The 56351-nt window shown below is 57.7% G+C and carries 53 protein-coding genes, 3 tRNA genes and 4 pseudogenes (2 of these 60 cut by a window edge); 31 read left to right on the forward strand and 29 right to left on the reverse strand.

Translation table 11 applies throughout. From position 1 onward, the window contains the following. A protein-coding gene (locus tag QKE52_RS07875; protein WP_347948519.1) for a hypothetical protein crosses the window boundary here: on the forward strand, positions 1 to 361 show its 3' portion. 113 nt of this gene lie to the left of the window's left edge; only the last 361 of its 474 coding nucleotides appear in the window; its start codon lies off the left edge, out of view; the stop codon is at positions 359 to 361. 85 nt (positions 362 to 446) lie between these two features. Next, positions 447 to 1472 (forward strand): AAA family ATPase, encoded by a 1026-nt coding sequence (locus QKE52_RS07880; RefSeq protein ID WP_347948521.1) that lies wholly within the window; start codon positions 447 to 449, stop codon positions 1470 to 1472. Positions 1473 to 1937: 465 nt separating this feature from the next. Here the strand turns inward: QKE52_RS07880 and QKE52_RS07885 are convergent, their stop codons facing one another. The 10 genes and pseudogenes from QKE52_RS07885 to QKE52_RS07930 all read right to left on the reverse strand — a co-directional run bounded on the left by QKE52_RS07885 (position 1938) and on the right by QKE52_RS07930 (position 13876). Beyond that, positions 1938 to 2933, reverse strand: coding sequence for a site-specific integrase (locus QKE52_RS07885; RefSeq protein WP_347948522.1), 996 nt, complete (start codon positions 2931 to 2933; stop codon positions 1938 to 1940). Between the two features lie 288 nt (positions 2934 to 3221). Next, positions 3222 to 3294, reverse strand: a tRNA-Arg gene (locus tag QKE52_RS07890). A 166-nt stretch (positions 3295 to 3460) separates the two neighbouring features. After that, positions 3461 to 4544: pseudogene (locus QKE52_RS07895) on the reverse strand (GTP-binding protein). Between the two features lie 42 nt (positions 4545 to 4586). After that, positions 4587 to 6161 carry a DASS family sodium-coupled anion symporter gene (locus tag QKE52_RS07900; RefSeq protein WP_175974216.1) on the reverse strand — a complete coding sequence of 525 codons (1575 nt, stop codon included), beginning with the start codon at positions 6159 to 6161 and terminating at the stop codon, positions 4587 to 4589. Positions 6162 to 6398: 237 nt separating this feature from the next. Further along, positions 6399 to 6698, reverse strand: coding sequence for a DUF202 domain-containing protein (locus QKE52_RS07905; protein WP_347948523.1), 300 nt, complete (start codon positions 6696 to 6698; stop codon positions 6399 to 6401). Further along, a complete protein-coding gene (locus QKE52_RS07910; protein WP_347948524.1) occupies positions 6695 to 7057 on the reverse strand; it encodes a DUF202 domain-containing protein in 363 nt (120 codons plus the stop codon). The genes QKE52_RS07905 and QKE52_RS07910 overlap by 4 nt, the downstream gene beginning before the upstream one ends. A 60-nt stretch (positions 7058 to 7117) precedes the next feature. Next, positions 7118 to 7801 carry a TrkA family potassium uptake protein gene (locus tag QKE52_RS07915; protein ID WP_070524594.1) on the reverse strand — a complete coding sequence of 228 codons (684 nt, stop codon included), beginning with the start codon at positions 7799 to 7801 and terminating at the stop codon, positions 7118 to 7120. A 1-nt stretch (position 7802) separates the two neighbouring features. Further along, the gene (locus QKE52_RS07920) at positions 7803 to 9167 is read right to left on the reverse strand and encodes a potassium transporter TrkG (protein ID WP_347948525.1); all 1365 of its coding nucleotides are present in this window, start codon (positions 9165 to 9167) and stop codon (positions 7803 to 7805) included. 120 nt (positions 9168 to 9287) lie between these two features. Further along, complete coding sequence (locus tag QKE52_RS07925) at positions 9288 to 11336, reverse strand: YhgE/Pip domain-containing protein (RefSeq protein WP_347948527.1); 2049 nt, start codon at positions 11334 to 11336, stop codon at positions 9288 to 9290. Next, entirely contained in the window at positions 11336 to 13876 is a 2541-nt protein-coding gene (locus QKE52_RS07930) for a YhgE/Pip domain-containing protein (protein ID WP_347948528.1), read from the reverse strand. Before QKE52_RS07930 ends, QKE52_RS07925 begins: the two co-directional genes overlap by 1 nt. A 186-nt stretch (positions 13877 to 14062) precedes the next feature. On the opposite strand from QKE52_RS07930, the gene QKE52_RS07935 reads away from it, so the two are divergent. The 4 genes from QKE52_RS07935 to QKE52_RS07950 all read left to right on the forward strand — a co-directional run bounded on the left by QKE52_RS07935 (position 14063) and on the right by QKE52_RS07950 (position 16058). Then, a complete protein-coding gene (locus QKE52_RS07935) occupies positions 14063 to 14452 on the forward strand; it encodes an NUDIX domain-containing protein (RefSeq protein ID WP_347948530.1) in 390 nt (129 codons plus the stop codon). 56 nt (positions 14453 to 14508) lie between these two features. Continuing rightward, positions 14509 to 15084, forward strand: a complete 576-nt coding sequence (locus QKE52_RS07940; protein WP_347948531.1) for a TetR/AcrR family transcriptional regulator — start codon at positions 14509 to 14511, stop codon at positions 15082 to 15084. Beyond that, entirely contained in the window at positions 15081 to 15443 is a 363-nt protein-coding gene (locus QKE52_RS07945; RefSeq protein ID WP_347948532.1) for a DoxX family protein, read from the forward strand. Before QKE52_RS07940 ends, QKE52_RS07945 begins: the two co-directional genes overlap by 4 nt. 210 nt (positions 15444 to 15653) lie before the next feature. Beyond that, complete coding sequence (locus QKE52_RS07950; RefSeq protein ID WP_347948533.1) at positions 15654 to 16058, forward strand: TA system VapC family ribonuclease toxin; 405 nt, start codon at positions 15654 to 15656, stop codon at positions 16056 to 16058. 80 nt (positions 16059 to 16138) lie between these two features. Here QKE52_RS07950 and QKE52_RS07955 read toward each other — a convergent pair whose 3' ends face one another. The 4 genes from QKE52_RS07955 to QKE52_RS07970 all read right to left on the reverse strand — a co-directional run bounded on the left by QKE52_RS07955 (position 16139) and on the right by QKE52_RS07970 (position 19319). Continuing rightward, positions 16139 to 17287, reverse strand: coding sequence for an MFS transporter (locus QKE52_RS07955; RefSeq protein ID WP_347948534.1), 1149 nt, complete (start codon positions 17285 to 17287; stop codon positions 16139 to 16141). 261 nt (positions 17288 to 17548) lie between these two features. Beyond that, positions 17549 to 17935, reverse strand: coding sequence for a hypothetical protein (locus tag QKE52_RS07960; protein WP_347948535.1), 387 nt, complete (start codon positions 17933 to 17935; stop codon positions 17549 to 17551). 95 nt (positions 17936 to 18030) lie between these two features. Next, positions 18031 to 18119: transfer RNA gene (locus QKE52_RS07965), tRNA-Ser, on the reverse strand. Positions 18120 to 18197: 78 nt separating this feature from the next. Further along, the gene (locus QKE52_RS07970; RefSeq protein ID WP_347948536.1) at positions 18198 to 19319 is read right to left on the reverse strand and encodes a helix-turn-helix domain-containing protein; all 1122 of its coding nucleotides are present in this window, start codon (positions 19317 to 19319) and stop codon (positions 18198 to 18200) included. Positions 19320 to 19432: 113 nt separating this feature from the next. Between QKE52_RS07970 and QKE52_RS07975 the strand changes: the two genes are divergently transcribed. The 4 genes from QKE52_RS07975 to QKE52_RS07990 are packed head-to-tail and all read left to right on the forward strand — an operon-like array spanning position 19433 to position 23979. Next, a complete protein-coding gene (locus QKE52_RS07975; protein WP_083295518.1) occupies positions 19433 to 20830 on the forward strand; it encodes an amino acid permease in 1398 nt (465 codons plus the stop codon). A 13-nt stretch (positions 20831 to 20843) separates the two neighbouring features. Further along, a complete protein-coding gene (locus QKE52_RS07980; protein WP_347948537.1) occupies positions 20844 to 22517 on the forward strand; it encodes a thiamine pyrophosphate-binding protein in 1674 nt (557 codons plus the stop codon). Positions 22518 to 22527: 10 nt separating this feature from the next. Further along, the gene (gene hisC, locus QKE52_RS07985) at positions 22528 to 23586 is read left to right on the forward strand and encodes a histidinol-phosphate transaminase (protein WP_347948538.1); all 1059 of its coding nucleotides are present in this window, start codon (positions 22528 to 22530) and stop codon (positions 23584 to 23586) included. Between the two features lie 21 nt (positions 23587 to 23607). Further along, on the forward strand, positions 23608 to 23979 hold the full coding sequence (locus QKE52_RS07990) for a phage holin family protein (RefSeq protein ID WP_347948539.1): 372 nt from the start codon (positions 23608 to 23610) through the stop codon (positions 23977 to 23979). On the opposite strand, the gene QKE52_RS07995 is transcribed toward QKE52_RS07990, so the two are convergent. Next, entirely contained in the window at positions 23976 to 24230 is a 255-nt protein-coding gene (locus QKE52_RS07995; RefSeq protein WP_010188351.1) for a MoaD/ThiS family protein, read from the reverse strand. The two genes, QKE52_RS07990 and QKE52_RS07995, sit on opposite strands and share 4 nt — an antisense overlap. 40 nt (positions 24231 to 24270) lie before the next feature. Between QKE52_RS07995 and QKE52_RS08000 the strand changes: the two genes are divergently transcribed. The 3 genes from QKE52_RS08000 to QKE52_RS08010 are packed head-to-tail and all read left to right on the forward strand — an operon-like array spanning position 24271 to position 26298. After that, on the forward strand, positions 24271 to 25422 hold the full coding sequence (locus QKE52_RS08000) for a molybdopterin molybdotransferase MoeA (protein WP_347948540.1): 1152 nt from the start codon (positions 24271 to 24273) through the stop codon (positions 25420 to 25422). Next, positions 25419 to 25889, forward strand: a complete 471-nt coding sequence (locus QKE52_RS08005) for a MogA/MoaB family molybdenum cofactor biosynthesis protein (RefSeq protein ID WP_144657645.1) — start codon at positions 25419 to 25421, stop codon at positions 25887 to 25889. The genes QKE52_RS08000 and QKE52_RS08005 overlap by 4 nt, the downstream gene beginning before the upstream one ends. Beyond that, positions 25879 to 26298 carry a molybdenum cofactor biosynthesis protein MoaE gene (locus QKE52_RS08010; RefSeq protein WP_144657647.1) on the forward strand — a complete coding sequence of 140 codons (420 nt, stop codon included), beginning with the start codon at positions 25879 to 25881 and terminating at the stop codon, positions 26296 to 26298. The genes QKE52_RS08005 and QKE52_RS08010 overlap by 11 nt, the downstream gene beginning before the upstream one ends. Positions 26299 to 26748: 450 nt before the next feature. Here the strand turns inward: QKE52_RS08010 and QKE52_RS08015 are convergent, their stop codons facing one another. Beyond that, positions 26749 to 26997 carry a hypothetical protein gene (locus tag QKE52_RS08015; RefSeq protein WP_175974193.1) on the reverse strand — a complete coding sequence of 83 codons (249 nt, stop codon included), beginning with the start codon at positions 26995 to 26997 and terminating at the stop codon, positions 26749 to 26751. Between the two features lie 94 nt (positions 26998 to 27091). Here QKE52_RS08015 and QKE52_RS08020 point away from each other — a divergent pair, with 94 nt between their 5' ends. Further along, positions 27092 to 27838: a hypothetical protein gene (locus tag QKE52_RS08020; RefSeq protein WP_144656703.1), complete on the forward strand. Its 747-nt coding sequence runs from the start codon at positions 27092 to 27094 to the stop codon at positions 27836 to 27838. Positions 27839 to 28382: 544 nt separating this feature from the next. On the opposite strand, the pseudogene QKE52_RS08025 reads toward QKE52_RS08020, so the two are convergent. The 7 genes and pseudogenes from QKE52_RS08025 to QKE52_RS08055 all read right to left on the reverse strand — a co-directional run. Beyond that, positions 28383 to 29057 (reverse strand): annotated as a pseudogene (locus QKE52_RS08025) (ArsR family transcriptional regulator); the annotation flags it as partial. Beyond that, positions 29044 to 29292: a hypothetical protein gene (locus tag QKE52_RS08030; protein WP_254868149.1), complete on the reverse strand. Its 249-nt coding sequence runs from the start codon at positions 29290 to 29292 to the stop codon at positions 29044 to 29046. The gene QKE52_RS08030 and the pseudogene QKE52_RS08025, both read right to left, overlap by 14 nt. A gap of 74 nt (positions 29293 to 29366) precedes the next feature. Then, a complete protein-coding gene (locus QKE52_RS08035) occupies positions 29367 to 30803 on the reverse strand; it encodes an MATE family efflux transporter (protein ID WP_035010194.1) in 1437 nt (478 codons plus the stop codon). Further along, positions 30803 to 31864: a cysteine synthase family protein gene (locus QKE52_RS08040; protein ID WP_035011700.1), complete on the reverse strand. Its 1062-nt coding sequence runs from the start codon at positions 31862 to 31864 to the stop codon at positions 30803 to 30805. Before QKE52_RS08040 ends, QKE52_RS08035 begins: the two co-directional genes overlap by 1 nt. A gap of 18 nt (positions 31865 to 31882) precedes the next feature. Further along, a complete protein-coding gene (locus tag QKE52_RS08045) occupies positions 31883 to 33271 on the reverse strand; it encodes an alanine racemase (protein ID WP_076772194.1) in 1389 nt (462 codons plus the stop codon). After that, on the reverse strand, positions 33265 to 34257 hold the full coding sequence (locus QKE52_RS08050) for an ornithine cyclodeaminase (RefSeq protein ID WP_046648446.1): 993 nt from the start codon (positions 34255 to 34257) through the stop codon (positions 33265 to 33267). Before QKE52_RS08050 ends, QKE52_RS08045 begins: the two co-directional genes overlap by 7 nt. Next, positions 34254 to 35222: a TauD/TfdA family dioxygenase gene (locus QKE52_RS08055; protein ID WP_035010186.1), complete on the reverse strand. Its 969-nt coding sequence runs from the start codon at positions 35220 to 35222 to the stop codon at positions 34254 to 34256. Before QKE52_RS08055 ends, QKE52_RS08050 begins: the two co-directional genes overlap by 4 nt. Positions 35223 to 35386: 164 nt before the next feature. Between QKE52_RS08055 and QKE52_RS08060 the strand changes: the two genes are divergently transcribed. From QKE52_RS08060 to QKE52_RS08110, 11 genes and pseudogenes are all read left to right on the forward strand, one after another. Continuing rightward, the gene (locus tag QKE52_RS08060; RefSeq protein ID WP_035010183.1) at positions 35387 to 36919 is read left to right on the forward strand and encodes an ABC transporter substrate-binding protein; all 1533 of its coding nucleotides are present in this window, start codon (positions 35387 to 35389) and stop codon (positions 36917 to 36919) included. Between the two features lies 1 nt (position 36920). Beyond that, complete coding sequence (locus QKE52_RS08065; protein WP_035010180.1) at positions 36921 to 37868, forward strand: ABC transporter permease; 948 nt, start codon at positions 36921 to 36923, stop codon at positions 37866 to 37868. Beyond that, a complete protein-coding gene (locus tag QKE52_RS08070) occupies positions 37865 to 38656 on the forward strand; it encodes an ABC transporter permease subunit (RefSeq protein ID WP_035010177.1) in 792 nt (263 codons plus the stop codon). The genes QKE52_RS08065 and QKE52_RS08070 overlap by 4 nt, the downstream gene beginning before the upstream one ends. Further along, positions 38653 to 40119, forward strand: a complete 1467-nt coding sequence (locus tag QKE52_RS08075; RefSeq protein WP_232745343.1) for an ATP-binding cassette domain-containing protein — start codon at positions 38653 to 38655, stop codon at positions 40117 to 40119. Before QKE52_RS08070 ends, QKE52_RS08075 begins: the two co-directional genes overlap by 4 nt. Before the next feature lie 428 nt (positions 40120 to 40547). Then, positions 40548 to 40814, forward strand: a pseudogene (locus QKE52_RS08080) (transposase); the annotation flags it as partial. 298 nt (positions 40815 to 41112) lie between these two features. Next, positions 41113 to 42192 (forward strand): ThiF family adenylyltransferase, encoded by a 1080-nt coding sequence (locus tag QKE52_RS08085; RefSeq protein ID WP_175974186.1) that lies wholly within the window; start codon positions 41113 to 41115, stop codon positions 42190 to 42192. A gap of 243 nt (positions 42193 to 42435) precedes the next feature. Next, positions 42436 to 43167, forward strand: coding sequence for a DUF1648 domain-containing protein (locus QKE52_RS08090; protein WP_144657054.1), 732 nt, complete (start codon positions 42436 to 42438; stop codon positions 43165 to 43167). Positions 43168 to 43171: 4 nt separating this feature from the next. After that, positions 43172 to 43927 (forward strand): NAD-dependent deacylase, encoded by a 756-nt coding sequence (locus QKE52_RS08095; RefSeq protein WP_144657052.1) that lies wholly within the window; start codon positions 43172 to 43174, stop codon positions 43925 to 43927. A gap of 56 nt (positions 43928 to 43983) precedes the next feature. Then, complete coding sequence (locus QKE52_RS08100; RefSeq protein WP_175974184.1) at positions 43984 to 44238, forward strand: type II toxin-antitoxin system Phd/YefM family antitoxin; 255 nt, start codon at positions 43984 to 43986, stop codon at positions 44236 to 44238. A gap of 9 nt (positions 44239 to 44247) precedes the next feature. After that, the gene (locus tag QKE52_RS08105; RefSeq protein ID WP_254868147.1) at positions 44248 to 44472 is read left to right on the forward strand and encodes a type II toxin-antitoxin system RelE/ParE family toxin; all 225 of its coding nucleotides are present in this window, start codon (positions 44248 to 44250) and stop codon (positions 44470 to 44472) included. Next, complete coding sequence (locus tag QKE52_RS08110; RefSeq protein WP_254868152.1) at positions 44454 to 44534, forward strand: hypothetical protein; 81 nt, start codon at positions 44454 to 44456, stop codon at positions 44532 to 44534. Before QKE52_RS08105 ends, QKE52_RS08110 begins: the two co-directional genes overlap by 19 nt. Positions 44535 to 44612: 78 nt before the next feature. On the opposite strand, the gene QKE52_RS08115 is transcribed toward QKE52_RS08110, so the two are convergent. Both QKE52_RS08115 and QKE52_RS08120 read right to left on the reverse strand, forming a co-directional pair. Continuing rightward, positions 44613 to 44753, reverse strand: coding sequence for a hypothetical protein (locus tag QKE52_RS08115; protein WP_010188335.1), 141 nt, complete (start codon positions 44751 to 44753; stop codon positions 44613 to 44615). An 863-nt stretch (positions 44754 to 45616) separates the two neighbouring features. Beyond that, positions 45617 to 45704: transfer RNA gene (locus tag QKE52_RS08120), tRNA-Ser, on the reverse strand. Between the two features lie 223 nt (positions 45705 to 45927). Here QKE52_RS08120 and QKE52_RS08125 point away from each other — a divergent pair. Beyond that, positions 45928 to 46071, forward strand: a pseudogene (locus QKE52_RS08125) (addiction module antidote protein, HigA family); the annotation flags it as partial. A gap of 102 nt (positions 46072 to 46173) precedes the next feature. Here the strand turns inward: QKE52_RS08125 and QKE52_RS08130 are convergent. Continuing rightward, positions 46174 to 46452: a VOC family protein gene (locus QKE52_RS08130; protein WP_308409928.1), complete on the reverse strand. Its 279-nt coding sequence runs from the start codon at positions 46450 to 46452 to the stop codon at positions 46174 to 46176. 187 nt (positions 46453 to 46639) lie between these two features. On the opposite strand from QKE52_RS08130, the gene QKE52_RS08135 reads away from it, so the two are divergent. Together QKE52_RS08135 and QKE52_RS08140 are read left to right on the forward strand one after the other, a co-directional pair. After that, positions 46640 to 46882 (forward strand): hypothetical protein, encoded by a 243-nt coding sequence (locus QKE52_RS08135; RefSeq protein ID WP_141756288.1) that lies wholly within the window; start codon positions 46640 to 46642, stop codon positions 46880 to 46882. A gap of 9 nt (positions 46883 to 46891) precedes the next feature. Next, positions 46892 to 47398, forward strand: a complete 507-nt coding sequence (locus tag QKE52_RS08140) for an SMI1/KNR4 family protein (RefSeq protein ID WP_049156784.1) — start codon at positions 46892 to 46894, stop codon at positions 47396 to 47398. Positions 47399 to 47547: 149 nt separating this feature from the next. On the opposite strand, the gene QKE52_RS08145 is transcribed toward QKE52_RS08140, so the two are convergent. Together QKE52_RS08145 and QKE52_RS08150 are read right to left on the reverse strand one after the other, a co-directional pair. After that, complete coding sequence (locus QKE52_RS08145) at positions 47548 to 50799, reverse strand: hypothetical protein (protein WP_347948543.1); 3252 nt, start codon at positions 50797 to 50799, stop codon at positions 47548 to 47550. Beyond that, on the reverse strand, positions 50790 to 52160 hold the full coding sequence (locus tag QKE52_RS08150) for an SWIM zinc finger family protein (protein ID WP_347948544.1): 1371 nt from the start codon (positions 52158 to 52160) through the stop codon (positions 50790 to 50792). The genes QKE52_RS08145 and QKE52_RS08150 overlap by 10 nt, the downstream gene beginning before the upstream one ends. A 155-nt stretch (positions 52161 to 52315) precedes the next feature. On the opposite strand from QKE52_RS08150, the gene QKE52_RS08155 reads away from it, so the two are divergent. Continuing rightward, the gene (locus tag QKE52_RS08155) at positions 52316 to 52690 is read left to right on the forward strand and encodes an SMI1/KNR4 family protein (RefSeq protein WP_049156773.1); all 375 of its coding nucleotides are present in this window, start codon (positions 52316 to 52318) and stop codon (positions 52688 to 52690) included. 76 nt (positions 52691 to 52766) lie between these two features. Here QKE52_RS08155 and QKE52_RS08160 read toward each other — a convergent pair whose 3' ends face one another. Continuing rightward, on the reverse strand, positions 52767 to 54479 hold the full coding sequence (locus tag QKE52_RS08160; RefSeq protein WP_347948545.1) for a SulP family inorganic anion transporter: 1713 nt from the start codon (positions 54477 to 54479) through the stop codon (positions 52767 to 52769). Between the two features lie 95 nt (positions 54480 to 54574). On the opposite strand from QKE52_RS08160, the gene QKE52_RS08165 reads away from it, so the two are divergent. Both QKE52_RS08165 and QKE52_RS08170 read left to right on the forward strand, forming a co-directional pair. After that, complete coding sequence (locus tag QKE52_RS08165; protein WP_347948546.1) at positions 54575 to 55471, forward strand: NAD(P)/FAD-dependent oxidoreductase; 897 nt, start codon at positions 54575 to 54577, stop codon at positions 55469 to 55471. A gap of 15 nt (positions 55472 to 55486) precedes the next feature. Then, positions 55487 to 56351 carry the 5' portion of an NAD(P)H-quinone oxidoreductase gene (locus QKE52_RS08170; protein ID WP_347948547.1) on the forward strand. The gene runs 92 nt beyond the window's last position, so the window shows 865 of its 957 coding nt (coding positions 1-865); the start codon lies at positions 55487 to 55489; its stop codon lies beyond the right edge, outside the window.

Below are 56351 nucleotides of genomic sequence, written 5' to 3' on the forward strand. Positions count from 1 at the left end.
TTACACCGGCGTTGATTTAACCCGCGAATTTGGCCTACCGAACACGCGCCAGCTTGACCATATTGAAGCGTTGGCTGTTAAGGGTAGTGCTGGCCATACAGCCGGAAATATCGTGCCGTGCGCGGCTTCGTACAACGCTTACAAGCACGACCACCGCGCGGTAACGCGCTACCTCAATGCACCAGAGCACCTAACTCCGATTGCTTCATACGCCGGTCTAGGCGATGGCATGGCCGGTGTTGACGATTCCGGCACACCCCTTGTCCCGGCGCGTGCTGTGTTCACCAACACGGAGGATGACGCGATTACGCCGCCGCAAATGGGTTTCTGCCAGTGGCTAAAGACGTTTGCCTTAGCCTAGTTCCTGTTTTTGCCTGCCCCGGTGTGGATGCCCCGCACCGGGCCTTAGGCGTAGGTAACTAGTTTTCGAAATAAAGGAGGATTTATTGAATAACACTATCGGATACACAGATGACGAGGTACAGGCGATGGTGGATGAGTATTTTTCTTCACTACTGCCAGAACGTTCCGCACAGGATTGGCTGAATTTATTCGACAACGATTTAGATGAGTGGATTTACCCCGGCATTCTTTGCGATTCCTACACGATGTTCGTTGGTGCACCGAAGTCGGGGAAATCGCAGACCGCTGTAGAGGTAGCGGCAGCTATCACACGCGGCAGGCCTGTTCTTGGTGTGGATTCAACGCGCGGTAGCGCGCCGGGCAACGTTTTGTTCGTCACGACAGAGTCCAATGGCCCGAAGGAGAACCTGGGCCGTCTCATAGCCGCAGACGCTGACATTAGTCGCGTATGGATTGACCAAGCCGCCGCAGGCGGTACAGTGCCCGAACGTTCGTACACAGCCGCAGAGGCTGGCAACCTGGCCTTGGTAGTGGTTGACCACATTCCTGGCCTGTGCGCCAGCAGAGGCGTGGACACTAATTCCCTAGACGCGGTTGGGGTCATTCTGTCTGTGGCCAGCAGATTCAACGCTGCGAACGTTCCTGTGCTGTTCGTTCATCACGCAAACAAAGGCTACAACGGTGACCCCGTAGGCGCTGCGAGTGGACACAGTTCTATCGCTGGCCTTATGCGTCATCTTGTCGGATTCAAGATGGCGGGTAACAAAGCGTTTACCACGCTGCGGTTTAACGGCAATATCGCCGGTGGCTTTGATGAGCCTGTGAAGGTGTCCTTAGGCAACAATGGACGGTTAAGCCTGGTTGATTCGCAGCAACCGAAGGCGGCAACGGACACAGACGCTGCAGAGGCTGCTATGGCTGAGATTGCCAAGGCCATTCCTGGCCCCACCACAAAGAAGGCGGTGTGCGAAGCGGTGGCATCTGAGATGACCAAGCGCGGCTTCAAAAACAATCGCGGTACGCCGTACAGTGTCGAGTCGATTAAGAAGAAGCTCACCAGCATGAGCACTCTGGCATGGGATGCGAAGGAGGGATTTGTACAGTCCTAAGTTTTCCCGTTTTCTACGTTTGTGCAGGTTAAAGCGTTACTGTGCGGGAAACTGTTTTCCCTCCGGTTTATATTTCCGCAGGTCACAGGCGTGGGATTCGGGAAATCGGGCTCCTTATACACTCACTTCGTTCGTTAATCCTCTAGCGACAAACCTGTTTGGCGCTACGCTTTCTTCGGAGAGTGAGTATTAGCGACCGGCTTAGGCGGTCGTTGATACGAACGATGAACACCCCGGAGGGGGCAGGCTTATGGCTGCCCCACGTAGGGGACACGTACAAAGGATTGTTAAATCTGAGTGGAGCGGCGATTGTCCGCTCTACGAAGAACCAAGTGGACTAAGCAGAAGCGGTGAGCTTCGGCGTAGGACACCAAGGACTAATAATGTTCCGAAGGGGAAAGCAATAGCGCTTTCCCACGAAGGGTTACACACTGTCCTGTGCAATGAGCCTCATTGCCCTAACTGCTAATCGTCAAGGTCAACCCGGCGCATAAGCTCTACTGGCCGGGCCTCCCTTGACTTCATGTACACATTAACAATGGTTGATACATCCTCCTGGCCTAGGATACGGCCTATCTCCCTAGGTGTAGCGCCTGCCTCTGCAAGGCGCGTGATGATGAAATTACGGCCGTAGTGTGGCGTGATTGGCTTATCAATCCCGGCGCGCTGTTTAGCCCGGTTGAACACGCTGCGGTACGAAGTATCAAAGACCACCGCACCGGCTTCGGTAAGCGTTGTGTATTCCTCCGGATGCGTAGCAAAAGTTTTTAAGTGCCTAATCACCACTGGAACGAATTCACGAAGCAGCGGCACCGTTCGGTATCCGGCGTTTGTCTTAGGAGGATGAAGCGCCATCTTCACACCACCGTTGCCGTTGGGGACTCTGACTAGATTGCCCTCAACCCGAACACAAGCTCCGTTGGTGTCGAATACGAAGTTTTTGTTCTTCACGGCTAATGCTTCGCCAACCCGAAGTCCATGAAACAGACATAACACGGTTATGAGCCGGTAGCGCTCTGGCACGTTGTCCAGAATTGCCCTTAACTCTGCGGTGGTTGGAAGTTCTTTAGCCTTTGATTTAGCCCGTGTCCTGGCGGCGTTAATCGCCACCGGGTTCGTGGGCAGGTAACCGTATTCCACAGCCAGCGCTATCGCAGCTCTGAGTTTGTGATACGCCCTAGCATTGCGGTGGTTCGATGCCGGAAATGCCTGTACGGTCTCCTGCCACCACGCCGCGACGGCCACCGGCGTGAGCTTATCCACCGGGATAGCGCACAGCGTTTCATTTTCTAGCACCCGTGCTGTAACGATTTCTTCGTACGCCTTGTACGTTGAATCCCGCACCTGTGGTTTGGTCAATGCCAGCCAGTGCCTCACCATTTCGCCTACCGTAGGAATTTTGGTTTGTGCTTTCTTCACCACAGGCGGCTCCCACGCACCTAGGTCAATCTCCTTGCGCACCGCAGCTAACCATGCCAATGCGTCTAGCCGGTCTCTGAACGTGTGCGGCGCTTTGTAGCGTTGTTTATCCGGCCCTTGGTACGTGGCCTGCCAGCGTCCGCTTGGTAATTCGCGCGTAGCGCCCCATGAATTCCGTGCCATTAGCGTGCAACATCTCCCCCGATACATGTACGCGGGCGGGGTACACGTGTCGGTGGTTGAGTTATACTGAAATCGCCCTGTGCAGGGGATACGCTAGAAACACAAAGAGGCCAAACCCCCGAAAAGGGGGCCTGACCTGCTGTTTTGTGCGCCCGGAGGGATTCGAACCCCCAACCTTCTGATCCGTAGTCAGATGCTCTATCCGTTGAGCTACGGGCGCAGTCCGTTGGTCCGCAGTGCTTGACGCCGGAGCGTGTGTGCTCTGCTGTGCAACGAGGAATAACTATACCCACACTCCAGAAAACTAACAAATCCCGATGTCAATGCATGTTTTCAACCCAAGAAATAGGCATAGCAATTCACCCCACGTTCACCTTAAGAAGGGGCTAGACGAGGGCGGCCACTTCGGCGTCGGAAAGCACGGCGTCACGGAAGGACTGAAGCGTGGACTCGTGGTCGAAGTCGATGCCAATGAGCACTAGTTCTGTGCCGGGAGTGACGCCGTTGGCAGCCCACAAGGAGGCCGGCATGATCTGCAAGTTAGGTCCAGCCTGCTGCCAGGTGTGAGCCACGCGCAGATCGGTATCCATCCAGCAATAGCCCTTCGAGCGCACCAGGCCTGTGCTGGCACGCAAGGCCTTGAGCAGGCGCTCGCGGTTGAAAGGACGGTCAGCGCGGAAGACCACCGAAGAGATGCCATACTCTTCGGTTTCGGGGGCGTGCGGGTTCGCCAGCTCCTCGGCGTAGCCGTGGTAGGTCGCGGCGGTGGCGGCGTCGTAAAGGTGGGCGTCGAGAACCAGCGCGGGATCGATGACCCCGTTGGTCACCGGCACGACGCGGGCGCGGAGGTTCATGGCACGCACGGTGGCGATGACGCGCTCGGTTTCGGCGGCCTCCACCAGGTCCGTCTTGGTGATGAGGATGAGATCGGCGAACTCAACTTGATCCACGAGGAGATCGGCGATGGTGCGGTCGTCGTCAGGCGTGGCCTCAATGTTCTCGGAGACTAGGCTGCGGCCGCGGCGAAGATTAGTCAGGAACAAGATTAGTCAGGAACGTGGAGGCATCGACGAGGGAGACCATGGTGTCGATAGGGGCAACGTCGGCAAGCGTGGCGCCGTCTTCAAACTTCCACTCAAAGGTGGCGGCGACGGGCATGGGCTCGGAAATACCGGTGGATTCGATGACGATCTGATCGAAACGGCCGGAACGGGCCAGCTTGCCGACGGACTCAATAAGATCCTCGCGCAACGTACAGCAAATGCAGCCGTTGGAGAGCTCAACGAAGCGGTCTTCGCCGCGTTCAAGATGACCCTCGCCAGCGACGAGGGCGGCATCGATATTGACCTCGGAGAAGTCGTTGACAAGGACTGCCAGCTTGCGCCCCTCGCGGTTGGCCAACAGGTGGTTGAGAAGGGTGGTCTTTCCGCTGCCTAAAAATCCGGACAGCACGGTAACGGGTGTAGCCATCCCGTAATGATAATGTTTTTCATCAAGGGATGGCTACGTCAGCTAGACCGCGAGGCCGAAAATAGGCACCGCCAGCAGGTAAACGGTCAGGGTAATGAGGAAGATGCCGATGATATTGAGACCCAGACCGCCCTTAATCATTTCACCAATCTTGACGTAGCCAGAGCCGTACGCAATGGCGTTCGGCGGGGTAGCCACGGGCAACATGAATGCACACGTTGCCGCGAGCGCCACCGGGATGGTGAGGAGGAGGACGTTGACGTCACCGTCAGCGGTCAGACCAACGCCCACCGCGACGCCGCCCATGATCGGAATGAAGGTCGCGGCAGTTGCGGTGTTAGAAGTGATTTCCGTAAGGAAGAGCACCAGCGCAGCCACGGCAGCCACGATGAGCACGACCGGCAGGACGCTAAGCCCCTTAGCCATCTCACCAATCCATAGGGACAGGCCAGACTGATTGAACATTGCCGAAAGCGATAGGCCACCACCAAACAAGAGGAGCACGTCCCACGGCATCTCGTTCGCCGTCTCCCAGTCCAGGAGGCGGATACGGCGCTCGTTGTCCGCCGGCAAGATGAAAAGCAGAATACCGGCTGCAATACCTACGATGGCGTCATCGTAGTTGTCGAATTCCTTAAGCACGAGCGGCAGGGTCACCCAGGAAGCGGCGGCGAGCAGGAAGATAATACCCGTCATGATTTGGGGGCGGGTCCACGGGCCGAGGGCCTCAATTTCCTCATCAATAAGCTCGCGCCCACCCGGAATCTCCTTCATCTCCGGCTGAAAGATGGTGATGAGCAGGAACCACGCGATGAGCAGGAAAATGGCGGCCAGCGGCACACCTACAGCCATCCAGCGACCAAAGCCGAGGGTCACACCCCAGGTATCCGCCATATACGCATTGAGGAAGGCATTCGGCGGGGTGCCGATGAGCGTGCCCAGCGAGCCAATGGACGCCGAGTACGCGATACCAAGCATGAGAGCAGTGGCGAACTTCTTCTGCTTATCCCAACCACCAACGGTCTCCGCAGTCAGCGCCAGCACTGACGTACCAATCGGCAGCATAACCACGGCGGTTGCAGTGTTAGAGACCCACATGGACAAGAATCCAGTAGCCACCATAAAGCCCAAAATGAGACGCTTGGGCGAGGTACCAATCAGCTTCACCACGTAAAGTGCAAGGCGGCGGTGAAGGTTCCAGCGCTGCAGCGCAAGGGCTACAAGGAAGCCTCCCATGAACAGGAAGATAGTGGCGGAGGCATACGGTGCACCGACTTCCTTGATGGCACCCACACCAGCTAGCGGGAAGATAACCAACGGCAACAGTGCCGTAGCGGCCAACGGAATGGCCTCCGTCATCCACCACACGCCCATCAGAATGGTCACGGCGGCTACAGCACGCAATGCACCCTGGGTGTATTCGGTGTCTTCCTTAGCGCCGGGTGATTGCAACACCGTATCAACAGCGTTGCTGGGGAAGATGAACCACACAAGAATGGCTAATGCGAGACCGACAATGAGGCCAATAGCCATGCGGCGCCAGTCTTTGCGGTCGACACCGCGATCGTCCTCGCCCTCCGTGTGCGCGGTTGAGACGTGAGTTTGCGGGGTAGTCATCTGCCCCCTCCTTTTCCTGGTTAACCAGCCCCCATTCAGCCGAGAGAGTTATCGGGATCACCGAATGGGCCTACACGTTCAGGCTATCGAGACCACAGACAACCAACAAACACTTTCGTCTCATTACCCCCACTAAAGAACCAAATTCACCCCTGTTTGCAAAACTTTTTGCAGATTAGCTGCAAAGAATTCTCACCAATGTGTGGGCAACCCCTTTAAGATTCGCGTTGAGCACCGCTACCAGATAGCGGCGAAGGCCACCGCGCCAAGAAGCATCGTCCCCAGCGTAACGGCGGCCAGCGCTGGGGCCCCGGGCAGGATAGGTGATGAAGTCTGGGCGAGGATCTCGTCAACATGGCGAAGCTTGGCGGTGGCCAACCACAGCACAACACCCACTACTACTCCAACAATCAGAGCCGCCCATGGCGCAACGGAACGCACGACGAGCAAACCAGCAACAAGACCTGCGAGCCCCGTGCGCTGCCAGGCTAAGCGGGTGCGCTCGGGTTGGAGGCCGGGATCAAAAAGCTCGCTCACGCTAGCAGCTCGCCCACCAGAATCATCAGGCCGATGATGATCACCACACCAACAATCAACGCCAACGCCGGGCTGGCCGGGAGCGGACGCCCCTGACGCATCGCTCGTTCCGAAGCACCCCAGTGAAACCATGCCACCGCCGGCAGGACGATGGCCACGATCAGCATGATGACGGAGACGACGCGGGTCAGCGTCGTGTTCAACGGCAGCTCGAAGGTCTCCAGGGCCACACCACCGGCGATAAAGGCCAACGACGTGCGGATCCACGCAAGGAACGTGCGCTCATTGGCCATGCTGAAGCGCGGGTCGGGTTCCTCCCCTGTTCCATACACCGAGCCCGGGAAACGTGCCTTCGTCATAGGCGCTACTGTAGCGTCCGACGCTTCATTCCACAGCGCGCAGCACCCCAAGCGCCGCGCTTAAGACTGCGAGAAGGCCTCCAGATCCGCGGGGCTACCGGCGACGACGATGAGGTCGCGGTGGGTGAGCTCGGTGCCGTCGACAAGCGGGCGCCACTGGCCAGGCCCCTCACAGCGGGAGATGAGCTGAACGTTGTGTGCTTCCCACACCTGGTGCAGGTTGAGCGGGTGCTTGCTTATCGACGCCGGCGGGGTCATCGCCGTCACGCCATAATCAGTGGCGATCTCCGCAAAATCCTCGAAGCGACCACCCAGCAGGTGCGCCACGCGGCGACCAGTATCGCGCTCTGGGCGGATAACGTGGTGCACTCCCAGTTGGCGCAGGATACGGGCGTGCGCATCCGAATCCGCCTTGGCCCAGATATCGCCTACCCCCAGTTCCACCAAGTTCGAGGCGGTGAGGATGGAATCCTCCAAGTCGGAGCCGATGGCCACGACCACGCGTTCCACTTCATCAACGCCCAGCTGACGGAGGGCCTCGGCGTCGGTCGTATCCGCGGTCACCGCCTCGGTGAGATACGCGGCATATTCGCGCACGTGTTTCTCCTCGGCATCGATGCCAAGAACCTCCACGCCGTGCTCCATCAGTTCACGGGCTAGGGAAGAACCGAACCGCCCCATACCAATGACGACGACCGGCGGGATATTGATGGAAGACTTTTCACGCCGCAGGGCGCTGAACATGTTAGCCAATGAACGGCCTTTCTTCGGGGTAGCGGTAGCGCAGGCTAATAGTCCGGGCGGCCAGTGCCGCCACGAAGGTGGTAGGGCCTACGCGGCCAACGTACATGATGAGACACAGCATGAGCTGCGATGGTGCGGACAAACTTGCAGTAATACCCGTGGACAAACCCACGGTGGCGAAGGCGGACATGACTTCGAACGTGACCTGGTCCGCGGTGAACTCGGGATCCCAGACGCGCAGCGTCGCCACGCCTACGGCAACGACGATCATTCCGGCGGCCGTTAGCGCGAGGGCCTGCCGGAAGGTGGACAGCGGCAAGCGGCGGTGCCCGATAGACGTGTCCTCGCGGCCCAAGAATTCCGAGATCATGGCGGCACCCAGCACGCAGGCTGTGGTGACCTTGATGCCACCCGCCGTACCGGCGGAGCCGCCGCCGATGAACATCAAGATGTCCGTAACCATCAGCGTCAACGGGTGCGCTTCCCCATAGTCGATGGCGTTAAAACCCGCCGTTCGGGGCGAAGCGCTCATGAAGAAGGCGTTGATGATCTTCTGTCCCAACGGCATCCCGTTCAGCACACCGGAGCCCTCAGAGAGGAAGAAGACCACGGTGCCACTAAGCAGCAAGAACGCGGTGGCGCCCAGCGTCATCCGGGCGGTCATGGACATGCGGTGAATGCGTGGCGTGCCACCACGCCAGCGCGTTAGCCGCGCGCGGGCCCGTCGCACGAACTCCGCCAGCATGGGATAGCCTAAGCCACCCGTAATCAGGGCGAAAGCGAGGGGCAGCAGGATCCAACCATCAGCAGCAAAGGAAACGACGCTATCGGAATAGGTACTGAACCCGGCGTTGTTGAAGGCCGAAATAGCGTGGAAGATGCCTTCCCACACCGCGCGTCCTGGTGCTACTCCGTGTTCGGTGGCTAAACGCACGCCGATAAATACGGCAACGATGGCCTCGCAGATCAGAGTCATCACCAAGGTAAGCAGCAAGGCGCGGCGAATTCCGCCCGAAGTCACGGCGCGGCCCTCCGCAGCCATGGTTCGGCGAGCTTTAAAGCTGATTCGGCCGGTCAACAGCATGCCCGACAGCGACGCCAAACTCATGATGCCGAGGCCGCCCAGCTGGATGAGCGTGATAATGACCACTTGGCCGAAGGGCGTCCAGTAAGTTCCGGTGTCCTCCACCACGAGACCCGTCAAAGAGACCGCTGAGGTTGCCGTAAAAAGTGCCGGCAAAAACGGAGTCCACTGCGGAACGTTGGCGGAAATCGGCAGCATAAGAAGCACCGTTCCCACAAGGATAAGCAGAATAAAGCCCGCGGCGGTGAGCCGAGCTGGGCCCAGGAAATGACCGCGTTTCACAGCGCTTCACACTACCGCTTGGCACCACTCTGAGGAAGCCGACGGGCCTGTGAATATTCCGATCATCTTATGCACAACATAACAGCCGGCTAGCCCGAAGGTAGCGCCAGGACGTTGGCGCTACATCAGCTTGGTCTTTTCCAAGGTCTCCACCCAGCCGTTGGTGAACTTTTCCAACGGCTTGTGGAAGACCACGCCCAGAACCAGCATCGGTACGGCAAAAAGCAGCAGGCACAACAACGCTAGCCAGTAATCACCATGATAAGTTCCGGCGATGGCCGCACGGAAGGCTCGGATGGTGTAGGTCGCGGGCAGCCACGGACTAATGTTCTGGAACCACTCCGGGAGTACCTGCAAGGGGTAGGCACCACCCGACGACGACACCTGGATCACCAACATGAGCACCGCTAGCGCCTTGCCCGCATTCGCAAACGACACCACAAGGGTGTAGCAAATCAGCATAAAGATCAGTGAGCTAACCCAGCCTGCCAGCAGCATGAGGATCGGGTGCGCAGGCTCGATGCCCACGAAGAAGATGAGGCCCAAAATGAGCATCGTCGACTGCACGAGGCCGACCGCCGCGAAAATACCGAAGCGGCCAAAGAAGCGCTGCATCGGCGAATACTTGTCCTTGTCCACAACATCCGTGCGCACGCTCACCGCAGTCAGCAGCGCGCCGACCCACAGTGCTAGCGCCGTGTACATGGGCGTCATGCCGGCGCCGAAGCTCTTGACCGGGTAGACCGCTTGCCTGTCGACGTCCACCGGAGCCGCAATCGCGTGCGCCAGAGCGTCCGGATCGGATCCAATGAGGTCCGCCAGCTTCTTCAGATCCCCGGATGCCGCAGCGGAGTCGATATCCTTCCGCAGGTCGCCGAACTTGTTGGCTTTATCCTGCAGGCCAGAGGCGAGCTTCTGTACCGCATCCCGAGCATCCGTCAAGGAAGAGGAATCAATGGTGACGGGAGTCTTCGCGGTATCCAGATCCGCGCTTACCTGGCCCAGGGAATCCTGCAGCGCGCGCAAGGATTCACGCAGGCCAGAAGTGGAGATTCCTTCCACCGCCCTCTTGGCATCATCGAGGCTGGAGAGATCCGGCTTCGTGGGTTCGGGAGCGTTCGCGGCCGCCGTAAGGCGCGCGTGGAGAGTGCGCTGAGCATCGATGGCCTCCTCGATACGGTTGAGCGCCTTCTCCTTGTCCTTAGCGGGAAGCGGCAAAGCCTCAATATGGCCATGCAGGTTCTGATACTGGGCAATGGTGCCTTCTACCTGGCCGGCCAAAGTGTTGAGCGTGGCGACGCGGTCAGCGCGGGAGGCGGAGGCGTCGTCGTAAAGCGCATCAATGCGTTGGCGCACCACGTCATAACTAGCGCTGGTGGCATCGAGCGATTGCTGCAGCGCGTCCGTGGAAACGTTGAGCGAGGAGGACTGAACCTCCGGAAGCTCCAGGTCCGCTGAGTCCGCAATGCGTTGGGCGCTTTCCATGAGCGGAACTGCGGTATCCACAAGTCCAGCCAGGGAACGCGCAGTACGCGCCGCCATATCCAGCTGGGTCTGCACGCCATCCGCGCGCGCCTGCATCCGGTCCAACACAGCCTTGGTATCGCCCTTGCTTAAGAAGTCGGAGAGCGAGGTGACCAGATCGAAGGACACGTCACCGACCGTCGTGGTGAAGGCTTCGGCAACCTGGGCCGACACGCCCTCTGCGCCTTGACCGGTGATCTTCGGCGCCAGCGCGTTCTTCTTCTCATTCATGTAGAAGGACAAATCCGCGGGCTGGGAACCATCCGTGTAGAAGTTCATCATGTCGGTACTGAAATCTTCCGGAAGCACGATGGCTGCGTAATACTCACCGGACTTGGTACCTTCAATCGCCTCATCGGAGGTGGTCACAACCCAATCCAGCTGCTCGTTCGCTCGCAGCTCATTGAGCACCTGGTTGCCTACGTTGATGGGCACCGGCAGCAGATCGCTCTCATAGCCGGTGTCCTTGCTGGCCACCGCCACTTTGAGCTGGCTGGTGTTATCGAAGGGATCCCAGCTAGCCAACACGTTAAACCACGTGAACAGCATCGGAATGACGACGAGACCCACGAGCATCACCGCGCTCATCACGTTGCGGCATGCGGTGCGGATGTCGTTGAGGAAAAGATCGAGTGTTCCACGCATTAGTTATCCCCCTCCGTGGACTCCGCGCCGGCGCGAGCCGGATGCTTGATGTCATCTTCATCCAACGTCACGAGCTCCGCGGACTGTTTCAAGCTGATGCGCAGGTATTCCAGGGTGACCGCGGCGACAATGATGAGGAAGCACCACGCCGTCCAAATCCCCAGGAGCAGCGGCTTCTGGTCGGGCAAGAGGCCGGAGACGACGATGAGGATGACCACGCCGATAACGCCCGCGATGGCCACCATCTTGAGCCAATAGCCCCAGTTATGAGCGCGGCGGTCCAAATCCTTCTTCAGGCCGCTGCGGCTATCCAGCGCCTGGATGACGTCCGCGATGCGGTAGCCAGAGCCGACAACCTGCACGTTTTCATAGTCGAAGAGCTCAGTGTCCCGCAGCTCACGGTTGAAGATGACGTTGAAGTGCGCCAGCGCCTTGCGCAACAGCAGGCCGAAGACAAAGAACAGAATGAACATAAAGGCGAGCACGCCCATGTTCTTGAAATAGTGGTTGCCGTAGAAGCCACCGATGGTTTCGCGCATGGCGTCGATACCGTACGTGAATGGAAGCAGCGGGTAGATGCTGTGGAAGAAGCTGGGCAGCAGCTCAATCGGGTACAGACCCGACGCACCTGGAATCTGGATGATGGCAAAAACCACGCAGAGGCCGCGGCCGAGGTGACCCAGAGACGTCGACAACCCATAGATAATGCTCAAGTAGGCCAATCCCACGAGCACGCCCGTCAGGACGAAGGCCGGTGCATTCACGGTCTGCACGCCGATGAGCAGATCACCCACGGTCACCGTGACGGCCTGGATGATGACCATCAGGGCCATGAGGAGGAAGCGGCCCAAGTAGGCCTGGCCCACCGTGATGCGGTCGAAGCCCTCCTTATCGACCTCAACCCGGAAGATCACCATGAGGACGAAGGCACCAATCCACAGAGAGAGGTTAGTAAACAGCGCCGCCATGGCGGAGCCGTAGCTGTCCACCGGGTACACGGTTTCGGTCTTCAGCTCGATGGGCTCCGCAAAGAATTTACCGATTTCTTCCGCGTCCAGCCCGGTGACATTTTGAACGACTTTGGAGTTCATCGCGGCACGCAGCGAGCCCACATCACCCTGCATAGCGCGCAGGCTGTCCTGCAGGGCCAGGAGGTTGGTATCGAAATCGGACAAGGTGTCCTTCGTGGCGCGCAGCTGCTGGGCCACGCCGTCCAGGAGACCATTGGCCTCCTGCATGGTTCCCTTCTGAGCTTCCAGGGTGGAGCTCAGAGCACTCGCCATGGAGCTCAGATTGCTCATGGCACGGTTGATTTCGGGCACAGCGGTGGTCACGGTATCGCGCAGCGTCTGCGAGGTGGCCTTAGTATCGGCCGCCGCCTGGTTGATGGCCTCCGCGCTAGCCTGCACGTTGTCCGCTGCGGCCTGGGTATCCTTGCTCAGCGCATTGAGGTTCCCCACCAGCTGGCGGTTGGATTCATTACCCTCATCGAGGCGCTGGATGGCGTCATCGATCTCCTTGGCCACCTGCGGTGAAAGCGTTGCGGAATCGCGCAACGCCTTGAGCTGCGCAATCGATTCCGCACTCGCGTCAATGGCGGTGTTGGCCCGCTGCGTGGCGTAATCGAAGCGGTCACCGGCCTGGTTCAAACCCGCTGTGACATCCGCGATGGATTCCTGCGCCTGGGCGGTACCATCCGCCACCGCACTTGCGCCACTGACGAAGGCACCTGTGGTCTGGTCGGTGAAGTCTCCGATACCGCCTTGGGCTTGCTCGACTAGGGAGGAGACCTCGGCGAGGGCTGTTTGGGCGTCGCCCAGCGCAGCACTCACATCAGCCACCGTGGACTTGGCGCCCAACGTGGAATCAGCAGCGGCGTCAAGCTTTCCCTGGATCCGCGCGAGGTTCTCGCGGTTGCCATCGATCTCCTGCGCGGTCTCCCCGAATGCGGAGCTGGTGTTGTTCATCGCGCGCGTGACTTTTCGCTCAAAGTCGGTGCCGGTGTCCTTGACGTTCTCCGCCGCGACGGTGGCCACCTGCTCCTTGAAGGCCGCCGTGATCTGCTTGTCCAGACCTTTGGCACCGGTATCCGTGATCTTCACGGCGATGGCGTTGTTCTTCTCGTTGACACGGTAGACCAGCTGCGGCTGCGTGAACTTCCCGTCGAGCATGCTCACGAGGTTTTCGCTGAAGTCCTCAGGAATCGTCACCGAGGCATACACGTCCCCCTCTAAAAGGGCTTTCTCGGCTTCGTCGCGCTCAAAGAATTGCCAGCCTAGCTGGTCATTCTTCTTGAGCTTCTCAATGACCTCGCTGCCGACATCTATCTTCCCCGTCAGCTCGTTGTTTGCACCCTTATCCTCGTTGACCACGGCCACCTTGATGTTGTTGGTATGGCCGTAAGGGTCACGAAAAGCCGCGATGTTCACCCATGAATACAACGCGGGGGTGATGATGAGTCCGATGAGGATGATCCACGCCCTGGGGACGCGGCCAAGCCTGGCTACATCTCTGATAAAAATCTTCCAACTTTGGCGCACTGAAGGGAGTATACCCGTTGAAACCTTGAGTCTCTAACCTGCCGAAACCAATAAAGTAATTTCCATGATTAACAATTAAAGGTTGATATGGTTTGCTGAAACAAAACCCTTGCCCGACACCCCGCCAACTTGTATTGATAAACAAAATTTTTTAGCGTTCCCGCTACCCCACTACAATCGGCGGCCATGATTGAAGTCGCAGCCGTCGTCATCCGCAACCCGCAAGGTCACGTGCTTACCGTGCGCAAGAAGTCCTCCACCAAGTACCAGCTGCCCGGCGGCAAGCCTGAGGCGGGGGAGGCGCTTGTCGACGCCGCCCTGCGCGAAGTCGCCGAAGAAGTAGGCCTCATCCTCGACGTCGGGAACCTCAACGAACTCGGCACGTTCGACGCTCCCGCAGCCAACGAACCGGGCGAGGTCGTCGTCGGCACCATCTTCACCTGCACCCGCACCATCACCGCCGACGAACCCCACGCCGCCGCCGAAATCGGCGACACCGCCTGGGTCAACCCAACAGCACCCGACCGCGAACTTGCGCACCTGTTGCGCGACCGCGTCTTCCCCGCGCTGATCTAACCGCCGCCCGCTCGGCACCATTGACCCCGAAACCATCAACAGCTACCCTTTTGAACATGTTCACTGAACACGTTCACCCATCGCGTTCGGCCGCCAAAGCTGGCACCGACAGCAAGGTCCTAGCCACCGCCTACGAGCTCTTCCTCACTCAGGGCTACGCCACCACCAGCATTCGGACTATCGCATCCGAAGCTGGTGTCAGCGTGGGGACTGTCATGGGAGTCGGCGACAAACAAACGCTGCTCATCCGCACCATTGGCCAACACATTTCAGAACTCCACGATGACATCCGGGGACAATCCGATAGCCTCCTCGACGTCCTCAGGCCTTTCCTGCAGATGTTCACCGGCCACGAAGAACTCTCTCGTGCGTTCGGCGCGGCACTCATCCAACAAGGCAACCAAGGTCAGGCACTCACCGCGCTCAAAACGCTCCTGACAGATGAAATCACCCTGCGCCTCAGCTCCAGACTCAGCAGCGACGATGCGGCCGAGTACTCCAACCTGCTGTACAACGTCTACCTCGGCTTGCTCATCGGCTGGGCCGCCGGAATCTACGACACCGAGCACCTCACATTCCAAGCCGCCTCATCGATCGAACGCCTCAACACCGCATTTGGAGTAACCCAATGATCCTAGAATCCTCCCCGGCCTGGCCCTCCCTATTACTAGCAGCCATTCTACTTGGCGACGCCGCCCTCTCCCTCAAACCAGTCCCCTTTATCGAAGCCTGCCTCAGCGGCGTCAAACTCCCCAAAGACTGGTGGTGGGCACTCATTGTCATCAAGTGCCTTGCAGCCACAGGGCTCATAGCCGGCCTCTGGTTCCCCGGCGTAGGAATCGCAGCCATGGTTGGCGTCATCGCATACTTCTGCGCAGCCGCAGCAGCCCATGTCCGCGCCCACTTCCTCGGAAGTGAATTCTGGATCAACTGTTTAGGCATGCTCGCACTCTCCATCGGCGTGCTCATCCTGACGCTCGCACTGAACTAAGACACCAGCCAACCATTCACGGCTTCCAGAAGGAAGATGCATCATCGCACCTCTTGATTGATGCATTGATGCTTTCTACTCTAAACCTATGCGCACCACGATTAACCTCCCCTCCTTCGATTGCGGTGGACCAGCTCTAGTTGATCTCAGCGACAAAGAAGCTGTGTGGGCGGTGCTCGATGATCATTCCTGATGTCAACATTCTCGTTTATGCCTTCCACCTTCCACTCCGCAGCACCACAACATAGACCCGCTCAACAGTGGCTAAGTAGTGCTCTGAATCGGCATGAAACAATTGGGCTCTTGGACGTTGTGGCAACGGGCTTTCTTCGAGTCATGGCGAACCACAAGCTATTTCACAAACCACTTACCTCCCAGCAAGCACTGACTGCACTCAACACCATTTTAGAAGCCCCAAACGGCACCCTTTTAAGCTCCAGCCCAGGGACCTGGACAACCTTCACTGAATTGGTGCGCTTGCACAAGCTTAAAGCCAGCGACATCCCCGATGCTTGGATAGCTGCGGCCGTAATAGAAGAAGAAGCAACCTTACTGAGCCAAGATCAGGGCTTTGCCCGCTTCCGAGAGCTTCGCTGGCACCCGCTTTCAGAATGACAACAACAAAACGCAGAACCCGCGCCACCGGTGAACGATGACTAGGGCTCTTTATAAGCGTCATCAAGGTAAGAAGACTCCTATAAACGAATGGATTTAACGTCGCCCTTCTTGATGAAACACAGATCTGAGAGAATCAAGACCAAAGCAAAAAAGGCTACTGCCGTCAATCCCCCGAAGTGCTCAAAGAGCACGCCGGCAAGTGCATTTCCAATAGGCATGGTTACCATCGCAGATGTTGACAGAATCGCAGTACAACGTCCTTGAAACTCTTGCGGTACTGATTTTACGAAAAAGCCACTGCACGGCGCGTTGAAAACTGGCAAGACCAATCCAGCCAACACCATTCCAAAAATAGTGCACGTACTATTTACCATGGTTACTGCAAGCGCTACAGTGAACAAACACATGGAGTAAAGAATTAGCCTTCCGGCCTGTGCTTTTTCGACTAGCTTTCCTGCAATCACTGCGCCCATTAGGCCTGCTAATCCAATTGCAGCCTGATATATTCCCAATGAGAATGAGCTGAAAGAAGCATATTTTAAGCTAAGTAGCGAAAGTGTTGTTATTCCAGCAAATGAAAAATTCATCAACGGGCTATACCAACCGATGGAGAAGAGCTGCTTCTGACCTCGTAGCCAATCCCATGCTGGGCGTAGCGGAGGCGTTTCGCTGAGGGTTTTCGAAGAGTCTGTTTCGCTTGATCGGAAACGAATAAGCAAAAGGCAAGCTAGAACCCAGCAGAATGAAGCTGCATCAACCCAAAAAGGAGCTTGTGCCGAATGCGAGATAAGTAGACCTGCAATTGGTGGCCCAATTAAAGTTCCGATCGAGTATCGACCTTGATTAACGGCCATGGCTTTTGCTAGCAAGTTCGGGGGGATTAGCTCTTTAAGAAATGCGCGTTCTGCTGTACCAAAAGCCGACGAGATACCACCTAGCAAGAAAGCTGAAACTGCAAAAAGAGATATCGGATAATGCCCATTAGCCGCAAAGACGCATAGTAGGGAACCAATTACTCCAAGTGTGGCGGAAATTTTAAGAATTGCAAGTCTTGAATATCTGTCTACTAGGCGGCCGATTGGTAGCCCCAAAACAACCATGCTTAAAACAAATAACCCTGACGAAAGACTTGCAGCGGTTGGAGAATTAGTAACATTAAGAACTACAAGAAATAGGGCGAAAGTAGTAATTTGATTACCGACTACATTTACTGTTTGCCCCGACATTAGCAATTTGTAGTCTCTATTTTCCCAAAGCGACAACCCTATCTCCTTTTATAGGTGCAAGTTTCGAAGTCGGGTACTTCAACTTGGTTTATCGCCATTACGCGTATGGAAACCCAATAATACATAACAGATCAGTGCTTAGCCGACCCTTCGGGTTTTAGAGTGCCTCGCAGCTACAGGACGCAAGTGCTGAACTAGGTGATCAAAAATTCTACGGTTCTGCCCTGCCCCATTTCGCCATCAAGCCCATTCACCCGATATTTACTTCTTTTTCATCCCCCATCTCACTATGCCGTTCGTTGCTTCGGGAAGTGGCTGCGGGGAATAGCACTCATCAATTTTGGAAAGAACAAAATATTCGGAGAAAGGGATCCGTTCACAGTGAACTTTGCCTTTTGAATCCCACGCGAAAGCGTTCAAGTCATGCCAGGCCTTGAATTGTCGCTGCAGACATTCGAAACCGTTAATTCCAAAGAAACTACACAGCTCGGCAATAGTAAATTCAGCTACAACGCTTTCTTCATGCAGCATAATTCGAACAAAGTTCTCATCGGGCTCGATGTTCGCGTTATTTTCCACATCCCAAATTGGCCCTTTTAGTAACTCCACAACGCTCCCAGCAGCACAAATTAAGCTCAGTGCCTTCATTCTAAGTTCTCAGCTCGCGGACTGGGCTTACGAAGGAACTGAAAACGTAGAATCCCGAGCCACCGGTGAAACGATGACTCGGGTTTTGTAGTTTGCGGAGACGAGAGGATTTGAACCTCCGGACCTACGCAAGTAAGTCAACTCCTTAGCAGGGAGCCCCATTCGGCCGCTCTGGCACGTCTCCAGCGATTCGCAATGAATCGCCCATCACTCTACCTGAGCGCTTCCCCTAGGGACAAAATGGGGCTTCCCTATTCTTTCCCTAAAGGGCCGCATGCAGCTTGAGGGCCACATAGAGAGCCGCGCAGCGCCAGCCATCATCCAGCACGCCGGGCCCGAGAATCTCGCGGACGCGGTCTAGGCGGTAGTGCAGCGTGGCGCGGTGGATGTAGAGCGCAGCGGCGGTCGCGGAGACGTTGCGGGAATGCTCAAAATAGGTCAGCAGGGTCTGCCAGTAGGAGTTGCGGGGGTCGTCGAGAAGCACGGCGGCATCCGGGCTCATCTCCACCACCGTCGCTGGGGTCAGCTCCCACCCGCGCAGCAGCCGCCACGCGCCGGCCTCCTCCCAGCGCAGCGAATCCTGGCCGCAGAGTTTGGCCACGTCCGCCATGAGTCGCGCCTGCGGGGCCGTCGGCGCCGAGCCACGCGCCACCACCTCAGCGCCGGTGACAAGCGCGGCACTCTGCAGCTCCTCCATGAGAGCCTCGGTGTCCTTGTCATCGCGGCGGCACTCAATGAGCACGAGGGAATCATGAGAGTCCGCGACCAAAAAGGGCCGGCGCACCAACGGGCGGGCAAGTTCCACGGCCACCGCACGCTGATCGCCTTCCACCAGCACGCGATGCACGGTCAGCTCGCCGTCGGAGGGTAAGAGATCGCGCTCCCGGGCACCCGCCAGCGCGGCCGGATCACCGGTGAGCACCTCGCGGGCCAGCTCCCCGAGCTGCTGGGCGCGGGCGGCGAGGGGAGCATCGCGTTCGTCGATAAGCCTGGCCAGCGGAGCTGTTAGCGAACCGAGGCGGACCAAGGGGGCGTCGCCCAGCGCGGGCTCATCAATAACCCACAAATAACCCACCAGCCGGTCTTCGTGCCGCAGAGGGATAACCACGCGGGGCAGCATGTCATAGCGCGGGTTGGCGGGCAGGCGTACCGGCAGCACAGCCTCCTGGATGCCGAAGCTGAGCATCCACGGAATGGGCTCCGGGGGCGGGGTGCGATTAAGAATCGAGGCAGCCCTGTTCTTATCGATGGCACCGATTTGCGCACTAGCCGCAATCACCGCGATGGCGGGGGTGGTCACCTCAACGGAGCGCTGCAGGATCTGGGCGCATTCGTCGACGATGTCTTGGATGCTCGTCAGCTGCGGGGTCGGTACTTTTGACATATGTCAAAGATACTTCCGCTTCTTGTCTAGTGACAAACAAAACTGTGGTGCGCCATAATCTCCTACAGTTCAATGACTAACGTCACATATTTACGTTCATGAAGGGCGTCTACATGACCACAACCAACCATCCCGTCAGGGCACAGGACGTTGTCGCCAGCGACAACGGCAATACTGACGACGGCCTGCAGCGCGGCATGAAGTCGCGCCACCTGCAAATGATCGCTTTTGGCTCGTGCATCGGCACGGGCCTCTTCTTAGGCTCCGGCGCCTCCATCCAGGAGGCCGGTCCCGGCGTTATCGCCGCCTACGCCATCGGCGGCTTCATCATCTTCCTCATCATGCGCATGCTTGGTGAGATGGCCGTGGAGCACCCCGTCGCAGGCTCCTTCAGTGCTTATGCCCGCGAGTACATCGGGCCCATCGCCGGTTTTGTCACCGGTTGGAACTGGTGGTTTACCACCATCGTCGTCGGCATGCTGGAGCTCACCGCCGCCGGCACCATCATGGATTTCTGGTTCCCCGGGATCCCCCACTGGCTCACCGCCCTCGTCGCGCTCGTCATCGTCACCGCCATCAACCTGGTGCACGTCGGTGCCTTCGCCGAGGCAGAGTTCTGGCTCTCCCTCATCAAGGTCGCCGCGCTCATCCTCATGATCATCGTCGGCGCGGCCATCGTCTTTGGCCTCACCCCGGAGCCCGCCCTGGGCTTAAGCAATATCACCGAGCACGGTGGCTTCTTCCCCAACGGCGCTACCGGCATGCTCTTCTCCCTCGTCGCGGTGATTTTCTCCTTCGGCGGCATCATCTCCATCGGCACCGCCGCAGGCGAGGCGCAGGATCCCGCCAAGAGCCTGCCCAAGGCCATCAACAACGTCATCTGGCGCATCCTCCTCTTCTACGTCGGCGGCATCAGCATCATCGTGCTGCTCGCCCCGTGGAATGAACTCGATACTTCCACCTCACCCTTCGTGCGCGCACTGAGCACCCTGGGCATTACGGCCGCCGCCACGGGCCTTAACCTCATCGTGCTGGTCGCCGCCGTCTCCGTGTTCAACACCATGACCTTCTCCGGCGCGCGCATGCTGCGGGACCTCTCCCGCGGCGGCCAAGCCCCACCCTTCTTCAATTCCGTCAGCGCCAAGGGCGTGCCGGTTCGCGCCTTGCTCTTCAACTCTTTACTCATGGGCTCGGCCGTGCTACTTAACTTCCTCTTCGAGGGCAAGATCCTGATTGTTCTCCTCGCCATCATCGTTGGTGCGGAGCTCATCTCCTGGTCCGCCATCGCCCTTGCACACCTGAATTTCCGCAAGCGCTGCCCGGACGCGGCCTTCCGCGCGCCCCTCTACCCCTTTGCCAACTACCTGTGCTTGGCCTTCTTCGCACTCGTCATTGTTTTGATGTTCATGCTGCCCGACTACCGCACCGGCGCCATTGTCCTACCCTGTTGGATTGTGACCTTGGCCCTCATCTGGCTGGGCAAGAAGCGCCACGACGCCCGAAACAAATAGAAAGGACCCTCTCATGCAGACCACCATTGGTGATTTCATCCTGGACCGCCTCAAGGCCATCGGCATTACTGAAATCATCGGCGTACCCGGTGACTTCAACCTGAGCTTCCTCGAGCAGATTGAAGCTTCCGAGGGCATCCGCTTCGTCGGCGCCTGCAACGAGCTCAACGCCGCCTATGCTGCCGACGGCTATGCCCGCCAGAAGGGCGTGGGCTGCCTGCTCACCACCTATGGCGTGGGCGAGCTTTCCGCACTCAACGGCATCGCTGGTGCCCGCGCTGAGCACGTCCCGCTGGTGTCGCTGGCAGGCGCGCCGCCGCAGTACGCCACGGAGTTCCGCTGGAACCTGCACCACTCGCTTGCCGACGGCGACTATGCCAACATGCTGGATTCCTTCGCGCCCTTCACCGAAGTGGCCACACGCGTGTCCCCCATGAACGTGGTCGAGGAATTCGACCGCGCCCTGCACACCTGCCTGCGCGAGAAGCGCCCGGTCCACATCCAGATTCCTTCCGATATCACTCACCTGACCATCGAGGTCCCCGACGAACCTTTCTCCACCGAGCTCGCAACCTCCGATCCGGAGCGCCTGAACGCCGCTGCGGACTACGTGCTGGAGCACCTCGCGAAGGCCAAGGACCCGATCATCCTCATCGACCAGGACACCAACCGCCACGGTTTCACGGAGAAATTCCGCGCCATCATCGACAAGGCCCAGCTGCCCTACTCCCAGCTCTCCTCCGGCAAGGCCATCTTGTCTGAGCGCCACCCGCTCTTCATCGGCACCTACAACGGCGCGGCCTCTGCCCCGGGCGTGCAGGAGCGCATCGAAAAGTCCGACTTCCTAGTCACCACGAACCCGCGCTTCATCGAGGTCAACTCCGGCTCCTTCACCCACAACCTGGCCGACGCCCGCGTCTATAACTTCGGCGACCAGCACCTCAACGCCGACGGTGAATTCTTCGTGGGCATCAATACGCTGGAGCTTCTCGACGTCCTCCTGGACCGCATCCCGGAAGCGGAGGCAACCACAACCAAGGAATTCCAGCCCGAGGCCTTCGAGCCGAACCCGGATGCCCCGCTGACCCAGGAGCGCATCTGGCCGCAGATGCTCGGCTTCATCCAGGAAGATGACGTGGTCATCGCCGAAGCCGGCACCTCCAATATCGGCCTGGGCCAGCAGCGCATGCCCGAGGGCGTGCAGTACATCAATTCCACCATTTGGGGTTCCATCGGCTTTACCCTGCCGTGCGTGCTGGGCTCGCAGCTGGCTAACCCGGAGCGCCGCCACGTCCTCTTCATTGGTGATGGTTCCTTCCAGCTCACTGCCCAAGAGCTCTCCACCATCCTGCGCCAGGACCTCAAGCCCATCATCGTGCTGGTCAACAACGATGGCTACACCATCGAGCGCTTCATTCTGGGCATGGAACGCGAGTACAACGAGATCCAAATGTGGGATTACACGGCGCTGCCGAAGGTGTTCATGAAGGACACCACGATGGAGTCCTACGTGGCCTCGACCGAAGGCGAATTGTCCAAGGCCTTGGAGGACATCGCCGCTCATCCAGAGCGCGGCGCCTTCCTCGAGGTGCGCCTCGATCCTTTCGATGCACCGAAGGGACTCCAAGCCTTCGGCCCCCAGACCGCTGATTTCGACTTCGGGCCCCGCGGCCCCCGCAACGCCTAAGGTAGAGAACATGATTCGACCAGACCTTTCCTCCCTGCCCGCCTACGTCCCCGGCAAGAATGCCGAGCACGCCTTGAAGCTCTCCTCCAACGAGGCAACTCAGGAGCCGCTGCCCGGCGCGCTCAAGGCCATGGAGACTGCTGCCGCGCACGTTAACCGCTACCCGGACATGGGTGCAGTGGAAATCCGCAAGGCACTCGCCGAAAACCTCGGTGTCACCCCAGAGCAGGTCACCACCGGTGCGGGGTCCTCCGCCATCTGCCAGCAGCTGGTGCAGATCACCTCCGTGCCCGGTGATGAGATTGTCTTCCCCTGGCGCTCCTTCGAGGCTTATCCCATCTTCGCGCAGGTCGTGGGCGCCACCCCGGTCAAGGTTCCGCTCACCGCGGATCACCGCGTGGACTTGGAGGCCATGGCAGCTGCCATCACGGACAAGACCCGCCTTGTCTTCGTGTGCAACCCGAATAACCCCACCGGCTCCATCATTACCAAGGAGGAGTTCGACGCCTTCCTGGCCAAGGTCCCGAAGGACGTCATCGTGGCGCTCGATGAGGCCTACATCGAGTACAACCGCAACGACGCCGTCCCGCTGGCCACCGACTATGTCCACACCCACGACAACGTCATTGGCCTGCGCACCTTCTCCAAGGCCTATGGCCTGGCCGGTGTCCGTTTGGGCTATGCCTTCGGCAACGCCGAGATCATCGAGGCCTTAAGCAAAGTGGCCATCCCGTTCTCCGTGAACTCCATCGCGCAGGCGGGTGCGGTGGCCTCGTTGGCCGCCCAGAAGGAGCTACGCGAGCGCACCGATGAGACCGTTGAGCAGCGCGACCGCCTGGTGGAGCACTTCGCGGACTTTGGCGTTCCGGAGTCCCAGGCCAACCACATCTGGTTCGCCGCCGACTCCATTGCGAAGCTGGGCTCCCCGCAGGACGTCGCGGCAAAGCTCGCCGAGAATGATGTCCTGGTCCGTGCCTTCCCCGAGGGCGTGCGCATTTCCGTCACCACGGCGGAGGAAACCGAGACGCTGCTTAAGGCCTGGGACGCTGCCTTCGGTGCAGAGGGTTAGTTTCCGAGTTAGAGTGCAGTTGTGAAGACATTTATCAATTTTGCACTCAACGTCATTGCCGTCGCGGTGGCCTTCTGGGCCGTGGTAGCGATTGTCCCCGGAATCGACATCGTTCCTGCGACCACCCAGAATTTCCTGCTCATCGCGGCGGTCTTCATCATCGTCAACGAGGTCGTCACCCCGGTGCTCCGCTTCCTCGGCGCACCGCTGACCTGCCTAACACTGGGCCTCTTCGCGCTCGTCATCAACGGCGCGGTCCTACTCCTCGTCGGCGCGCTGATGGACTCGCTGGTCATCGATGGCTGGGGCGCTGCCATCATCGGCGCGATTGTGCTTGCGGTTGTCTCCGGCGTGGTGAACTTTTTCACCAGCCCGCTGCGGGTCCGCAACTAACCCCCAGCAAAAGGCGGGAGGACGTCGACTCGGGAGGCGTCGGCAAGCACGGCGTCCTCGGTAGCGCTCGCGCCATCCACCAGGAAGGTGCAGCGCTCCAGCACCTCCGCAAAGCTCATGCCGGCCTCGGTGCTGCCGGTATGCCGAGCACGCAACACGTCCAGCAACTCCCCCAAGGTCGCCGCCTGCGCCGTGTCTTGCGCGCGCCCCGCGGCAGCGCGGGCTGCGGCAAAGTAGTGTATATCAACCATGGTTGCCACTATGCCAGCCTCTGTGACAGGAAGGAACCCGATGCGCACCTATGAGGAACACCTCGCCGCCGTTCGCGCGGCCCTTCCGCAGCCCCGGGTGGTCTCCACTCCCCTGACCAGCGCCTTCGGGCGCCGTGCCGCCGCCACGTACCGCGCGGAACACAACCTTCCACCTTTCGATAATTCGCAGATGGACGGCTATGCGCTTTCCACATGTGACGGCGGCGCCTTCACCGTCGGCCGCACCATTGCGGCGGGTGATCCCCCGGGCTCACTCGAGCATGGCACCGCCCTTCCCATCATGACCGGCGCCAAAATCCCCGAAGGCACCGCCACCATCGTCCCCGTCGAGCACTGCGAACCCCCGCACTTCCCGGAAGAGGGCGCCACGGTCACTGTGCCGGCAGCCCCTGAACAGTTCATCCGCCGTGCGGGCTCCGATGTCCAGGCCGGCACAACCCTCATCAATGAGCACGCGCTTCTCGACGCCCCCTCCATCGCCACCCTCGCCTCCCAAGGCCTGGCCGAGGTCCTCACCTTCGCGCCCGCCCGCATCCTCATCTGCACCGGTGGCGCGGAAATCGGTGGCACGGGCGAGGCCACCATCCCCGATTCCAATGCACCGATGCTCGCGGCCTTGGCCGCGCAATACGGCATCGAGGTAGCCGGCTTCGTGCGCACAAACGACAATCCTTCCGCCCTTCGCGCAGACCTCGCCGAGGCCGTCATTACCCACCACCCCGATGTCATCGTCACCTCCGGCGGCATCTCCCACGGAAAATTCGAGGTCATCCGCCAGATCTTCGAAGAGGACGGCTGGTTCGGCCACGTGGCGCAGCAGCCCGGCGGCCCGCAGGGCTTGTCACGCTTGGGCGAGGTGCCCGTCGTCTGCTTCCCCGGCAACCCCATCTCCACGCTGGTGAGCTTCCGCCTCTACTTGGCACCCGTCCTTGGCCATGCCCCGAAACCGGTCCGCGCACACCTGGTGGAACCCGCAGATGGACTCAACAACCGCGAGCAGTTCCGCCGCGGAACTATCAGCATGTCCGACGGCACCGCCCATGCCTCCTTCCTCGGCGGCACCAGCTCCCATCTAATGTCCCAGGCCATCGGCGCTAACGCCCTCATCCGTATCCCGGCTAACACGCAGCTTTCAGCCGGCGACCTTGTGGAGGTGTTCCCGCTCTCATGACCCGCCGCGCACTCGTTATCGTTGCCTCGACCCGCGCCGCCGCCGGCGAGTATGAGGACCGTTCCGGCCCCATCTTGGTGAACTTCCTGCGTGAACAAGGCTTCGATACCCCGCAACCCCTCGTCGTCGCGGACGCCGACATCGACGCCGCCCTAGCCACCGCCTTCGCCGATGCGCCCTCCGTCATCCTCACCTCCGGCGGCACGGGCATCACACCGGATGATCGCACCGTCGAAGCGCTCACCCCACACCTCGAGCGCGAGCTCCCCGGCCTAGCCCACGCCTTCTACGCGCACTCCGCCGCCATCCCCACCGCGGCGCTCTCCCGCACGATTGCCGGAGTCACCGGGTCCACTTTCGCCATGGCCCTGCCCGGCTCGACGGGCGCTGCCAAAGACGGCTGCACGGTCCTCGAACCAGTTCTTCACCACATCATCAACCAGCTGGAAGGCATTCATGAGCACTGATTTCGGCCTTATCGGCGCCCACATCAGCGCTGAGCCCATCTCAGCCCCGGACATCGCCACCGCTGAAACCGGCGCCGTCGTTGTATTCGACGGCATCGTGCGCAACCACGACTCCGGCCGGGGTGTGAAACTCCTTACCTACACCGCGCATCCTAGCGCCCAAGAAGAGATCGAGCGCGTGGCCGCTGAAGTCGCTGCCGCCTTCCCCGCCGTGCGCCTCTGGTGCGCACACCGTACTGGCCCACTAGAAATTGGCGAATCCGCCTTCATCGTCGCCGCTGCCTCCGCGCACCGCAAGGACGCCTTCGAGGCGGCCTCGACCTGCGCCGACCGCGTCAAGGCGGAAGTCCCCATCTGGAAAAAGCAGCTTCACACCGATGACACCACCACGTGGGTAGGCTTGGAATGAACGGTCGTATGCACTATCAGAATTCGGTATGGGCGAAAAATTGAGATAGATATTTTAGTAAAGTGGCGACCACATCGAAAGCTGGGTTCCCCCATTATTCCCTTTAGGTGTGGGAACCCAACTTTGGAATGCGCCGCTATGCGCAGCGGTACGTTTAATGGGAGTTCATGGTCGGGCCGTAGGGGAGCCAAGAAACAGTTTTTATCAACGCAAACGCTGAGATCTCTAGTATTACCGCAGATTCCATGGTCTCCTATCCCTGCGCTCGGTAAACTTCTACGCTTCCATTATCGCCAGGAGAAGAAGCATTAAATGAGGTGCCAGGATTCTTGTTGATGGAGAAACTCTCAACATGAAATATGGTCATTATGCCTAGCGCTTATTCCGATCAATTCAAGCAGCAGTGTGTGAACGCCGTACTGGTGCTGTGAAGTGCCTCAGGTTTTGTCCCTAGGCTTGTGCCTTGATTTCCATCATTTCTTGACCGGGGTGGTGTTTTTCAAAATTCGGCTTCGACTTCAGCCGGCGTGCGGTAGCCCAGGCTCGAGCGTGTTCCGCCTGCCGCCGACTCCGTACGTTTCCCTGAGAACAAGGTTCCCCATCATCCGAAAACAATCCCTCAGGATAACCATTCTTCGTCCACAAATGTTCCCCCTTTTCACCAATAGGGTACTTTCGTATCCTCTTCTCAAATTTCATGAATTAAATAGTGTACAAAAGTAGAAAATGGGCATATCCCACCAGTCGGCAATGTGGGACTCAACCACCAACTAGATTCTCTCAGGAGCACAGGATGCATAAAGTAGCAAAAGGCCTAGCCGCAGCTTTTATTGCCGTATCTACGGCGACGGCCCAGCCACCAGCAATGGCAGTCCAAGCCTCATCATCAACACAAACCCCTGAAACGGAACCAGAGTCTACAAACAGTGCAGCAATTGACTCACTGACCCGCAACGCCCAAGCCGAGAAGGAAAATAGACAGATCCTAGGTGCTGAAGCAGCCTCGTTCGAATCTTCAATGAAGAAAGCATTTAATGAGGATGCAGTTCTGAAAAATGGTCAGTTCATTGATTATAAATCGATTTCCGTCAAACAAACGCCTGAGGGATATTACTATGCTTCCGCCCCGATTAAAGGACTAACGGATGGAAGCATAGCCGTAGCAGGTTTCTCTCCCACGGGAACTCTCGAGAACACTGTTCAAATCAATCTTGCCCAAGCAACGGAGACCACCGGAACCGTGAGCGTCTTCGTTAACGGAGATTTGCAAAAGGAAGAGTTTGTGGAGGTTGGCGCTCAGACAACCTATCCATCATCCCCCAGTGAGAGAATGGTGACCCCCTACGGAATGAATTGGGGAGCTCTCAACGATTGCTTGAGCAGCCAAGGAATCGCTTCATGGGCGGTTGCAGCTCTGAGCATTGCTTGCAGCGCGGGATGCCTTGTTACACTAGGCACGGCTTGCCTTCTATGCATATCTGCAGCTACAGGGGCAACAGTGGGAGTGATTGAGGGATGCGCTTTTAATTCATGGGAATAGATGATAGAAATGAGACAACTAACTACCTCTTTTCTATTTATTGCTGCTGCTGGGGCGATATTCACGACCTTCAAGGTTGAGTACTCTGGCATTGGCTGGATAGTCGCCTTGATAGCCCTATTGAGCGCAGGCATGACCGCATTAACAGGAAGGGCGCAAAACTCGGAAAAAGGTTCTCAAACAACCGGACGTGGACAATGAATGTTTACCCATAGTCCAACCTACCTAACGTCGTAGGGTTGTCCCCTCGTCTGTCAAGACAGCAGTTCTCGCAAATGCCGTCCTGACAGTAGACCCGGACATACCTGTTTCAGCCATAATTTCTTTAAGTGATGGAAGCTTTCCGGTTTCAACAAAGCTTTGACCGACAAGGACTTAAATTTTCGCTCGCTGAAGTGCCCCAAGTTTTGCTCCGTTTGTCAATGCTGTTTTGTCCTCTGATACTCCAGCTGATCTTTTCCAGCTTCTGTAAAACTCTTCTTGAGAAGTTTTACTAACTGCCTAGCGGCAGGGGAACCGTACATTGCTTACGGTATGACCCCCCCTACAACTCAGGAAGCAACCCCGCGGTACGCAGATCTCGCAGATGCCGTTTAACGGTAGATTCAGACACACTTGTTTCAGCCATGATTTCTTTACGTGATGAGATCACGCCAGTTTCCACAAAACTTTGACCGATAAGGGCTTGAATTTTTGCACGCGTTGTTTGCCCCTGTACGCGCTTCCTCCTGTGTGTTCGCTCGGACTGCGCATAGTCGCTATCACGGTCTTTCCAGCGTTGTGCGGCTTTCTGTCCGCCCTTGCGGCCCATCGTGGCTAAGGCTTTGCGCTCGCTGCTGGTTGCCTTTCCAGGCGCGCTCGGCCCCATGGAGGCCGCGTTCTTGGATTGCGTCACGTAGCCGCGGACTCGTCGTGCCATAGTCTGACGGTCGCGCATCGGGGGAAGCTCTGCAGGGCGGCCTGCGCCTCCGTGGGTCTGTGCGACGTTATAGGCGTGCTCGTAGGCGTCGATGATGGCTGCATCCGTGAGTCGTTGGCCGGCAGCACGCAGCCTGTGCCCGGTCTTGAGGGCATGCCGGAACGCGGTCTCTTCGCGGGCGGCGGTGCCCTCGGTAATCCAGAGCACGCGCACACCGTCGATGAGCTCCGGGTCGTACTGGTCGAGTCCGGCAGAGACTTCCGCGTCCACGTCCTGGGCCAGTGCCTTAAACGCTTGTGCGGTGGAAGGCGAACCAGGACGCCAGAGCGATAACCGAACCGCCCACAAGCGCTGCGACCAGGTAAATCAAGGCAGCCTTGAGGGAGAGCTGGTCATCATTGAAAATCTCGTAACGGTCTTCGTCGGTGAACTCGCCTGCGAGCCGGTTTGTGGAAAACTCTGTAGTTTCGTCAAAAGCTGGCGAAGCCTGTTGGGCTTCGCTGCATGATGAGGTGTCGGCCTGCTTGTCAACCATGCTTTTAAGTGTTGCACACGAACGTGAACGACCGGATACCTGCGACGTGGATATCGCTTTGAGGGACGAGTTCTTTAGAGTTTCACGGTAAGGTCTTTACGCGTCGCGAGAAGGAAAGCTCTCCAAAGGATTATTGAAGAACTGGCAAGCCCGATGACCAATCCCCACCACACCCCGTGAGGCCCTAGACCGATGGGAAAAGCAAGTATTAAAGCAGCTGGCAAACCTATAATCCAATAACCAGTGAGGGATGCCTTCAAACCAGTAGTGGTGTCGCTAATCCCGCGCAGGAGACCGATAGCTATGTTTTGTGCAGTATCGACAAATTCCATCACTGCGCCAATAGCCAACAACCCCAATGCGATGCTTAATGTCTCGGTGGCATTGGATTTCTCGGAGCTGCTTATAAATGGGGAAAGTACGAGGCGGGGAGCGCAAAGAAAGCTGACGGAAGCAACAGCAACGATGGCAGCCATCATCGTTTGAGTTCGAATGCCGACTTGGCGTGCAAGGGAGTTGTCATTCAGACCCCAAGCGCGACTCACAAGAATAGAGCTGCCGTGGGAGAACCCAACACCAATCTGGAAAACAATAAAGGTTATTTGATAGACGACGTTGTGCGCTGCGAGTGCTTCTGTGCCAAAGGATCCCATGACCATCGCCAGCACAGAAAACATGCCCGCTTCGGCTCCGTAGGTTGCTGAGACTGGAAGCCCCAGACGAAGCTGAGTGCGGACGAGGTGACGGAGCCTTCCGTGCATCGTGTCTCCGTCGGCACTCCAGAAATCGAGGGCAAGAAAAGTTGAGAGGTCGGGATCTCGGATGGTGATTCGCAGATAAATTAGGGCCGACAATAAATGAACCAGTGTGGTGGACAGTCCAATGCCTAGCAGACCCAATGCAGGAAACGGCCCGAATCCAAAACCGAGCGCGTAGTTCAACGCTGCATTCACTACGATCATCGCCACGGTTATGTGTAGTAGCGATTTTGGTTTGCCGAGGCCTACACAAAACTGACGGGAGACTTGGAACCACAAACAAGGAACAAGACCTGGCGCGAGCAACCACATCATGGAAGTGGCTGCGGAACTAATCTCAGCGGACTGGCCGAAAAACGGTAGGGCGTAGGCAATCGCCATCAGAACCAGTGCTCCCACTAGACCGCTGACAGTTGCTAATAGCCAGCCGGCGCGTGAGAGGTTGCGAATTTCGCGTTGCAGCGTAGCGGCAGATAGTTCGGAGTCCGCTCGCTCGCGAGATTTGCTTTCGTAGAGTGAATGAGCCGACGCAATTCTATTGCCCAGCGGTGTTAATAGGCCCACGGCCATTGTGCGTATCTGGTTAAACCACACAACTGCCAAACCTCCGCCAGCAAGAGCCCCGAGGCTAAGTTGGCCCATCATGAAAGTGTCGGTGGTTGAAATTGCGATATTCGCAAGCTGTGTGCCGGCAAGGGGAAGAGACAACGCCAAAATCTGGCGGTTTAGTTTCTGAGAGGTAGCTCCGGGCACTACTTTTCCTTCGACCATGAAACTCGTGTTGAATTTAGCGAAATTGGGCTTTCCCCAGCGCGCAATGACATAACTTGTTCCCAAATTTTGTCCTCGAGGGCGACATCGAGTAAACCACGTTCGGACATCCACTCATCGTTGAATACGGTATCTAGATACTTTTCCCCTCCATCGCACACCATGGTCAACGATGTAGAGCCAGCGGGAAAGCCCGGCAGGAGCTCGAGGGCTGCTATTACGGCTCCGCCAGCAGATCCTCCCAGTAGAAGCCCCATGTGCTTTCCGATTGTTCGGCATGCAGCGAAAGCTGCTTTGTCGGATACCTTTGCTCCGTAGTCGAGTAAGTCGTAGCGAACTGAAGTGCCGATAACTGCACCTTCGGGGGTGCCCGTTCCAGATTGCCAATAGTCGTGTCCAGGAGCACCGAATGCAATGGAACCTTCCGGTTCGACGCCTATAATAGTGGGACGGTGTCCCAATTGATGGAGACGTTCAGTAACTCCAAAGAGGCTTCCACCTGTGCCTACGGCACTAATGATATGAGTCGGACTTTCCCCAAGATCATTCAAAATTTCATCAGCTGCAGGGTAATAACCCATCGAGTTTGCGACATTGTCATGCTGCTTCATGAATACCCAGCCGTGTTGTTTGCCGAGCTCCTCAGCATGGTTTTCTCTAGCCGATGTGGCGAGCGAATCGTCATCTTGATTGGAAACGAAGCACATCTGTGCATTCATTGCACGCATGGAGTTCAATTTATCTTTACAAGAATGATTATCGACGACTGCTACGAAGTCGTATCCGCGCTCAAGTGCAAGAAGTGCTAAGCCCTGTCCAGTATTACCGGAAGTCGATTCAACGATAGTGCCATGCTCTTGAAGTCGGTTATCCTGCTCTGCCGCCTTAATCATCGACTGGGCCATCCGGATTTTCGCACTTCCAGTTGGGTTGAATTGCTCGAGCTTAAGCAAAACGCGACTTTTCTGGGGCGTACAGACAAGCTCGAACAGAGGAGTATTGCCAATGAGTTGAGACATCTGCGTATAAATTCTTTTTGGCATCTTTATTTGGCCTCTGTTCTAGCGATCTTCCGTGATGGTCATGGTGACAGGATTAAAGGCGTATTTCTGAGGAATCCGATATCCGTGGAAAGCAGACTCGTTCGAGTCCATTTGATACCCGGCTGTGTCGGGATAGACTAGGAAATCTCCAGGTCGAGGCCTGTCGGGGAGTTGAATCATTCTTTTGCTGAGATAATCGCTGTCTAAGCACGTTGATCCGGAAACTGCTGTTGCGGTAGCTACTCCCGAGTCGATAATGACTCCGTTGCGCACAAGGTATGGGTCCGGATAATACTCCGAGTTGAACCATTGCTCTGAGAGGCTGAGACTAGTTCCACGTACGACAGTTACTGTCCGTGCAGCATTGGGCAATGCGTGACACGAAAGAACAGGAAAGAAACTAGCACCCGCGAACTGGCATAAAGACCGTCCAGGCTCTGCCAAAATCTTTATGTTGTGACGATGAGCGCGCTGAGCCATGGAGTCCGAGCTGCGTCGAGTGGACTCCATATCTCGACGTGTCAGTGGGCGATGTTGATTAGCTATAAACCGTAGTGAGTATTGTCCGGATAAAGGTGATCCGAACGGATATTGGTCTTTAGGTTTATCCGAATCTATGAACATTTCGTTTTTTAGTCGAGATTGCAGGTTTCGCCAGACTCCATACTCGACTGAGCTTGTGGGAAATCCACCTCCAATGGAAATAGTGTCGGCCCGTGGAGACAGGGAGCGCACCTTGAGTAGGGTGTCGATTGCCAGATGCGACATGTTTATCCTCTCGTGGAGGTCATAACCGTTGCAGTGGAAACTTAGGCCGGTAATTTCGATGTTGGCACGGCCTTGGCTAAGACGAGCGGTTAGAGACAAGGCGGTATCGATGCTCATACCAAACCGTGTGGAGGGGGTTTGGTTCGCAATCCGGAGAAGAACTCGGAGCTGATTAGGCGTATCGATTTCGTCGACAAATTGGGAAATTATTCTTGAATCTACTTCATTGGAAATCGTTAGAGTTGCATCGTGGCAAACTGCCAAATGGATAAGTTCTCGACTCGGTGTAGCACCAGTAATGATTAATTTATTTCCTGGTACACCAGCGGCCAGAGATGATTGGAACTCTTCGACGCTGGCGACATCGATTCCACTGTCGAAACCACGAAGAGCACTCAGTGCTATCTCGCGACTGAAGTGCGCGGACTTATTTGCCTTTTTGCCAAACCGGATACCGAATTTAATGCCGACTTCCTTAGCGGTTGTATGCCAGGCTGAAAGTGTTTGAGCAAATTGGTTTGGGCAAAGGACATGAAAAGGGGTGTCGGAAAGCTCAGCAATGAAGTCAAGTTTCCCTGAGCCAATCAGAGCCGTTTGCCAGCTTGGAACATCAATCTTGCATGATATGGCACTTACCACAGGGATATCTCCGTCCCGAATCCCTGCTTAAGACCTTCCTTGGCGAGGATTTGGCCGACAGCGATATCGGTTAGAACTAGTCCGCTGTTATAGCAAAACGTAGTTTCGTCAATACGAGGCAGTTTGCGCCCTTTGCGGAGCAAATCGGATAGTTCGGCATGGACATTCGGCAACCGACCATCGGTGTCAGCGTAATCGCGACCGGTAACATTCATCTGTTCGATACTCGTCGTGATGACTCTGCTCGCTTGATGACAGATATCAGGGGCGATTCCGTAGCCCACAACAACGACGGTTGCGTGCCGGGGAATATCGGATGCTGTGACAGTACAACGAGTCTCAGGTCCAGCGGCCCCGATAATGAGATCACAGTTTGAACTCACAGTTGTAGGATCGTCTACAATCTTGATTCTTATTTTTCGGCCAAGCTTCACTGCTGCTGTTGATGCAATCTTGGCGCCTTTCTCTAGTCCCACGCTGTGGCTGCCGGCGAGATAAATCGTGTTTAATGTTTCAAAGGTTTCAAGGAGAAAAGGGGCTGCGTTTTGTCCTTGGGTTCCCGAACCGATGATGAGAGCGCTCTGAGGAATTGCACCAGCATACTGTGCCAATAGCGCTGAGACTGCCGGGGTTCTGAGAGTTCCTGCCGCAGCGCCGTCGAGAAGTGCAATAGGATATCCGCTGGAATCGTCGTACAGTGTGAGGGTCGTGTAATAGCTTCTATCCCTGGCGCTTTGTTGGTGAGTTTTGCTCCAATGGGTATAGGAAGTCTTGAATCCGACGGAATTTGAAGAACGACTTCTGCCGACCATCGAGTAACTCACGCTTTCAGGTACTTCAACTTTGATTTTCCCTGGGCACAGAGTTCCTGGCTGGTCGAGCTCGATGAGAGCGGATTTCACCGACTCGAGTACGGACTCGGGTGAAATTTTTATTTGAGCTAATTCTGATCTGCTGAGGACGGTCAGGTTAGTTCGCTGTTTCATAGGATTTCACCATCCATAAATCGGATGTGTTGGCCGTAGCCGGGTTCGTTGATTTCATTGATGGGGCGTGTGTTTTTGGTTCCCATAATGTTGATGCGTAGCATCCAGCGGTCGGTCCCGTCGTAGTTGGCTACGAAAGGTACTCGTCCGTGGGCGCATCGGTCATTGTTGATGATGACCATCTGACCTGGCTTTATAGGCACCGTATAGGTGACAGTGTGAAGAGCCTGTTGAAGCTTCTCAAATGCCTCCCACCACTGTAAGGTTCCAGAATTTTTGTCTGTGTAGGCGGGGTCAAACCTCATGCCTAAATTGCCATCAGTTTTCCAGATTGATGTCATGGCAGTAGGAGCTGCATATTCGTAATCACCGTAAGATGCATCTGGAATAATGATGGCTCCGTCCCCGGTTAGAATTTTTTTCGAATCTACATCGAGTAGATGCCATGCTTCATCGATGGGGGCCAGCGTAGTGCCGACATTTTTGGGGTTACGAAGACCAAATAAAGCGAAGTGCGTCGCGCGCCGCGGATGAAAAGCATCTTCCGTGTGCAGAGTCAATGTGGTGTTGCTGCTGGCGCCAACTTGCTGGTTCTCCTGGCCGCGGGTCGGCACCAAGTCTGTGGTGATACGGCCTTTCTGCTGTCCGAACCATCCGAATGGGCGACCGACAGCGCTAGCGATAATCGCAAGAACGAATCTCCAGGTTCGGACCTTGCCAACGCATTCCTGCCACGTGGCTGGGGTAGGTCCGTGAACTGCAGGGAAGGGAAGTCCATGGATGGAAGTGGCATGGGCAGTAGGGGAGAGCAGAATTAGTTCTTTCAGTTCCTCCAGCTCATCAGTCAAAAGATGATTGATGGCATTGTACGAGTCGGGAGAGTTAATCTTCTGTGTCGCAGCCAGTTCGTCGGCAGCTTTAACGATCCTGTGTGAGAGTTCTTGGCTCAGGTGCAAATTCTGCATGACAAAGAGATTAGGTGAGGGTAACCTATGCTGTAAAGGGTGACCTAGATAATTATTCTTAAAAGAATTTCGTTAGTAGGCTTGCCTAAGCTTTACTGCTGCTGTAGTTGTTAGTAATGTCTTTTCTCCTGTGGGCAGTCTTTCTTAGAGATTAAGGAACCATCATGACCAATTTTTCTCGACGCCAATTCCTCGCTGCAATGGCAGTTATTGGGACAGGCACTTTTCTGACGGCGTGTACGTCACGAGAGTCGACGGCAGGGGATGGGGCTGCCAGTGGGGATGAAGTCGAAAACGTTAATGTGCTGCGTGTTGGGGCTCTCGGGAAAGCGGCAAGCGCTCAACGAGACCCTTACCAGCTTTTGCCTAATGATTCAGATATGCTTATTAGCTCCCTGATCTGGGAGGCTCTGACGGTGCCGGGCGAGAAAGAAACTGTAGTGCCACGCCTGATGCAGGAATGGAAACAGAATAATCCGACTGAGTGGGAATTTATGATTGCCGACGGCGCTACCTTCCATGATGGTTCCTCGGTCACATCTGAAGATGTCGTGTGGTCGTTGAAGAAGATGCTTTCGGATGAGGAAAACTCATTCCGGCTTCCAGTGATGCCTGATAGCATTCGTGCTGCTGGAGCCAACGTCGTTGTGATGGAAACTGCGGAACCGAATTCACAGCTTCCGATGCTTGCGCGATTGATGACCTTCGTGATGAAGAAGGGTTCTTCTGCTGAAAAGCCCATTGGATCGGGGCCGTTCCAGCTGGTCAGTTGGGAAAATGGTTCTGCTAAGCTCAAGCGTTTCGATAACTATCACGGAACAGTAGCAGGAGTTGCTGAGGTCCATGTCATTCCATTTGAAGACTCCACCGCAATGACTAATGCGCTGTTGTCCGGGCAAATTGACTTAGCTCAAGCTGCGGGTCCTATTGCGGCCCGATCCGTCGAAGGAAATGAAGATATAAAGATTGTGCGCCGGATGAATGACTCGGTTATTCCACTAATCATGCGTACCTCAGATGGGCCTTTCTCAGATGTGAAAGTTCGTCAGGCGCTGCGCCTTGCAGTTGATCGGGAGCAAATCATCCAACGAGCTCTCTCCGGTTATGGAACCCCTGCAAACGACATTCTTGGAACGGCAGATTCGAACCTGGATTCTTCGTTAGTGCGTAAGCGTGACGTTGTGAAAGCGAAGAATCTCCTCCAAGAGGCAGATTTTGACCTTGAGAAAACGTATGACTTGTACGTTACCCCTGAGGCTCCGGGTCAAGTAGAGGCGATGAAGGTTATCGCTGATCAGGTGAAAGAAATCGGCATGACTCTCAATGTAGTGGAGCAGGATTCGGGTACTTTCTACGACGAGACATGGACCAAGGCAGACCTATATTGTGGCTATTGGGGAACTAACGATTCCGTGCTCTTCTTCGCCGGGAAGGTTCTCGACGGTGACGCGGCCTCTAATGAGACCGCATTTGATGATGCTGAATTCAACGAGATCTATGACCAGGTACTGGAAAGCACCGATACTGAGAGAATTAACCAGCTAAGCCGCCAGCTGCAGAAGATTGAGTTCGAGCGATCCGGGTATCTGGTCTGGGGTGCATCTGACGGAGTCGATATTGCGAGAGCTAATTTGAGTGGTCTGCCTAAGGCTCCAGGCTATGGTCGTGTCCTTCTTGAAACCGTCCAGAAGGCTTAGTGTGCCAGCGGAAATCGCGCGTTGGCTTATTCCTCGGCTGATAATTCGTGGAGGCTTACTTTTCGCAGTTCTCGGACTTGTTTTTGTAGCGATTGATTGGCTGCCCGGTAATGCTGCCTCCGCAATCTTGGGCGCAAACCGGACCCCGGAAGCTCTGGCAGCGCTAGAAAGAAACCTGAATCTTGATAAGCCGCTTATGGCCCGCTTCCTGAGCTGGCTGGGAAGTGCGTTTGCGGGCGACTTTGGTACTTCCGTAAACGGAGTACCGATTATTAATCTGCTGAGTTCAGCGCTGCCTGTGACGCTGGCAACAACTGGTATGGCATTTTTAGTCACTGCTGTTCTTTCGGTAGCAATCGCCATTTTTTGGGCTTCACGTGCTGAAAAACCCTGGATTTCGCACATTATTGACCGATCGACAGTGGCATTAATTGCGCTACCAGAGTTTGTCGTTGGTGTGTTTCTGGTAGCGGTATTCTCTCTCTGGCTTGGTTGGTTTCCCGCGGTCACTATCACCGCGGAAGGCTTGCCAACCCAGATAAGTATGTACGCATTACCGGTTATGGCGCTGGTAATTCCTCAGGCGGCCTGGAATTCGAGAATGCTTTTCGCAGCGTTCGAGGATGCTTCTCACAACACTGCGGTCCGCAATGCTGAGCTAAACGGAATCGTGGGAAATCAGCTGGCACTTCGACATATCCTGCCGCTATCCGCACCGACATTTGCTACTTCAATGGCTACAACAGCAGGTGTTTTGGTAGCAGGGACAGTCACAGTCGAAGCGTTATTTAACCATCCTGGAGTGGGGCTTTTGGTGTCTAATGCAGTCGCGCAACGGGATATCTCGGTGATTCTTGCCGTACTTGCTGTAACAGGGGCGATCATATTGGTGTTGCTGACTGTGGCAGATGCAATAAAAGTCGCATTCACCCCGAAGGTGCAACTATGATTCGAAGGTTTTTAGCGGGGGCCTTTATCGCCCTAGTGTTAGGCGGACCGGTCGCTGCTGGTTTGTTTGGCATTGAACTGTCGGCGCATGGCGTGCCCTTCGCTAACGGTAACGAGGAGGGTTTCCTAGGAACAGAACACCTGGGGAGAAGCGTGGGCGCTGCAGTGCTTGTCGGTGGCCGGTCCTTGGTCGTAACTGCAATTATCGTCGGTTCTTTGACCACGGCATTTGGCGCTCTATTCGGTATCTTGGGGTCGCTAAAGCCAAAACTGGGCTTCTTTATTGAAGCAGTGGCGGATGTCACCATCTTGGTGCCCGCAGTAATTCTTTTGCTTTTAACCGCAGTCTTGTATCCCAATGGTGGGCTACCAGCGCTTATTGGTGTTTCGGTTGTGGTGGGTACGCCTTATGCTGCCCGTGTGGTCGCCACCGCCACCTATCCCGTTGCTAACGCTGGTTATGTTCAGGCTGCGCTGGGCAGTGGCGTATCGACCGTCTCGATAATCTTGCGGGACATCATTCCCAATATTTCCGCAGTACTTCGTTCGGTATGGAGTCTTCGCATTATCGAAGCGCTGTATGTGCTGGCTACGGCGAGCTTCCTTGGGGTCGGGAGAAGCCTCGGTGAGTTTGCATGGTCAGCGATGGTGCGGGATAACGCGAGTGGAATATCACTGAACCCCTGGTCAGTACTTGCACCAGCCGCCGCGTTGGCAGCGACATCGATTGCTGTAGTGGCCCTGATTAATGGGAGGCAGAAGGAACCGAAGGATGTGCCGAGCTCGTGATTGATGTAGATATTTCCGTGATGCAAAGCGGGCACGTTATCCTACCCCGCACAGTGCTCACTGCCCGAGCGGGTGAAATTACGGTTTTAACTGGGGTGAGCGGCTCCGGGAAGACCTCACTTTTAAAGGCATTGATTGGTGCGGTACCGGAGAGATCGGAAGTAATTGGTGAGGTTTCTGTCGAGTCCAGTGAGTGGCGAGATGTAAACCCGCTGGAGCTTTCATCATGTGAATTAGCTCATTTTCGCCGTGAGCACATTGCTTTCGTAGGACAGGATCCGGGCGCCGAGTTGCCACCATTGATGTCAGTAGCCCGGATGCTCCGGGAGCTAGCTCCAGCGGCCGACGTTGCAGCGTTGCTGCAGCGTGTAGATCTTCCAGCCAGCATTGCTTCCCGACGTATTCACCAGCTTTCTGGTGGACAGCAGCGACGGGTGGCACTGGCTCGGGCACTATCGCGTTCGCCTGAAGCCATCGCTCTTGATGAGCCCTTCGCCGGCCTTGACTCCGATACTTCGACGGTAATCGCTCATCTGCTAAGAGGCCTCGCGGATAGTGGCGTTACGGTCATTTTCACCGCCCACCAGGTTCCTAAGCTTGCGATTTGCATTGACTCGGTCGTGGCTGTCGGGAATGGAACGGAAAAAAGCGATTCGATCACCCAGCGCGTGGAACGCCAGAGTGTAGAGACGACTTCTGGCCACAGCCCGCGTTCAGTAACGAAAGGCATCCAGGTCACAGAACTCTCCAAAGCCTCGATTGGTGAATCTATGCCGGGGGCGGGGGCAGGGGCGGGCGCGTCTCCAGTCTTAAGAGTTTCCAACCTGAGCTGCGTGAATAATGAACGCGTGACTCTTTTTCAGGGCCTCTCTTTCGCTGTACAGCGTGGCACTATGGTTGGGGTCAAGGGACCGTCGGGAAGCGGAAAGTCGACACTACTTCGGTGCCTAATCGGGCTAAACCACGCAGAGTCGGGTGAGATTGAATGTGCTGGTGTAACTCGTGAAGCTAAGCGTACATGGCCACGGAAGAATCGTTTGATGATGCAGATAGTTCCGCAGGATCCTGCCTCTACGTTGAACCCGAAAATGACCGCGCTCGATGCCGTAGAGCGTGCAGCCCGGGTGTCGGTAAGGGGACGCCGTGACGCACGCCGAGCGGCAATAGATTTACTCGATAAAGTCGGTATCGATAAGCAGCTCGCACAGCGTAAGCCAAGTGGACTCTCTGGAGGGCAGAGGCAGCGTGTTGCAATCGCACGTGCTCTAGCCGTGCGCCCAAAGCTCCTGCTCTGCGATGAAATTACCTCGGCGCTTGATTATCAAGCAGCGACCAAAGTGATGAGCGTTCTGCAAGAACTCAACAGCGAGGGAATGGGCATAGTTCTAGTCAGTCACGATGATGAGCTGCTGCAATCGTATTGCTCCACGGTTATCCCAATTGGAACTGCAGCTGTGGGTTGAGACCAAAGCCCTGCTATTCGGGCCTTGGTCCCCTCCAGACCTTAAATAGGCAGCATCTTGAAGATCGGGCGCGGGATGTGCTTCAGCACCATCATCAGCCTCTTCACGACGGGTTTTCACCGCGTTGATCAGTTCCCGTACTGACTTAAATTGCTGGCGTGGTGCAGCCTCGTACTGATCTGTCCCGGCCAAGTCTCTCATCTGCCTTATCAAGTCGCCTAGAGAGCATCGACGTTCGAGTGGGTTAACTGGTGGAACGAGTCAAGGCTCCACCAGAGCCTGGGCTACCGCACGCCGGCTGAAGTAGAAGCGAGAGGGTCTGATGGGCCCCGAGGACAAATAGGGCGACCATCATGGGGTACCTTTCGAATCAACTTCTACCCATCCTCGAAAGGACGACACCCATAATGGCCGCTGGTCCTTAGTTTATCGACCCGACCGCGTATCTCGAAGAGCTACTCACCCAAGCATCACCTGATCTGATGCGTTGGATGCTCGGTGATTTCATCAACCAAATTCTATCTGGCCAAGCCGATACTGTCTGCAGCGCTGACTACAGCACCACCAGCGACAACCACGTCAACCACCACAACGGCTACCGCCACCGACCACTGGATACGCGGATTGGCACCGTCGATGTGACTGTCCCGAAACTACGCCACAGTTCCTTCTTCCCTGACTGGCTGTTAGAACGAGGGTGTGATTAGTCCGTTGATGGCCAGCGCAGCCGACTTTGCTAACGCGAAAAGACTCGTTAGTTTCAGTGGTGCCCTAAACGATAAAAGCAACATGGCTGAGGCGAAGAAACCAAACAGGCTAGGTGCACCACTCTCACCACGCTCGTCCTATGTCAGAGTTGACGAAAACCAGCGGCTTTCCCAAACTCGCAGATAGGATAATGTTGTGGAGGTAGAAATCGCAACGATCGAGTGGGCCTCATAAGAAATATTTCGGAACCAAGACAAAGTTTAGGAAAACTCGGAGCACTTCAGAATGAGTCCACGCTACGCACGACAGGAAACCCTGTGGGGAACTGACACTCAAAAGCTCCTGGCTAACGCCACCATCGCCGTCATCGGCGCCGGCGGCCTCGGCTCACCTGCCCTGCTCTATCTAGCAGGCGCTGGCGTGGGACGCATCCTGTTGTTCGACGACGACACCGTCTCCCTTTCCAACCTGCACCGCCAAGTCATCCACAGCACAGCAACTGTGGGTCAGCCCAAAACCGAATCCGCTGCCGCGGCCATGAACGCCCTCAACCCCGAGTGCACCGTCGAGCAATTCTCGCGCCTCACGCCCGATACTGCCCTGGAACAACTGCGCGGCGCTCACCTCATCATCGACGGCACCGATAACTTCTACTCCCGCCACCTGGCCTCCTGGGCCGCCCATGAGCTGGGCATTCCGCACGTGTGGGCGTCACTCCTGGGTTATGACGCGCAGCTCACCGTCTTCCACTCCGGCCACGGCCCGGTCTACGAGGACCTCTTCCCCACCGATCCACAGGTACCCTCCTGCTCGCAGGCCGGCGTGATGGGCCCAGTCGTCGGCGTGACCGGCTCCGCCCTAGCCGTTGAGGCGCTCAAGCTCCTCACAGGCATCGGCACCCCGCTCATCGGCACGCTGGGCTACTACGATTCCCTCGCCGGGAACTGGGAATACATCCCCGTTCGCGCCAACGGCGCCATCCCGGCGCGCCCCGACAACCCCACGGATGTCCGCGAGATCCCTGCGGACGCCACGCTCATCGACGTCCGCACCGCCTCCGAACGCGCCACCTCGCTTATCCCCGGCTCGCAGCACTTCCCGCTCGATGACATCCTCGCCGGTCACAATCCGCCCTTAAACTCTGAGGACCTCGCCGTCCTCTACTGCGCCAGCGGCCTGCGCTCCTCCCAAGCAGTCGAGGCCCTGCGCGCCCGCGGCTTCAGCAACGTCTACTCGCTGCGCGGCGACATCGACGCCTGGCAAGAACACATTTCCGAGCTTGAGTCCGAAGCCGCCGCCGCGCGTCGCGGCGATCTGGAGACCATCTCTCTCGACGACCTAGAGGCCGAGCACAACGACACATAGACCAAACCATAGCCCGAACCCTTGCTCCCTTTCCTCTACCCACATGGCATCTGATAGAAGGCATCTATCAGAAGGCGTTTTCAGAGCTAAAAACGCCTTTTACCCCGCGCAGATGGCGTTTTGAAACCCAAAGATGCCTTTTGACAGATGCCATCTGCAAAGTGCATCTTATGACTCGAACCATGCACGGGATCGACTCCTACAACGCCCCCAACCAGACACCCCCTTTGTAAGCTCACTGCCATGAGGATCCGCCAGTATTACGTCGCCACCGCTGTGATGTGTGCTCTCACGCTGGTGTACATGCTGCTGCGCTGGGATTCGGTGCCTAACCCCATCCCTGTCCACTTCGATGGCTCGGGCAATCCGGACCGCTTCGAACCCAAGTCTTTCTTCAACGCAACGGCCCTGGTGTGGATTGGCGTTGTCTTCGCCATTGCGCTGCCGCTGTGCGTGCCACCGGTCTCGCTGGCGCGAAAGACAGCGCAGGTTCCGGTGGAGTCAGCGCTTCCTTTCTCCGAGACCACGGCACAGCGCGCGGAGCTGCTCGCTGAAAAGACCACCACCTTCATCGCCCAGACAGTGTTCGCCATGACGACCTGCGTGTGCCTCACCGCGGTCTGCACGGTAGTACCGGACATCCCCTTCTCGGGCTTTCTCCTCGTGGCCGCGTGGATAGCCTTCACCGTGTTCGTCATGATCCAAGGCGTCCGATTGACGCTGACATCCGCGAAGGACGTGAAAGCCATTCCCACCGACCATGATGAACAGGTTCGAAACAAAGCACTCCGCTTTGCCGGCGGCATGGGAGTCTACAACGAGCCCGCAGACCCCATGTGCATGGCAGTCTTTTCCACGAATCCTTCGAAGCTGCAGATCAACACCGCCCACGAACCGGGACGGCGCTACCTGTGGCGCATGGGCATCGCTCTCGCCGCATCCATAGCATTCTGCGTGCTCATCGCCGTACTCTAGGCATATGGAGCACCTGTTTGAGCGCGCACACTCGATCCTTTCTAATGCCACCCACGTTGAGGTGTTCACCGGCGCGGGTATGAGTGCGGATAGCGGCATCGCCACATACCGCGATGCGCAGACGGGCATCTGGGAGAACGTGGATCCGGTTGCAATGGCGTCGATAAGCGCATGGCGTAATGAACCAAAGCCCATGTTCGCCTGGTACCTGTGGCGTGCCCAGCTAGCGCAGCGGGCCGAACCCAACGCCGGGCACCGCGCGATTGCTGCCGCACGGGACATGACGGTGACTACTCAAAACATCGATAACCTGCACGAGCGCGCCGGAAGCCAAGACGTGGTCCACCTGCACGGCTCCCTGTTTGCCTTCCGCTGCGCCGACTGCGATACGCCCTATGACGAGAACATTGCACTGCCGAAGGAACCGGTCGAGAGCATCACTCCACCCGAGTGCCCCGTGTGCGGTGGACTCGTGCGCCCGGGCGTCGTGTGGTTCGGCGAGGCACTGCCCGACGACGAATGGGCCGAGGCCGAGCGCCGCATGTCCACCGCGGACGCGCTGCTCATCGTGGGCACCTCCGGCGTGGTCTACCCCGCCGCCGGCCTGCCGCAGATTGCCCACGCGCGCGGCATCCCCATCGTGGAAGTCACCCCGCAGCCCACGGACCTTTCACCGCTTGCCAGCGTGGTGGTCACCGCCACCGCAGCGGAGGCGCTGCCTCGCATCCTGGCGGGGCGGATCGATGGCAAAGAGGAGTAGCAACCCGATATCCGCAGCCCTTGCCCACCAAAATGTACAAGATGTACATTTGTTGTATGAAAACGATTTCAGTGGCATCCAGCCAGTTTCGCCAATCCCAAAGCCAAATTCTTGAAGAGGCACAGCACACGCCCGTCGCCATCACTAGTCGTGGAAGCCGGATTCGCGCTTTTGTCGTCTCTCCTTCATTTTTCGCCCGCGCAGTTGAAGCACTGGAAGATCGTGAGGATGTTCAGGCCGCAGAGATTGCCCGAGGAGAAGCCGTAGAGATTTCACACGAAGATCTTAAAAAAGAACTGGGCCTCACCTAATCGCCTTCTATGGCTAACTCCACTTATCGCATCACCTATAAGGCATCCGCAGCCAAGGAATTACGCAAGCTCGATAGACCGACACAAAGGCAACTTCTTGCTGCAATCGAAGACTTAGCTGTTACCCCTCGTCCGGATGGAGTAAAGAAGCTAAAAGCCTCGACCAATCTGTATAGAACTCGAATCGGGCACTATCGCGTGGTTGGCACTATCGCGTGGTTTACGAGATCTTAGACGGAAAGCTCGTAGTCCTCGTCCTGCGTGTTGCTCACCGACGAGATGTTTACCGGAAATAGGCAAGATTCCTCTCAGATAAACAAACCGGTTCCACCCTGCCAGAAGGTGAATACTCCACTTCGATCGAAAGATAGTTCTTACACATCCAGATCGATGTCGTGCTCCTTAGCCTTTCCGTCCAGCACTTGCTCGTAAGACTCCAATAGCCGGCGAGCATTGACTGGGGAGCCGAAAAGATAATCAGTCTCTACCCACGCCGAATAGTTATCCTCTGACATCACGAAACCGCCTTCCTTACCACAACCATTATTCCCCCCGAGAGGAGATGAATCCATGCTCTACCTTGTTCCAGGAGCCTTAGCGGGAATCACCTTTTACGCCATTCTCACAGCAGTGAGCTGGGCCATCGAAAAAGCCTGGCCACAACGACGTCTAGGCGCACATAGCCGGTTGACCCTCCACTGCCTTGCCGCAGTTGCATTTTCAATTTTTCTCGCCTTGCCTGGCGGCGGCGGAAACTGGGCCACCCACCTGCAAATTAGCGGGTTCCTACTAGTGGGATGCGTTCTGAGCTGGGTGACTGCAGCGATGAACAACGGAGACAATGCCTGACGCCGTAGAGCGATAACTTCCCTTAATCGCCATTCCTCACATCCCTAATGCATACAAACCCTGTGAGTTGTTCTCCGGGGAGGCATAAGGGCTTCTTCCCTGCATTTTCTCTTCGCTCATTAACGGAGAAAACGAATTGAGCGAACTGGGGAACAATCTGTACCGATGGAAAAAGCTCCCTTAATTGGTGAGTAATACGCCATCCCGCGTCGTACCATCGAAATCTATCGAATTGGTCCTTCCAACGCGGACGCTGGCGAAAGCTATCGGGTATCTCGAGGAAATTCTGCTGAAACTCCTCCGTCCACTCAAGGATTTCGCGTCCCAGATCGGACTCAATTCCTAAGTCTTCAGGAAGATAGAATCCGATTCTATTAGCCCCAGAAACTATGAGTTCTTTAGACGGCCACAGCGAGCTTGGGTGGCTGTACTCTGGGCGGAGGAATATTTGCCGGTTGGCCATGGGACTAGAATAGCCCAGTGCCACTGCTCAATATACGCAAGATTTTGGTGTAATCACCAAAACAATTGGCGGAGGCGGCGGGATTTGAACCCGCGGTGAGTTTCCCCACGCTGGTTTTCAAGACCAGTGCATTCGGCCGCTCTGCCACGCCTCCTCGTCACGCGTCAGCATGCACCGCGCGCAACACGTTCAGAGTACTAGACTCCGGCGCGGGAGAAGAATTCGGCTCATCTCGTTGAGCAATGGCCAAGCTATGGAGTTCAAACTTGATGCTTAGCGTTATGGGGGTAGGTCCGTTAAAGCGAGCGAGTGGGGTCAGGCAACAGCGCATATTCAGCGTGACTACACCATCACGGAGCCAGAGGAGGGTGAAATCGTTGACTACCACTAACAAGCTTCCGCCAGTGCACCCGGGGGAGGTCCTCATGGAGGACTCCATCGAGGGGTTCAGCATCACGCAGAACAAGCTCGCGGTGCCGATCGGTGTGCCTCAGCGGCCGAGCAAAGAGATGGTGCACGGCTAGCGGTCCATCACCGCCCTGCTTCTGGGGCGCTCACCGAGAATGCATGCCGACGTTGATGACGTTGCCTGATCCGTCGCGGTAGAAGAAGCGCGTAACGCCCTACTCTTCGGTCGTGAGAGGGTGCACGATCTCGCGACCTGCCTCGACAGCGCGACAGTAGGCGGCTTCGACATCATCGACGAAGATTGAGACATCGGGATTCTCGCGGGCTGTGGCATCTCTCGTGAGGAGATTCAGCTGACAGCCTCTGGAATCGGCGAGTGTGACGATCCAGCCGTGATCCATCACCACCTCGAGACCGAGGACCGCAGCGTGTTCGTCGACGCTTCTGCGGAGATCTGCCACCGTGAGGTTGGGGACGATGCGTTCGATGTTCATGCCTTCACGCTTCCAGCTGGAGGAGTGCCAGTCAAGAAGTTATTCAGCTACGGAACGTGGTGGAGTTCAAGTTCAACGTGTAGCCGAGTGCGTCGTTCAGCCTCTGGCTGATCGGCTGAATGGCCGCTTGAGGGCGGCCCCGGAGTTCGCCGGGGCCGCCCTTTTCGTGTGGGGGGAGCCGGTTGGCATGAGTGACAGGTGGTGTGCATGGCTCGGATGGAAGGAGGAATTGGACGGCTCGGGTTTTTCTGCCGGCATGGCCTTCCTTGCCGATGGCAATCGCATCCGCGCCTCCGAGGAAGCTCTGTCCGGCACCGCCCTTGTTATGCTGGCGGGCGACGATGCCGTCCAACTTTGGAACTGCGAACTCACTGAGGTTCAGCTCGTCGAGGTGGTTTTCGTCGACCAGTCTCCAGTCACGGATGAGTAGGAGAAAATTATGAGGTTGATTGAGACCAACGAGGTTTTCAGTTCTCTTGAGCAGCTTGATCCCGCCATCAAAAACAAAGGCAAGATCCCTGACATCGATGCAACGTACACCGAGTTCATTCATCGATATGACGGGGTAAGTATCACGCCGGACATTGTTCTGTATGGCTATCAGAAGGTCCTCGAGTGGAATCGGCGAGCACGTGGCGACGGCTTGCCCGAAGATCTGTGGCTTATCGGGCAGTCGGGGCAGGGCGATGAGTGGTTCTTGAGTGCACGGCGCAAGACAGTGTTCTTCTTCGACCACGACCAGGGGGAATACGGAGGGCCAGAGAGCTTCCTCGATTTGAAGATCGATTTCACTGGTTTTCTCAGGATGGGGTTCCTGTTGTCGGAGCTGGAGGAGAAGCTTGCCGAGGGGCAGGAGATCGATGACCACGAGCAGGAAGTTTCGGACCTTCTGAACAGCATCGATCCGCAACTGAGTGAGAGGTATCCCTTCAACTATTTTGAATGATTGCACCTTGGTCTCAGCTCACGGCCATTAGCGCAGGCGCGATGTTGACGCCTGTGGCAAGTGCGCGGGTGTGGGCGTCTTCGACGGCATCAACCAAAACGGAAGTATCGGGGTTCTCGGGAGCGGTGGTGCTGAAAGGACGTTTCCAGTCACCCCAGGGACGTGACTGTCTCGAAGGACTTGGCCAGCACTCGGGCTTTCTTCAGTGCTGCAGACGAACCTTTCTTCGCTGCCAGCGCGTCGAGGCCGTCCCACGCGTCAGCCGGTATGTAGCCGCGGCGGGTGGCTTCGAGCAGGATCTCGGCGTGCAACGTCACAACGTCGAGGACTCGGTTCACCCACTTCGGTATCGTGTCCAGGTTCCCGGCAAACCGCAGGGGTTCGCTCAACGTTGGCCACAGGTATGGCAGCAACTCAGGTTGCTTCTCCAGGGTGTGCACCACCCGCGCCGGGCTCCACACCTCGTGGTATGGCAGCAATCCGATCGTGGCGGCTTTTACTGCTGCGGAGCCGTAGGCCTCCTTTTCGGCCAATTCTTGTAGCCGTTCCGCTGCCCATTCCCGCTTCTGGTGGACGTTGTCGGCGCGAACCCCTGTGTAAGCGATCAATACCGCAATAAGCGCGTCGGAAAGCTCAGGTGTAGCCTCGCTCCGGTTTCTGGAATCGTCTGCAACCAGGGCGTCGCCGTCCCAATAGAGCCAGCTTTCCTTGCCTTCCGGCTCGGCCTGGCTCACGCGCTTGGAAATAGCCTGCCCCAAATTCCTGATTTCAAGGAACTCTCTGGTCGGGCTTTTAATCTCGAATACGGACGCCGGGTAGCTGGGAACAACCATGTCGAGTTGCAGGTGGGGCTGCTTTGTGTTCGAACCTGCCTCGCGAAGCGAATACGTCGCCCCATCCGGGATGTTCGGCTTGGTCCCGGCCGCTGCCGGCCAGATCTTTTTGAAAAGCGCCGTGTCGAGGGCAGGCGCAGCAAGCTGCTGGGGTTCTGCCTGCTGGTCGGGCAGGTGCTTGACGACGCCCCTGGCCGCGTCAACCGCCTTTGAAGTACCTTTCCGAGCCGCGAGCGCGCGTACCCCCGGCACGTCCAGCGCTGACGCCGGTGCAACACCCTCAGTGACCGCAGCCAGCACCTCGCCGACGTAGTCCTGCATCGCCTGAGCCGCCTCGGCGGTGCCTGCCAACATCCGCGGGGCTTTGAGAGAGGCGACGAGCACGTCGTCCAATACCGGCCAGACAACTGACAACATGCCCCGATCCGCAGCCTCGCGCAATGACTCGACGAATGATCCGATGTTGCGCAGCTGCCCGTCCCAGTCGAGGTAGTCGATATCGGCCACGCCGGGCACTAACAGCCCACGCTCCCAGGCTTTTTGCAGTGCCAACGCTGACTCGGTGGCATGCTCCGGGCGTCCGTGACGCTGGACCGCAAGCAGATTCACCGCCGCGCCGGGCCCCAGTGGCTTGGCGCTAAGAGCCAGCTGCCGAGCCATGACTGACGCCACGTGCGGATCGCGCCGATGAAGGTAAACGTTCAGGGCATCACCCCAGTTGGGGAACACCCCGAAGTAGGTGCCGATCCGGGTTTCGAGGTACATCTTGCGGTTCAACCCGACCAATGACTTGGGCCAGACAAAGCTGTCATCGTGATCTGACAGGGTAGAAGGCGCATCCGGAATGACGAATGGTCTCTTCAGGTAGGACGTGATTACTCGGTCCGCGCTGCGAACCAGCTGTTTGCCGTCCATCAACTTCACCCGGACCTCGGGCAGGTCCGGGTTAGCGTCCGCTTTCGTCACATCCAGGCGAGCTAGCGCCAAAACCAGGTCAGCTTGCAGCACTGGGACGCCCGCGGACGCATACTTTTCCAGGGATGCAACCAGATCCTCGAACTCGACACTCAGATCCACCCGCGATGGCTGTGACAGCAGGCACGGGATCTGCCCGAGGTGGTCCAATGTGCTCTGAAGATGCACGTCCCACAGGGTAAATTCTGTTTGCCACCAGGGCCGCGCCGGCTTGCCCGCCAACCAGTTGTGGACGGCGTCTGCCCAGTACACCGACGAGATACCATGCAGCGCCCTGCGGGTGTCGTCCATGCTGTGGTTAGCCAGCGCGACCGCCAGCGCCAGGAATCGGTCTGCCTCCAAGCCGAACGCAGCAACGTCACCGCGAGATGTCAACACGCGAAGCGCTTCGGTCAACGCCTCCGGGGTGACCTCACCCACCTCAAATCGTGGGACGCTCCACAGCTCTGGAGTGGGCTGCCACAGCCCGGTGACCTCGGGCTCGTCGCTTGGGGCTGCGGGGCTCATGTTCCACTTTGTCAGCACCGCCTCGGCCAACTTGACCGTGGCCGTGTCGGAGGACTGGGCGAGTTCACTTAGCCTCTCGTACAGTAGCTCAGCGCTGGTCTGCCCGGGAAAGTCTCGCTGCTTCAAAGCAGTCAACACTTGTCGCACTGCCTTCTTCGTCTTCGCATAAAGACAAGCCAGAGCTACTTCGCCCACCAGATCGTCGGCCACATTCGCAATCAGTCGAGGAGCGAAGCCCTCGACGACCGGCCCTTCACCATGACTTAGGACGGGGATCAGCGCGTCGGTGCGGGCGACCAGTTCATCGTCGGTCACCGCTATGTCGTTCACGATCAACGACGTGAGTTCTTTACGGTCACTAGGGCGCGCCGCCGCGTCCAAAGACATGAAAAGCTGCTCTATTCCCGCGTCGCGCTCGATCAGCCCTGCCTTGACCGCAGCCGCAAGCAGCTTGCCGAAGGTCCCCGTCATCGGTGCTCCCGAACGCAGCGTGGCCTGCCAGTGCTCCTCAAACGAAGGACGCAGTTCTTCAAAAGTCGGGAGCACATGTTTTTCAGGAAACGTGATGTTGTCAACGTCACCAGTAAGTGCCGCGAGCGCAACGATGGACCAGTCTTGGAGGTAGCCGACCTTGTTTGGGACGGATAACCTCATCTCGCATACCAATCGGACGGCTGCCTCACCATGTGCGGACAGGGAGTGCTCAGACACCCTCAGGCGAGGGATGCACACCTCATCGATGAATGTGACGGCGTAAGCCTCGCCGCGTTGGGCAACACATCTAGCCAAAACAACATCGTCGGTGTACTGCAGTAGCGATACTGCTCTGGGTGGGATTACGCCGAGGCGCAACGCGAACAGAGCGAGCATGGTTTCGTTGCCGTCCACCGCGCTGATCCAGCCGATATAGTTTGATCGGATTCTCCCGTACTCACCCCAGTCGCCGGTTTTTAGTCCGGCGAGGGCCGCTTTCTGTTGTTCTTGCGTGCCTAGTGGCAGTGTTGGTGCATCGGCGACATCAGCCTTGTCCCAACCTAATTCGCGGAAGATTTCAACGGCCTCATTCAGCCTCGGATTCACTGCCATTCGAGTCCCTGTCGTTCGGTGGGGCTGGCCGATTTATGTGTCAACATGACGGCGAGAACGTGCTTGCACGGCCCACGGTCGCCAGCATGTGAGAGATACCAGGTGCAACTGCAGGTGGCACCCTTCTCGGGCACATCAGGATCGGGGCCGAGCCGCACGCCGTATTCGGCGTCGCCGGATGCGACGATCCAAGCATCCGACCCGGCGCTGCGCACGGCACCGGCGGACACGAGCTTCTGTGCTGCAGTCAACCGTGGGTTGTCTTTTCCCACACGTTCGGGAGTGTCGGGCAGCTCGCGGTGGAAATAGGCTTGGTCGTTGACGTCCCAGCCCACGCGGCCAGAGGCCGCGAGCACCGCCAGCGCGGCCTTCACCCGGGCCTTGGGAAGCGCGGTGTCCTTGGTAAGGCGGTGCACGTCAATGATCGGTTCAAAAGCCAAGATCGCGCTCACTAAGTCGGCGTCTTCCGCGACGTTCGGTTCGGCTAGGGAGGCCAGTAGGGAGCCTTCGCCGGAGTAGCCGCGCCATTCCTTGTCGGTGAGCCCCAAGGTGAGCCGGGCGTCCGGGAGCAGCAGCGTAATCATTGCTCCAACGGTGTGCTCGTCGGCGGGGCCGTGGACGATGAGTCCTTGTGCGTGGGGCAATAGCCGTTTCAAGGCGCTTAGCCGCTGCAGGCCGCTGACCAGCACCGCTCCCGGCGTCGCCACCGCACTGACCTTTATCGCGCCACGGGATGAGGACAGCCAGGCTGAATGCCCGGACGCACTCGCGGGCGGCAATCCGGCAAGGAATCGGCGTGCACCCGAGGCCGGCACTCGGAACGCCTCGACGAAACCTTGTTGTGACTGCGCCGCGTTTCCTAGTGCGGGCACCCAGCGTGATGGCATGGTTACGGGGCGCTCAATCGTGGACGCTGTCAGCGTCGCCGCCCGCAGCCCCTCTGTGCCGACGTCGACGTGCAGGAGTTCATGGCGCGGCAGATTGGACAGCATCACTCTGGACTTTGGGCCGATGTCGACGTTGGTGGTGCCTCGCCCGATGTCTCCACCGTCAAGGCCCGAGCTCATCACCTCAAAGCACGCATAGACGGCGTTGCACCCCGAAAAACACTCAGCCCGCAGACGATCGCCGTGTGCGGAAAGGATCGGGTCGCGCTCCGACATCGGGGAGAAGTTGTAATAGCGGGTGGCGGTGATGTCCGCTAGTGTTACGAGCCCGCGTGCGAGCACCTGCGGGTGGGTTGCGAATCCGTGAAAGAAACTTGGGGCCGCGGTGGGCCCATCAAGCCCCAGCCCGGGCGCGAGTGCGAGCGTGAGCCGGTTGTCCACGAGCGTGGTCTCTCTGGAGAAAACCCTTTCCATCTACGCCTCCAAGCCAGTGCCCTTTGCCCGTAGCAAGCCGTATTTGTCGCTCAGCTTACGTGTCTTCGCATAGGGGTGCCAGGCGGTTGCAATAAGACCGCCCTGCGGTAGGACGTGTGTAGCGGAGGACTGGGATTTCGAGATACACTGCTCGCATGGCATTCCCGGTTGATGAATCACGAATCCGCGCTGCTGAGGAAGCATTGGGCCGCACCTTCCCGGACGACTTGCGGCAGCGTCTGATGTCGGAGAACGGCGGCGAAATCGACGATGCCGACGAGGGATACTGGTTCCTCTACCCGGTGTACGACGATTCTGACCGCCGCCGTCTCGCGCGCTCGGCGAATCACGTGGTCAAGGAAACCGAAACGTGGCGCTCCCAGGCCGACGGATTCCCGCAGGACGCCATCGTCGTCGCAGAGGATCAGGAAGGCAACGCGATTGTTCTCCTGCCAAGCGATGACAGCTTCTACGTTTGGGACCACGAATCGCGGGAAACGGAGCCGATCGAGTTGCTTTTCGACAAGTGACGCTGAGTCGAGCTCAGCGAATACTTCATCGGTGCTGAAGTGGTGCGGTTTTGGTTCTTCGTCAGCGCTACTCGTCCTACTGATTGCTTTGCGACGCCGCGGGTGCGCCATCCGACTCCTCATGCTGAATGCGCGAGACATGCAGTCGGGCGTGGGCGATGGCGTCGAGAGTGTCGTCGAAGACGTGATTCTCGTGCGCAAGCTGGTCAAATACGCCGAGTTCGCGCAACACCGGAACATGTTCGGGCTTCGTGGCTGAGAGTAGGACCCGGGTGCCGTGACGTTCAAGGCGCCCGATCGTGTCAGCGAGCATCTGGGCGCCAGTGGCGTCAATCGTCGTGACATAGCGCATGCGGAGCACGACAACCTTGACCGACGAAGCATCAGCGAGATCGAGGAGGAAATCGTGCGCTGCGCCAAAGAAGAGTGGGCCTTCCAAGCGGAAGGCGGCGATGTGCTCATCGAGGAGTTCGCGTTCCTTGTCGCGGTGGTCTCCTGTCTCCAGTGGAGCGGCCTCTAACACCGCCGTGCGGGCGGTATCGCGCAGCGCGAAGAAGCCCGCTATTACAAGGCCAATGAGCACGGCGACGACAAGGTCGAACACGACGGTGGCGGCAGCCGTAATAAGCAGGGTGACCCCGTCGCCCTTGGTGGCGCGCATCACCGAGCGGAGGTTCCGCGGATGGATCATCTGGATCGCAGTGGCGATAAGCACGCCGGCAAGCGCAGCGAGAGGAATCTCGCCCACCCACCGGGCCGCGACGAGCACTGCGACGAGCAAAAGCAGCGAATGGAACACCGCCGCCAGGCGCGTACCTGCGCCGGCCCGCACGTTGACGGCAGTTCGGGCGATCGCGGCGGTCGCGGGGATTCCGCCGAACAGGGGCGCGACGACATTGGCCACGCCCTGCCCAAAGAGCTCGCGGTCAGGATCGTGCCGGTCACCGACGGTCATTGCGTCGGCGACCGTCGCAGACAGCAACGATTCCAACGCACCGAGAGCTGCGACGGCGACCGCTGCCAACAGCAAGGAATCCAGGTGCTCCCACGGGATGTGCGGCAAGCGCGGAGCAGGCAACGTCGACGGGATGTAGCCGATTGTCTTCAGGTTACTGTCTGCCAGCATGTTGATGGCCGTCGCGGCAGCTACCAACACCAGCGCCGCGGGAAAGCCACTACGAACGCGCGCCGCAACCACGATTCCGGCCGCCACCGCGAGGGTCATCACTGGCGCCTGCCATCCCGGGGCATCTAACCAAGCTTTGATTGCGCCCCACGCCAACCCGAGGACCTTCTCGCCGTCGACGTCAACACCGAGTGCAGCAGGCAGCTGTTGGAGGCCGATGATCACCGCAATACCGGCTGTGAAACCTTCGACGACAGGCAAAGGCATGTACTTCATCGCGCGGCCAGCGCCGGTGAATGCCAGTAAGAGCAGCATGAGTCCCGCCAGCACGCCGACAACGAGCACCCCATCGGCACCATGGTCGGCCACGATGGGGATTAACACGACGGTCATTGCGCCGGTCGGGCCGCTTACCTGAACATTGCTACCACCGAAGACCGCGGCCAAGATGCCCGCGACGATGGCCGTCGTAATTCCGGCTGCGGCGCCAACACCGGACGCAACGCCGAAGCCGAGCGCGAGGGGCAGTGCGACGAGGGCCACCATGAGGCCTGCCGAAAGGTCGCGCCCGATCGTCGCGCGGGACCAGTCCGAGCGGCGCGGTGCGAAACGCAGGGCACGGGATCGGATGCCCTCCTGAGAGACAGCGGAGGGGTGGGTCATGCTACTTTCTTGCTCCTTCAAGACTCAACGACACCCAAAGGATACCCAAGGTGCCCTCCACCGCCGCTGGGCCCTCTTCTGGTTTACTCGGGCCCATGCAGACAGTAGATACCCTCATCATCGGCGGTGGCGCGGCCGGCCTTCAGGCAGCACTGGTCATGGTCCGTGCCCGCCGCAGTGTCCTCGTTGTTGATTCCGCCACTCCCCGCAACCGCTTCGCCCACGAAATCCACGGTGTCATCGCCCTCGAAGGCACACCACCGCTTGAGTTCCAGGAGCGCGGCAAGGAGCAGCTGCGCAGCTATGGCGCGCAGATCATAAACGCCACCGTGGATTCCGTCACCGATAATGACCGCACGCTCACCGCCACGTTGAGCAACGGCGAAACCGTCGCAGCCCGCTCCATCATCGTCGCCAGCGGCGTGGACGACGAGCACCCCAACATCCCGGGCCTCGAAGAAAACTGGGGAGATACGGTCCTCCACTGCCCGTACTGCCACGGATACGAGGTAGCGGACAAGAAGCTCGGCGTGCTCTGCATCGGCGAGTTCTCCTTCCACCATGCGGCAACGCTGCGCCAGTGGTCGAAGGACATCACCTTCTTCACCAACGGAATGGAGTTCACCGACGAGCAGCGCGTGGACCTGACTCGGCGGGGCATTGCGCTTATCGACGGCCCCGTCACCGCCTTCCAGGACGGAAAAGTCCTGGTTGGGAGTACAACTCATACCGTCGATGCGCTGTTCTACATGCCCATTCCCCGCCCCCACGATGAGTTCCTCGCTGACCTCAACCTCGAGCGCCACAGTCCGCCACCGGCGATGGGCGGCAGCCTGATCGAGGCTGATCTCACCGGTGCCACCAGCCACCCGCGCGTCTGGGCGGTGGGCAACGTGGTCAATCCAGGCGCACAGGTGGCGATGGCCATGGGCCAGGCCAATGCTGCTGCTATCACGGTCAATGCGTTCCTCGTCGAGGATGATTGGATTTAAGTACGGTGGTGTGGCATGAAAGCCATCATTCAGACCAACCTGGAAGACCCACACTCGCTGGAGTTGGGGGAAACCAATAAACCACAACTCCAAGACGGCGAAGTCCTCGTTAAGGTCAAAGCCGCCGGCGTAAACCGCGCCGACCTGCTCCAGGCCCGCGGACACTACCCGCCGCCGCAGGGCGCATCGGAGATTATCGGCCTCGAAGTCGCAGGCGAGGTCGTCGATGCAGGCAACACCGACGTCGAGGTTGGCTCCAAGGTCGGCGCACTGCTGGCCGGCGGCGGCTATGCCGAATACGTCGCCGTACCCAAGGGCCAGCTGCTGCCCATCCCCCGTGGCTATTCCTTTGCCGAGGCCGCCTCCGTCATCGAGGTGGCCTGCACCGTGTGGTCCAACATCGCGATGGAGGCTGGTCTCACGGAAGGCCAGACCATCCTCATCCACGGCGGCGCGGGCGGCATCGGCACCTTCGCCATCCAGGTGGCGAAGCAACTCGGCGCCACCGTCGCCGTGACGGCAGGATCCGCAGAAAAGCTCGAGACCTGCAAGGAGCTCGGCGCGGACATCCTCATCAACTACAACGAGCAGGACTTCGCCGAGGAACTGAAGAACCAGTGCGATGTCATCCTCGACATCATGGGTGCGAAGTACCTCAAGAAGAACCTCATCGCGCTAGCCAAGGGCGGCCACATGGTCACCATCGGCATGCAGGGCGGAACAAAGGCCGAGCTCAACATGGGTATCCTCCTCAACAAGCGCCTGACCCTGCAGGGCACCACGCTGCGCTCCCGCTCGTTGGAGGGCAAGGCCGCCATCGTTGCGGACACCGTCAAAAATGTCTGGCCTTGGTTGGAAGACGGCAGCGTCAAGCACCACC

The sequence above is a fragment of the Corynebacterium sp. c25Ua_47 genome (genome assembly GCF_039907205.1).
In the GTDB taxonomy this organism is placed as follows: Bacteria; Actinomycetota; Actinomycetes; order Mycobacteriales; family Mycobacteriaceae; genus Corynebacterium; species Corynebacterium hiratae.

Excerpts from the sequence above, each read along its gene's own strand:
- QKE52_RS08015 (WP_175974193.1), bottom strand. The coding sequence starts at position 26,997 with ATGAAATTTGAGAAGAGGATACGAAAGTACCCTATTGGTGAAAAGGGG.
- QKE52_RS08055 (WP_035010186.1), bottom strand. The coding sequence starts at position 35,222 with ATGCAGAATTTGCACCTGAGCCAAGAACTCTCACACAGGATCGTTAAA.
- QKE52_RS08095 (WP_144657052.1), top strand. The coding sequence starts at position 43,172 with ATGGAGCACCTGTTTGAGCGCGCACACTCGATCCTTTCTAATGCCACC.
- QKE52_RS07940 (WP_347948531.1), top strand. The coding sequence starts at position 14,509 with ATGTTCACTGAACACGTTCACCCATCGCGTTCGGCCGCCAAAGCTGGC.
- QKE52_RS07970 (WP_347948536.1), bottom strand. The coding sequence starts at position 19,319 with ATGTCAAAAGTACCGACCCCGCAGCTGACGAGCATCCAAGACATCGTC.
- QKE52_RS08145 (WP_347948543.1), bottom strand. The coding sequence starts at position 50,799 with ATGGCAGTGAATCCGAGGCTGAATGAGGCCGTTGAAATCTTCCGCGAA.
- QKE52_RS07950 (WP_347948533.1), top strand. The coding sequence starts at position 15,654 with ATGCCTTCCACCTTCCACTCCGCAGCACCACAACATAGACCCGCTCAA.
- hisC (WP_347948538.1), top strand. The coding sequence starts at position 22,528 with ATGATTCGACCAGACCTTTCCTCCCTGCCCGCCTACGTCCCCGGCAAG.
- QKE52_RS08060 (WP_035010183.1), top strand. The coding sequence starts at position 35,387 with ATGACCAATTTTTCTCGACGCCAATTCCTCGCTGCAATGGCAGTTATT.
- QKE52_RS08130 (WP_308409928.1), bottom strand. The coding sequence starts at position 46,452 with ATGAACATCGAACGCATCGTCCCCAACCTCACGGTGGCAGATCTCCGC.
- QKE52_RS08115 (WP_010188335.1), bottom strand. The coding sequence starts at position 44,753 with ATGTCAGAGGATAACTATTCGGCGTGGGTAGAGACTGATTATCTTTTC.
- QKE52_RS07925 (WP_347948527.1), bottom strand. The coding sequence starts at position 11,336 with ATGCGTGGAACACTCGATCTTTTCCTCAACGACATCCGCACCGCATGC.
- QKE52_RS07945 (WP_347948532.1), top strand. The coding sequence starts at position 15,081 with ATGATCCTAGAATCCTCCCCGGCCTGGCCCTCCCTATTACTAGCAGCC.
- QKE52_RS08105 (WP_254868147.1), top strand. The coding sequence starts at position 44,248 with ATGGCTAACTCCACTTATCGCATCACCTATAAGGCATCCGCAGCCAAG.
- QKE52_RS08040 (WP_035011700.1), bottom strand. The coding sequence starts at position 31,864 with ATGCCAAAAAGAATTTATACGCAGATGTCTCAACTCATTGGCAATACT.
- QKE52_RS07975 (WP_083295518.1), top strand. The coding sequence starts at position 19,433 with ATGACCACAACCAACCATCCCGTCAGGGCACAGGACGTTGTCGCCAGC.
- QKE52_RS08020 (WP_144656703.1), top strand. The coding sequence starts at position 27,092 with ATGCATAAAGTAGCAAAAGGCCTAGCCGCAGCTTTTATTGCCGTATCT.
- QKE52_RS07935 (WP_347948530.1), top strand. The coding sequence starts at position 14,063 with ATGATTGAAGTCGCAGCCGTCGTCATCCGCAACCCGCAAGGTCACGTG.
- QKE52_RS08160 (WP_347948545.1), bottom strand. The coding sequence starts at position 54,479 with ATGACCCACCCCTCCGCTGTCTCTCAGGAGGGCATCCGATCCCGTGCC.
- QKE52_RS07960 (WP_347948535.1), bottom strand. The coding sequence starts at position 17,935 with ATGAAGGCACTGAGCTTAATTTGTGCTGCTGGGAGCGTTGTGGAGTTA.
- QKE52_RS07980 (WP_347948537.1), top strand. The coding sequence starts at position 20,844 with ATGCAGACCACCATTGGTGATTTCATCCTGGACCGCCTCAAGGCCATC.
- QKE52_RS08085 (WP_175974186.1), top strand. The coding sequence starts at position 41,113 with ATGAGTCCACGCTACGCACGACAGGAAACCCTGTGGGGAACTGACACT.
- QKE52_RS08165 (WP_347948546.1), top strand. The coding sequence starts at position 54,575 with ATGCAGACAGTAGATACCCTCATCATCGGCGGTGGCGCGGCCGGCCTT.
- QKE52_RS07915 (WP_070524594.1), bottom strand. The coding sequence starts at position 7,801 with ATGTTCAGCGCCCTGCGGCGTGAAAAGTCTTCCATCAATATCCCGCCG.
- QKE52_RS07995 (WP_010188351.1), bottom strand. The coding sequence starts at position 24,230 with ATGGTTGATATACACTACTTTGCCGCAGCCCGCGCTGCCGCGGGGCGC.
- QKE52_RS08155 (WP_049156773.1), top strand. The coding sequence starts at position 52,316 with ATGGCATTCCCGGTTGATGAATCACGAATCCGCGCTGCTGAGGAAGCA.
- QKE52_RS08000 (WP_347948540.1), top strand. The coding sequence starts at position 24,271 with ATGCGCACCTATGAGGAACACCTCGCCGCCGTTCGCGCGGCCCTTCCG.
- QKE52_RS08030 (WP_254868149.1), bottom strand. The coding sequence starts at position 29,292 with ATGGTTGACAAGCAGGCCGACACCTCATCATGCAGCGAAGCCCAACAG.
- QKE52_RS08010 (WP_144657647.1), top strand. The coding sequence starts at position 25,879 with ATGAGCACTGATTTCGGCCTTATCGGCGCCCACATCAGCGCTGAGCCC.
- QKE52_RS08070 (WP_035010177.1), top strand. The coding sequence starts at position 37,865 with ATGATTCGAAGGTTTTTAGCGGGGGCCTTTATCGCCCTAGTGTTAGGC.
- QKE52_RS08135 (WP_141756288.1), top strand. The coding sequence starts at position 46,640 with ATGAGTGACAGGTGGTGTGCATGGCTCGGATGGAAGGAGGAATTGGAC.
- QKE52_RS08005 (WP_144657645.1), top strand. The coding sequence starts at position 25,419 with ATGACCCGCCGCGCACTCGTTATCGTTGCCTCGACCCGCGCCGCCGCC.
- QKE52_RS07955 (WP_347948534.1), bottom strand. The coding sequence starts at position 17,287 with ATGTCGGGGCAAACAGTAAATGTAGTCGGTAATCAAATTACTACTTTC.
- QKE52_RS08100 (WP_175974184.1), top strand. The coding sequence starts at position 43,984 with ATGAAAACGATTTCAGTGGCATCCAGCCAGTTTCGCCAATCCCAAAGC.
- QKE52_RS07900 (WP_175974216.1), bottom strand. The coding sequence starts at position 6,161 with ATGACTACCCCGCAAACTCACGTCTCAACCGCGCACACGGAGGGCGAG.
- QKE52_RS07910 (WP_347948524.1), bottom strand. The coding sequence starts at position 7,057 with ATGACGAAGGCACGTTTCCCGGGCTCGGTGTATGGAACAGGGGAGGAA.
- QKE52_RS08050 (WP_046648446.1), bottom strand. The coding sequence starts at position 34,257 with ATGAAACAGCGAACTAACCTGACCGTCCTCAGCAGATCAGAATTAGCT.
- QKE52_RS08150 (WP_347948544.1), bottom strand. The coding sequence starts at position 52,160 with ATGGAAAGGGTTTTCTCCAGAGAGACCACGCTCGTGGACAACCGGCTC.
- QKE52_RS08140 (WP_049156784.1), top strand. The coding sequence starts at position 46,892 with ATGAGGTTGATTGAGACCAACGAGGTTTTCAGTTCTCTTGAGCAGCTT.
- QKE52_RS08090 (WP_144657054.1), top strand. The coding sequence starts at position 42,436 with ATGAGGATCCGCCAGTATTACGTCGCCACCGCTGTGATGTGTGCTCTC.